The 57671-nt window shown below is 44.9% G+C and carries 54 protein-coding genes (1 of these 54 only partly in view); 11 read left to right on the plus strand and 43 right to left on the minus strand.

The genetic code is table 11. From position 1 onward, the window contains the following. Nucleotides 1–440: 440 nt before the first annotated feature. From ACTQ50_RS00270 to ACTQ50_RS00330, 13 genes are all read right to left on the minus strand, one after another. Nucleotides 441–1118, minus strand: coding sequence for a thiamine diphosphokinase (locus ACTQ50_RS00270; RefSeq protein ID WP_441482440.1), 678 nt, complete (start codon nucleotides 1116–1118; stop codon nucleotides 441–443). An 8-nt stretch (nucleotides 1119–1126) separates the two neighbouring features. Next, complete coding sequence (gene rpe, locus ACTQ50_RS00275) at nucleotides 1127–1798, minus strand: ribulose-phosphate 3-epimerase (protein ID WP_441482441.1); 672 nt, start codon at nucleotides 1796–1798, stop codon at nucleotides 1127–1129. A 4-nt stretch (nucleotides 1799–1802) separates the two neighbouring features. Further along, entirely contained in the window at nucleotides 1803–2681 is an 879-nt protein-coding gene (gene rsgA, locus ACTQ50_RS00280) for a ribosome small subunit-dependent GTPase A (RefSeq protein WP_441482442.1), read from the minus strand. A gap of 3 nt (nucleotides 2682–2684) precedes the next feature. After that, entirely contained in the window at nucleotides 2685–4934 is a 2250-nt protein-coding gene (pknB, locus tag ACTQ50_RS00285) for a Stk1 family PASTA domain-containing Ser/Thr kinase (RefSeq protein ID WP_441482443.1), read from the minus strand. Continuing rightward, nucleotides 4928–5674 carry a Stp1/IreP family PP2C-type Ser/Thr phosphatase gene (locus ACTQ50_RS00290; protein ID WP_441482444.1) on the minus strand — a complete coding sequence of 249 codons (747 nt, stop codon included), beginning with the start codon at nucleotides 5672–5674 and terminating at the stop codon, nucleotides 4928–4930. The genes pknB and ACTQ50_RS00290 overlap by 7 nt, the downstream gene beginning before the upstream one ends. 27 nt (nucleotides 5675–5701) lie before the next feature. After that, the gene (gene rlmN, locus ACTQ50_RS00295) at nucleotides 5702–6742 is read right to left on the minus strand and encodes a 23S rRNA (adenine(2503)-C(2))-methyltransferase RlmN (protein WP_441482445.1); all 1041 of its coding nucleotides are present in this window, start codon (nucleotides 6740–6742) and stop codon (nucleotides 5702–5704) included. 10 nt (nucleotides 6743–6752) lie between these two features. Then, nucleotides 6753–8102 (minus strand): 16S rRNA (cytosine(967)-C(5))-methyltransferase RsmB, encoded by a 1350-nt coding sequence (gene rsmB, locus ACTQ50_RS00300; protein WP_441482446.1) that lies wholly within the window; start codon nucleotides 8100–8102, stop codon nucleotides 6753–6755. Beyond that, nucleotides 8095–8808 (minus strand): zinc metallopeptidase, encoded by a 714-nt coding sequence (locus tag ACTQ50_RS00305; protein ID WP_441482447.1) that lies wholly within the window; start codon nucleotides 8806–8808, stop codon nucleotides 8095–8097. Before ACTQ50_RS00305 ends, rsmB begins: the two co-directional genes overlap by 8 nt. Nucleotides 8809–8812: 4 nt before the next feature. Then, a complete protein-coding gene (gene fmt / locus ACTQ50_RS00310) occupies nucleotides 8813–9769 on the minus strand; it encodes a methionyl-tRNA formyltransferase (RefSeq protein ID WP_441482448.1) in 957 nt (318 codons plus the stop codon). Then, nucleotides 9770–10252, minus strand: a complete 483-nt coding sequence (def, locus tag ACTQ50_RS00315) for a peptide deformylase (protein ID WP_295304416.1) — start codon at nucleotides 10250–10252, stop codon at nucleotides 9770–9772. Nucleotides 10253–10339: 87 nt separating this feature from the next. After that, nucleotides 10340–12568, minus strand: a complete 2229-nt coding sequence (priA, locus tag ACTQ50_RS00320; RefSeq protein ID WP_441482449.1) for a replication restart helicase PriA — start codon at nucleotides 12566–12568, stop codon at nucleotides 10340–10342. A gap of 3 nt (nucleotides 12569–12571) precedes the next feature. After that, entirely contained in the window at nucleotides 12572–14029 is a 1458-nt protein-coding gene (locus ACTQ50_RS00325) for a UDP-N-acetylmuramoyl-L-alanyl-D-glutamate--2,6-diaminopimelate ligase (protein WP_441482450.1), read from the minus strand. Nucleotides 14030–14137: 108 nt separating this feature from the next. Then, entirely contained in the window at nucleotides 14138–15841 is a 1704-nt protein-coding gene (locus ACTQ50_RS00330) for a DUF7507 domain-containing protein (RefSeq protein WP_441482451.1), read from the minus strand. Between the two features lie 665 nt (nucleotides 15842–16506). On the opposite strand from ACTQ50_RS00330, the gene arcC reads away from it, so the two are divergent. After that, on the plus strand, nucleotides 16507–17439 hold the full coding sequence (arcC, locus tag ACTQ50_RS00335; RefSeq protein ID WP_441482452.1) for a carbamate kinase: 933 nt from the start codon (nucleotides 16507–16509) through the stop codon (nucleotides 17437–17439). A 157-nt stretch (nucleotides 17440–17596) separates the two neighbouring features. Here the strand turns inward: arcC and ACTQ50_RS00340 are convergent, their stop codons facing one another. Then, complete coding sequence (locus ACTQ50_RS00340; RefSeq protein ID WP_441482453.1) at nucleotides 17597–18043, minus strand: hypothetical protein; 447 nt, start codon at nucleotides 18041–18043, stop codon at nucleotides 17597–17599. A gap of 18 nt (nucleotides 18044–18061) precedes the next feature. Then, nucleotides 18062–18982, minus strand: a complete 921-nt coding sequence (locus ACTQ50_RS00345) for a hypothetical protein (protein ID WP_441482454.1) — start codon at nucleotides 18980–18982, stop codon at nucleotides 18062–18064. Between the two features lie 239 nt (nucleotides 18983–19221). Here ACTQ50_RS00345 and asnA point away from each other — a divergent pair, with 239 nt between their 5' ends. Beyond that, nucleotides 19222–20229 carry an aspartate--ammonia ligase gene (asnA, locus tag ACTQ50_RS00350; protein ID WP_441482455.1) on the plus strand — a complete coding sequence of 336 codons (1008 nt, stop codon included), beginning with the start codon at nucleotides 19222–19224 and terminating at the stop codon, nucleotides 20227–20229. A gap of 30 nt (nucleotides 20230–20259) precedes the next feature. Continuing rightward, nucleotides 20260–20670: a CBS domain-containing protein gene (locus ACTQ50_RS00355; RefSeq protein WP_295304395.1), complete on the plus strand. Its 411-nt coding sequence runs from the start codon at nucleotides 20260–20262 to the stop codon at nucleotides 20668–20670. A 219-nt stretch (nucleotides 20671–20889) separates the two neighbouring features. Here the strand turns inward: ACTQ50_RS00355 and ACTQ50_RS00360 are convergent, their stop codons facing one another. The 4 genes from ACTQ50_RS00360 to ACTQ50_RS00375 all read right to left on the minus strand — a co-directional run bounded on the left by ACTQ50_RS00360 (nucleotide 20890) and on the right by ACTQ50_RS00375 (nucleotide 26082). Continuing rightward, nucleotides 20890–21636, minus strand: a complete 747-nt coding sequence (locus tag ACTQ50_RS00360; RefSeq protein WP_441482456.1) for an amino acid ABC transporter ATP-binding protein — start codon at nucleotides 21634–21636, stop codon at nucleotides 20890–20892. Then, entirely contained in the window at nucleotides 21626–22318 is a 693-nt protein-coding gene (locus ACTQ50_RS00365; protein WP_021925337.1) for an amino acid ABC transporter permease, read from the minus strand. Before ACTQ50_RS00365 ends, ACTQ50_RS00360 begins: the two co-directional genes overlap by 11 nt. 181 nt (nucleotides 22319–22499) lie before the next feature. Next, nucleotides 22500–23279 carry a transporter substrate-binding domain-containing protein gene (locus ACTQ50_RS00370; RefSeq protein WP_295304390.1) on the minus strand — a complete coding sequence of 260 codons (780 nt, stop codon included), beginning with the start codon at nucleotides 23277–23279 and terminating at the stop codon, nucleotides 22500–22502. A gap of 178 nt (nucleotides 23280–23457) precedes the next feature. Beyond that, entirely contained in the window at nucleotides 23458–26082 is a 2625-nt protein-coding gene (locus ACTQ50_RS00375) for a leucine-rich repeat protein (protein WP_441482457.1), read from the minus strand. Nucleotides 26083–26300: 218 nt separating this feature from the next. Here ACTQ50_RS00375 and dapF point away from each other — a divergent pair, with 218 nt between their 5' ends. Then, nucleotides 26301–27155, plus strand: a complete 855-nt coding sequence (gene dapF, locus ACTQ50_RS00380; RefSeq protein WP_441482458.1) for a diaminopimelate epimerase — start codon at nucleotides 26301–26303, stop codon at nucleotides 27153–27155. Nucleotides 27156–27217: 62 nt separating this feature from the next. On the opposite strand, the gene ACTQ50_RS00385 is transcribed toward dapF, so the two are convergent. The 8 genes from ACTQ50_RS00385 to yedE all read right to left on the minus strand — a co-directional run bounded on the left by ACTQ50_RS00385 (nucleotide 27218) and on the right by yedE (nucleotide 33987). Further along, nucleotides 27218–27535, minus strand: coding sequence for an AzlD domain-containing protein (locus tag ACTQ50_RS00385; RefSeq protein ID WP_441482459.1), 318 nt, complete (start codon nucleotides 27533–27535; stop codon nucleotides 27218–27220). Continuing rightward, nucleotides 27525–28250, minus strand: coding sequence for an AzlC family ABC transporter permease (locus ACTQ50_RS00390; RefSeq protein WP_441482460.1), 726 nt, complete (start codon nucleotides 28248–28250; stop codon nucleotides 27525–27527). The genes ACTQ50_RS00385 and ACTQ50_RS00390 overlap by 11 nt, the downstream gene beginning before the upstream one ends. A gap of 288 nt (nucleotides 28251–28538) precedes the next feature. Continuing rightward, entirely contained in the window at nucleotides 28539–30566 is a 2028-nt protein-coding gene (locus ACTQ50_RS00395; RefSeq protein WP_441482461.1) for an FtsX-like permease family protein, read from the minus strand. Then, nucleotides 30559–31326, minus strand: coding sequence for an ABC transporter ATP-binding protein (locus ACTQ50_RS00400; RefSeq protein WP_441482462.1), 768 nt, complete (start codon nucleotides 31324–31326; stop codon nucleotides 30559–30561). The genes ACTQ50_RS00395 and ACTQ50_RS00400 overlap by 8 nt, the downstream gene beginning before the upstream one ends. Before the next feature lie 301 nt (nucleotides 31327–31627). Continuing rightward, nucleotides 31628–32263 (minus strand): DUF3786 domain-containing protein, encoded by a 636-nt coding sequence (locus ACTQ50_RS00405; protein WP_441482463.1) that lies wholly within the window; start codon nucleotides 32261–32263, stop codon nucleotides 31628–31630. Between the two features lie 123 nt (nucleotides 32264–32386). Beyond that, nucleotides 32387–32629, minus strand: a complete 243-nt coding sequence (locus tag ACTQ50_RS00410) for a DUF3343 domain-containing protein (RefSeq protein WP_441482464.1) — start codon at nucleotides 32627–32629, stop codon at nucleotides 32387–32389. After that, nucleotides 32629–32835 carry a sulfurtransferase TusA family protein gene (locus tag ACTQ50_RS00415; protein WP_441482465.1) on the minus strand — a complete coding sequence of 69 codons (207 nt, stop codon included), beginning with the start codon at nucleotides 32833–32835 and terminating at the stop codon, nucleotides 32629–32631. Before ACTQ50_RS00415 ends, ACTQ50_RS00410 begins: the two co-directional genes overlap by 1 nt. Nucleotides 32836–32907: 72 nt before the next feature. Then, nucleotides 32908–33987 (minus strand): YedE family putative selenium transporter, encoded by a 1080-nt coding sequence (yedE, locus tag ACTQ50_RS00420; RefSeq protein WP_441482466.1) that lies wholly within the window; start codon nucleotides 33985–33987, stop codon nucleotides 32908–32910. Between the two features lie 158 nt (nucleotides 33988–34145). Between yedE and ACTQ50_RS00425 the strand changes: the two genes are divergently transcribed. After that, entirely contained in the window at nucleotides 34146–35327 is a 1182-nt protein-coding gene (locus tag ACTQ50_RS00425) for an aminotransferase class V-fold PLP-dependent enzyme (RefSeq protein WP_441482467.1), read from the plus strand. A gap of 11 nt (nucleotides 35328–35338) precedes the next feature. Next, a complete protein-coding gene (locus ACTQ50_RS00430; RefSeq protein WP_441482468.1) occupies nucleotides 35339–36241 on the plus strand; it encodes a selenium metabolism-associated LysR family transcriptional regulator in 903 nt (300 codons plus the stop codon). Between the two features lie 177 nt (nucleotides 36242–36418). Here ACTQ50_RS00430 and ACTQ50_RS00435 read toward each other — a convergent pair whose 3' ends face one another. The 13 genes from ACTQ50_RS00435 to ACTQ50_RS00495 all read right to left on the minus strand — a co-directional run bounded on the left by ACTQ50_RS00435 (nucleotide 36419) and on the right by ACTQ50_RS00495 (nucleotide 49597). Then, nucleotides 36419–37012, minus strand: coding sequence for a 50S ribosomal protein L25 (locus tag ACTQ50_RS00435; RefSeq protein WP_441482469.1), 594 nt, complete (start codon nucleotides 37010–37012; stop codon nucleotides 36419–36421). Between the two features lie 214 nt (nucleotides 37013–37226). Then, nucleotides 37227–37844: an ABC transporter ATP-binding protein gene (locus ACTQ50_RS00440; protein WP_441482470.1), complete on the minus strand. Its 618-nt coding sequence runs from the start codon at nucleotides 37842–37844 to the stop codon at nucleotides 37227–37229. Beyond that, nucleotides 37841–38815, minus strand: coding sequence for an ABC transporter ATP-binding protein (locus ACTQ50_RS00445; protein ID WP_441482471.1), 975 nt, complete (start codon nucleotides 38813–38815; stop codon nucleotides 37841–37843). Before ACTQ50_RS00445 ends, ACTQ50_RS00440 begins: the two co-directional genes overlap by 4 nt. Before the next feature lie 128 nt (nucleotides 38816–38943). Further along, complete coding sequence (locus tag ACTQ50_RS00450) at nucleotides 38944–39783, minus strand: ABC transporter permease (RefSeq protein ID WP_441482472.1); 840 nt, start codon at nucleotides 39781–39783, stop codon at nucleotides 38944–38946. After that, a complete protein-coding gene (locus ACTQ50_RS00455) occupies nucleotides 39780–40772 on the minus strand; it encodes an ABC transporter permease (RefSeq protein ID WP_441482473.1) in 993 nt (330 codons plus the stop codon). The genes ACTQ50_RS00450 and ACTQ50_RS00455 overlap by 4 nt, the downstream gene beginning before the upstream one ends. Before the next feature lie 68 nt (nucleotides 40773–40840). Continuing rightward, complete coding sequence (locus ACTQ50_RS00460; protein ID WP_441482673.1) at nucleotides 40841–42379, minus strand: ABC transporter substrate-binding protein; 1539 nt, start codon at nucleotides 42377–42379, stop codon at nucleotides 40841–40843. Nucleotides 42380–42838: 459 nt separating this feature from the next. After that, nucleotides 42839–43600, minus strand: a complete 762-nt coding sequence (locus tag ACTQ50_RS00465) for an ABC transporter ATP-binding protein (RefSeq protein ID WP_441482474.1) — start codon at nucleotides 43598–43600, stop codon at nucleotides 42839–42841. After that, the gene (locus ACTQ50_RS00470) at nucleotides 43597–44391 is read right to left on the minus strand and encodes an ABC transporter ATP-binding protein (protein ID WP_441482475.1); all 795 of its coding nucleotides are present in this window, start codon (nucleotides 44389–44391) and stop codon (nucleotides 43597–43599) included. Before ACTQ50_RS00470 ends, ACTQ50_RS00465 begins: the two co-directional genes overlap by 4 nt. A gap of 2 nt (nucleotides 44392–44393) precedes the next feature. Then, on the minus strand, nucleotides 44394–45932 hold the full coding sequence (locus ACTQ50_RS00475) for an ABC transporter substrate-binding protein (RefSeq protein WP_441482476.1): 1539 nt from the start codon (nucleotides 45930–45932) through the stop codon (nucleotides 44394–44396). Nucleotides 45933–45963: 31 nt separating this feature from the next. Next, a complete protein-coding gene (gene nikC, locus ACTQ50_RS00480; RefSeq protein ID WP_441482674.1) occupies nucleotides 45964–46869 on the minus strand; it encodes a nickel transporter permease in 906 nt (301 codons plus the stop codon). 2 nt (nucleotides 46870–46871) lie between these two features. Further along, nucleotides 46872–47816 (minus strand): ABC transporter permease, encoded by a 945-nt coding sequence (locus ACTQ50_RS00485; RefSeq protein WP_441482477.1) that lies wholly within the window; start codon nucleotides 47814–47816, stop codon nucleotides 46872–46874. Between the two features lie 119 nt (nucleotides 47817–47935). Next, a complete protein-coding gene (locus ACTQ50_RS00490; protein ID WP_441482478.1) occupies nucleotides 47936–48934 on the minus strand; it encodes a LysR family transcriptional regulator in 999 nt (332 codons plus the stop codon). Nucleotides 48935–49186: 252 nt separating this feature from the next. Beyond that, complete coding sequence (locus ACTQ50_RS00495) at nucleotides 49187–49597, minus strand: peptide deformylase (protein WP_441482479.1); 411 nt, start codon at nucleotides 49595–49597, stop codon at nucleotides 49187–49189. 237 nt (nucleotides 49598–49834) lie between these two features. Between ACTQ50_RS00495 and ACTQ50_RS00500 the strand changes: the two genes are divergently transcribed. From ACTQ50_RS00500 to ACTQ50_RS00520, 5 genes are all read left to right on the plus strand, one after another. Continuing rightward, on the plus strand, nucleotides 49835–50710 hold the full coding sequence (locus tag ACTQ50_RS00500; RefSeq protein ID WP_441482480.1) for a transporter substrate-binding domain-containing protein: 876 nt from the start codon (nucleotides 49835–49837) through the stop codon (nucleotides 50708–50710). Nucleotides 50711–50884: 174 nt separating this feature from the next. Continuing rightward, complete coding sequence (locus ACTQ50_RS00505) at nucleotides 50885–51379, plus strand: hypothetical protein (protein WP_441482481.1); 495 nt, start codon at nucleotides 50885–50887, stop codon at nucleotides 51377–51379. A gap of 91 nt (nucleotides 51380–51470) precedes the next feature. Then, the gene (locus tag ACTQ50_RS00510; protein ID WP_441482482.1) at nucleotides 51471–52154 is read left to right on the plus strand and encodes an amino acid ABC transporter permease; all 684 of its coding nucleotides are present in this window, start codon (nucleotides 51471–51473) and stop codon (nucleotides 52152–52154) included. A gap of 2 nt (nucleotides 52155–52156) precedes the next feature. After that, nucleotides 52157–52654, plus strand: coding sequence for a carboxymuconolactone decarboxylase family protein (locus tag ACTQ50_RS00515; protein ID WP_441482483.1), 498 nt, complete (start codon nucleotides 52157–52159; stop codon nucleotides 52652–52654). Between the two features lie 60 nt (nucleotides 52655–52714). Further along, on the plus strand, nucleotides 52715–53461 hold the full coding sequence (locus ACTQ50_RS00520; protein ID WP_441482484.1) for an amino acid ABC transporter ATP-binding protein: 747 nt from the start codon (nucleotides 52715–52717) through the stop codon (nucleotides 53459–53461). Between the two features lie 227 nt (nucleotides 53462–53688). Here the strand turns inward: ACTQ50_RS00520 and ACTQ50_RS00525 are convergent, their stop codons facing one another. From ACTQ50_RS00525 to ACTQ50_RS00535, 3 genes are all read right to left on the minus strand, one after another. Beyond that, on the minus strand, nucleotides 53689–55524 hold the full coding sequence (locus tag ACTQ50_RS00525) for a methyltransferase domain-containing protein (RefSeq protein ID WP_441482485.1): 1836 nt from the start codon (nucleotides 55522–55524) through the stop codon (nucleotides 53689–53691). A 139-nt stretch (nucleotides 55525–55663) separates the two neighbouring features. Further along, entirely contained in the window at nucleotides 55664–56515 is an 852-nt protein-coding gene (locus tag ACTQ50_RS00530; protein ID WP_441482486.1) for a class I SAM-dependent methyltransferase, read from the minus strand. Nucleotides 56516–56738: 223 nt separating this feature from the next. Beyond that, nucleotides 56739–57671, minus strand: the 3' portion of a protein-coding gene (locus ACTQ50_RS00535) for a Na+/H+ antiporter NhaC family protein (protein WP_441482487.1). The gene runs 489 nt beyond the window's last position; only the last 933 of its 1422 coding nucleotides appear in the window; its start codon lies off the right edge, out of view; it ends in the stop codon at nucleotides 56739–56741.

The following is a 57671-nucleotide window of genomic DNA, read 5'->3' on the forward strand; positions in this document are numbered from 1 at the left end:
AAAATATTTTATGGTGATGTATCTATTACTCATTTTATCGCACTTTTCCAATCCAGTCCATCTCGTCACCTTAACCGATAAAAAAAATTTTCTGGCTCCTAATCTAACCTAGATGAAAAAATCAGACTGTCATGGTGGAAAATATCCTCAATTAAATTATACTGGCTCATTCGTCCGAATAACCGCCTTATAACTACTGCTCGCCTCTGAATTCATATCTAACATATTAATATTTCATATATTGAAAAAACACCTCATATTCTCTCAAAATATGAAGTGTTTTTCTTTCGTAACATAACAATCCGCTAATATTTCTCTACGCCAATTTTACGCCATTTTTTGTTATTATAACACAAACAGCGAAAATGTGATATATTTCCAGCCCCTTATTTTGCAATATAATGGTTATTTCAGGTTACTGGTCAGGTCACAGACAGTAACTATTTCAGATCTCTGGACATGATCATAAGAAGACTGCCCTTTTCATAAAGCACCTGTGCCTGTTCCTCCTGAATCTCGTTGCTGACAGTGAGTCCGCAATTGTCCGGAGTAAGACGGTAATGATCCAGTGGATATTTGAATCCCTTCAGGGTAAGGCCTTCCACTGTTTCTCCAGCGGCAAAAAAGGAAACATATTTTCCGAACTGTGTATCTTTTCGGATAATATGTCCGTTTTCCACAAGGCAGATATAATTCTGCGCATCTGCCAGGATCACATGAACACCTTTTTTTCTACCATACTGCAGAAGTCCCATGTTTCCAATAAAATGGTCCAGCCTTCCGCCGGTTGCCCCAAGGATCAGGATGTTCTTTGCACCTTTTCCAATTGCAAGATTTAAGGTAGACTGGGTATCCGTATCATCCTTTTCCGGATTCAATTTTACAATTTCGGTACCAGAAAGACTCTCCAGATAAGCTTTTCCTTCCCTGGACAAGCTGTCGAAATCCCCATCTGCAATGTCTGGGGTAAGCCCTGTTTCCCGGAAGAAATCCAGGCCTCTGTCAGCCGCCAGTAAAAGCAGCTTCTCCCCATTTCTCTCTTTTTCTATTTTTTTTATAAAATCGAGGGCAAAATCTTTCTGGATCATGCCCCCGCTTACGATTACTGTATCTATCATGCTATCTCTCACTCGATCTGGTCGCCGATTTCTTCGATCTCTTTCTGAATGTGACGTACATTTTCTGCAATATCCCCGCCAAACACCCAGGATCCGGCAACAAAAATGTTGGCGCCAGCCTTCATAACCGTTTCCAGGGTATCTCCGTTGATTCCACCGTCAACCTCAATATCCACACTCAGATTCTCTTTGTCGATCAGTTCCTTCAGCTCCTGAATCTTCTCTGTACACTCATCCATATATTTCTGTCCGCCAAAGCCTGGCTGTACAGTCATTACCAGAACCATATCCACATCCTCAAGCATGTGGCTGATATCATTTACCGGAGTAGCAGGTTTAATGGAAACTCCAACCTTCACACCTGCATCCTTGATACGCTCTATGGTCCGTTCCAGATCCTCGCAGGCTTCTGCGTGAACGGTAATGGAATCTGCACCACAGTCTACAAAATCCTGAATGTATCTTTCCGGCTCTGTCACCATAAGATGAACATCAAAAAACATCTTGGATTCTTTACGGATTGATTTGATCACCGGCATTCCAAAAGAAATGCTTGGCACAAAATCACCATCCATAACATCAATGTGGAGCCACTTAACTCCTTCGTTTTCAAGAATTTTGATCTGTTCGCCCAGGCGGTTAAAATCCGCTGATAAAATGGAAGGGCATAGCTGATACATAGTTTTAGTATCTCCTTTTCTCTTTTAATTCCTCATATAATGCCAGATAGTCATCGTACCGCAGCTGGCTGATTTTTCCTTCTGCCAGAGCTTCCTTCACGGCACAATCCGGTTCATGGATGTGCATGCATCCCTGAAAGCGGCACTGCGGCTCATATTTCACAAATTCCGGGAAATAATCCCGAAGTTCTCCTTCTTCCATATCTGTTAGATATAAAGAAGAAAATCCCGGAGTGTCCACCAGAAAAGTATCCTTTTCTACTGGAATCACCTGGGAATGTCTGGTAGTGTGCTTGCCTCGCTTCAGCTTTTTGCTGATCTCACCGGTCTCCATCTGCACTTCACCCTGCATACAGTTGGTGATGGAAGATTTTCCTACCCCGGAGGGTCCGGCAACTACTGTTGTCTTTCCCTTCAGGACCTGACGGATCTGGTCAATTCCTTCTCCCTCATAGGTACTGGAAAGGATCACCTGATATCCACATCCTGTATAGGTTTCATACAACAGTTCCAGTTCTTCCTTCTCTCCCAGATCTTTCTTGTTAAAACAGATAACAGCAGGAATTCCCTGCTGCTCCATCATGATCAGAAACCGATCCAGAAGAAGGAAATTAGGTTTGGGATTCTCCATTGCAAAAATCACAAATGCCTGGTCTACATTAGCCACAGCGGGACGGATCAGGGAATTCCGGCGGGGAAGGATGGCAGTCACACTGCCCTCCTTCTTCTCCTCGTCCAGAACTGTGATCTCCACATTATCTCCTACCAGTGGCTTAAAATTGTCCTTTCGGAAAATTCCCTTGGCTTTGCATTCGTAAACATTGCCGTCTTCTGCATAGATATAATAAAAACCTGCAATTCCTTTAATGATCTTTCCCTGCATGGATTACTCTGCTTTCTCAAAAGTAAGAGGATAATGACCAAGTTCCTGATAGCTTCCGTCAGACTGCTGTTCAGACAGATATAAGGTTCCCTCAGCCACTCCAGGTGCGCCTGTGATATCCAGCTGATATGGGAATGTAAGCTGCTGTCCGTCTACAACAGTGCTTGCCGTTGGAACTCCATCCACTTCCTGAACCAGCTCCAGTCTGATCAGACCGCCATTATATCCGGTCGGTGTGTTCAGTCTCTGTGTACACTTCCATACTTCGCCGTTTGCCACTGCCTGGGAAGTATCTGTGGAAGAGCTCTGTGTATCAGATGTGCTCTCTGATGCGGATGGATCCTGGCTGCCGCTGCTTACGGTAATGGTAATGGTATCCTGATCCGGATCTGCATATACAGGATCATCATCTGTAAATCCGATCGGATCCTGAGAAATAACAGTTCCTTCTGCAACCTCTGTACTCATCTGCTGCTCTACATTGATATTAATGAATTTGCCAAGCTTTGCAATTGCCTCGTTTTTCTCCAGGCCAGTTACATCCGGAACCTGGACACTGTCGCCATAGTTAATGCCACGGCTGATAGTAAGAGTAACGGTATCTCCAGCCTTTACAGTACTTCCTGCTGCTGGGTCAGTATCCAGAACACATCCGATATCCACAGAAGAACTGCTGTCTTCATCTGGATAAATCTTATTGATCTGGACGGTTACGCCCTGGCTTTCCAGAGTTTCCTGTGCTGTGGCACCATTTTGTCCAAACAGATCTGGCATTGTGATCTGCTCAGAGCCTTTACTTACATAATAGTTGATTGTAGAATTTTTAGCGATCTGTGTTCCCTCTACAGGATCCTGGGAAGAAATATTGCCTTTTTCCTGTGTGGAAGCCTCTTCACCTTTATAGCTCATTCCAATATTTAAGGATGCACAAAGTTCCTGAGCTTCTGCCTCAGTTTTGCCGATCAGATCTGGTGCAGAGACCATTCCGTCATCCTCGCTGCTCTGTGTGGTATCTGCAGCCTGCTGCTCCTGCTGGCTGCCGGTATCGTTCTTACTGTCTCCACCGATCAGACCTGCTGCTTTTCCAACTACAAGGATTACTGCAATAAGAACTGCTGCGCCCACAATCAGTGCAATAATGCTTCCAGCTACGCTGACGCCCCTTTTCTGTTTCTTAATGCGTCTCTCTCTGTCCTCACGCTCTCTGTCCCGCTCCCGTTCTCTGCTCTTGCGGGAACGTTCCGGCTTCTCATCCTCGTCATAGTCATAATCATCGTCATCATAATTGGTCTCATTCAACTCTTTTTCAAGAGCCTCGATATCCGGTTTGACGGTCTGCTTTGGAGTATGCTTGATCTCTCCAAGCTCTTCATCTGAGATCACAACGGTCTTTGCCTCTGTATCTACTGAGGTCAGCTTTACGAAATCGCCCTGTGGATCGATCAGCGAATGCTTCAGATCTGCGATCACGTCCTCCATCTTATTGTATCTGCGGTCCACACTCTTCTGGGTACATTTCATAATGATCTGTTCCAGGCTGTATGGAAGATCTGGTGAATATACACTTGGCGGTACCATTTCCTCCTGAAGATGCTTGATCGCAATGGCAACTGTAGTATCTCCGTCAAAAGGTACACGTCCCGTTACCATCTCATACAAGGTGATACCAAGAGAGTAAATATCACTCTTCTCGTCGCTGTATCCGCCTCTTACCTGCTCCGGTGAGCTGTAATGTACAGAGCCCATAACATTGGAGCTGATCGTATTGGAAGATGCAGCTCTGGCAATTCCGAAGTCTGTTACCTTCACCTTGCCATCTGTAGAAATAATAATGTTCTGCGGCTTCACATCACGATGTACAATTCCGTGGCTATGTGCAGCCTCCAGTCCCATAGATACCTGAATGGCAATACTGGTAGCTTCTTTTACAGAAAGCTTACCCTTCTTGGAAATATACTCCTTCAGGGTAATTCCCTCGATCAGCTCCATTACAATATAATAAACGCCCTCATCATCTCCTACGTCAAATACATTTACAATATTTGGATGAGTAAGGCCTGCTGCTGCCTGGGCTTCACTTCTGAATTTCTTTACAAAAGTAGCATCCTCTCTGAATTCCGGCTTCAGAACCTTAACCGCAACAAAACGATTCAGTTTATGGTCCATTGCCTTGTATACGTCCGCCATTCCGCCGGTACCGATTTTACTTACAATTTCATAGCGTTCCGCTATAATCATACCTGTCTTTAACATGTTTCCACCTCATTCGTGAATGGTTCTATCAATATGATCGCAATGTTATCCTTGCCGCCGTTGTTGTTGGCTTCCTGTATAAGAGTATCGCCCTTCCAGGTAATATCCTCATCAGAATTCAATATGATTTCTTCCATTTTTTTGTCTTCCACCATATTACTGAGACCATCGGAACACATCAGGATCGTGCTTCCTGGTTCCAGACGCATATCAAAGAAATCCACATCTATGGTTTTCTCTGCTCCCAGAGCTCTGGTGATAATATTCTTATCCGGATGGTTTCTTGCCTCCTCAGCAGTGATCTCGCCCATTCTTACCATTTCTTGAACCAATGAATGGTCTCTGGTAACCTGCCGGAGTTGTTTGTCAACCACATACAGTCTGCTGTCTCCCACATTGGCAACATAGGCATACTGGCCTACGATGGTGGCTACTACCATGGTAGTTCCCATTCCACGAAGCTTTTCGTCCTTCTGTGCCTGTTCTATAATCTCTGTGTTCGCAGTCTCAATGCCATGACGGATTACCTTTACAGGATTATAATCCGTATCCTCCCTGATTTCATCTACCAGTATCCTGACAGCGTGAGAGGAAGCATAATCACCTGCATTGTGCCCTCCCATTCCATCAGCAACTGCAAAAAGATTGGGGAGATTTCCAACCGGGTCATTGGAAGCGAACACATAATCCTGGTTCATCTTCCGCTTCATTCCTATATTCGTAGCTGAATATACCCTCATGTCACTTCTCGCTTTCTGTCCTTTTCGTTACTGCGGATCGTAACTTTTTTCCATATAGCTTTTTCGTAATTGTCCACAGGCACCGTCTATATCACTGCCCATTTCCCTTCTAATAGTAACATTAATTCCGCATTTTTCAAGTTTTATTTTAAAATTCTCCACAGCCTGGTGTGTAGAACGCCGGTAAGAACGCTCCTTAATAGGGTTTACCGGGATCAGATTTACATGACAGTTAATGTCATGGATCCTGCTGCTCAGCTCCCTTGCGTCCTCATCACTGTCATTAACACCAGCCACAAGACTGTATTCAAAAGTAATTCTCCTGCCAGTTTCCTGGAAATAATTCCGACAGGCGTCCAGGACCTCATCCATGCTGTAACGCTGTGCGATAGGCATAAGTTCCCGTCTCTTTTCATCATTTGGAGCATGCAGGGATAAGGCAAGAGTGATCTGCAGCTTTTCCTTTGCAAGCTCATAAATTTTCGGAACAATTCCGCAAGTGGATACGGTGATATTCCTCTGGCTGATGTTAAGACCGCCTTCGTCAGAAAGCAGATGCACAAACCGTACAATATTATCGTAATTATCCATAGGCTCACCAGTTCCCATCACTACCACATTGGATACCCGCTCCCCGGTAATGCTCTGGATGCGGTAAATCTGATCCAGCATTTCGGAAGGAAGAAGGTTTCTGGTCCAGCCGCCAATGGTGGAAGCACAGAAACGACAGCCCATTTTACAGCCAACCTGAGAAGAAATGCACACAGAGTTTCCATGTTTATAACGCATGAGAACACTCTCGATCACATTTCCATCAGAAAGGCGGAACAGATATTTTCTTGTGCCGTCAATAGCTGAAATCTGCTCATCTACCATTTCCAGGGCTGCAATGGGATAATCTTTTAATTTTTCCTTTAATTTGCCTGGTATATTTCCCATCTCATCATAGGATGTTACCAGATGTTCATGAAGCCAGCTGTAAATCTGCTTTGCCCGAAAAGGCTTTTCTCCCAGTTCGGTCATGAGATTTTTCAACTCTTCTTTGTTCATAGACTTAATGTCTGTCATATTTTTATTCCTATTTTCTTCTGAATTTTGCAATAAAGAATCCGTCTGTCTTATGTACTCCCGGAAGCAGCTGCAGATAGCCAAGAGCAGTTGTCTCTGAATGAAGTTCCTCTGGGAGATAAGGATCCAGGCTTTCCAGCTTAAACGGATAATGGTTCAAAAACCACATCATATTTTCTTCGTTTTCTTCTTTTGCAATGGTGCAGGTACTGAAAACCAGCTCTCCCCTTGGCTTTACATAGTTGGCAGCCCGGTCCAGAATGGTTCTCTGTAAAATTACGATTTCATCCTGTTTCTGAGGGGTAACACGGTATTTGATCTCTGGTTTCTTACCGATCACACCGTAGCCGGAACATGGCACATCTGCGATCACAATATCCGCCAGAAGTTCTGAATCCTGGTCAAAAACAGTGGCATCCTGTACTCTTGCCTGTACGTTGATGGAATTGGTACGCTGGATGTTCTCCTCGATCAGGTTTACCTTATACTGGCTTACATCCCTGGCATCTACAGTTCCATAGCCTTCCATTTTATCCCCCATGTGAAGGCTTTTTCCGCCTGGCGCAGCACACACATCAATGACATAATCTCCCTTTTTCGGGTTGGCAACCTCTGCAACCAGCATGGAGCTTACATCCTGAACCACAATCTTACCTTTGATAAAGGCATCCAGAGCCAGGATATGATTAAAATCGAAAATGCTGTACGCATAAGGCAGATATGGCGCAGGTGTTACCTGGACTCCCTGACTTTCAAGGCTCTTTACAATTTCTTCCTTGGAATTCAGGTAAGTGCGGCATCTGATGGTAAGAGGATGTTCTGTAAGAAAATCAGCAAGGATCTTCTCTGTCGTCTCCTCCCCGTATGCTTCCAGCCATCTGTTCACCAGAACCTCAGGCATGGAGTATTTTACAGACAGATATTTCACAAGGTCGTCCTCTTTTTTCGGGAACTGTACCTGATCCATTTCGCGTGCAATTGTGCGAAGAACACCGTTTACAAAAGGTTTCAGATTATAAAAGCCCTTTCTCTGCGCCAGCTTCACAGCCTCATTACACACAGCACTGTCTGGCACACTGTCCATGTATTTCAGCTGGTACACGGCACTTCTTAAGATTTCCCGGATAGCAGGCTTCATTTTATCTACCGTTACCTTGGAAAAGGAATTGATAATATAATCAATCTGGATCCGGTATTCCAGTGTTCCCTCGCAGACACGGGTAATAAACGCCCTGTCCTGTTTGGGAAGGAACTGGTATTTGGAAAGGGCATTGCGGATGGCCACATGGCTGTGCTCGCCCTCTTCAATTTCAAGCAAAATTTCCAGGATCATTTCCCTGGAATTAACTCCATTAATCATCCCGTCTTCTACCTCCGGAAAGTATGATCAGTCTCAACAGCTGCAAAATGGAGGAAGCAAGAGCTGCCACATAAGTAAGAGCTGCTGCGGTAAGAACTTTTCTGGCGCCCTGATTTTCCTCATGGCTTAAGATACCGGTGCTCTCCAGCATTTTTAAAGCTCTTGAGGAAGCATTGAATTCCACCGGAAGTGTTACAAGCTGAAACAGAACAGCCAGCGAAAACAGCACTATTCCAGCTGTAGTAAGAGCCGGTATGGAAAGGATCAGTCCCAGGACGAAAATCGGCCAGGAAAGGGAAGATCCAAGATTTGCCACCGGCACAATAGCTGAACGGATATTCAGCGGTGCATAGTTTACATTATGCTGAATGGCATGACCGCACTCATGAGCTGCTACACATACAGCAGCTACAGAGGTTCTTCCATATACATCCTGTGAAAGCGCAAGCCGCTTTGTTCTGGGATCATAGTGGTCTGTAAGGCTTCCGGAAATCGGAACGATGGTCACATCATAAATTCCGGCTGCACTTAAAATCCGCTGGGCTGTCTGGGCTCCCGTAAGACCTGAGTGGCTTCGCACCTGCTGATAACGGGCAAACGTACTTTTCATCTTTCCAGACGCAGCCAGTGCCAGCACCATTCCTATGATCAGCAACACATAAGTAGGATCAAAATAAAATCCATAAGGATATCCATATCCGTACATAAGATCACTCCTTTTTATCTGTGAATCTGCTTCCGGCTTCTATATGACATCCGCGAAGGAATGCATCTGCATCCATTCTCTTCTTTCCTTCTAACTGTACCTGTGAAAGTACCAGAACATCCTCACCGCAAGCCACGTAAATTCCTTTTTTGTCTGTTTTCACTACTGTTCCAGGTTCTGCTGACTGTACATCCAGCTCCTCACTTTTTACCACAAAGCTCTCCCAAACCTTCAAAGTCTTTCCATTCCAGAAAGTAAACGCGCTTGGCCACGGGTTCAAACCACGAACCAGTCGCTCCAGCTCCACAGCGGACTTTCCGAAATTGATCAGTCCCATCTGCTTGGTGATCATACCCGCATATGGGGTAGGGCTTTCCTCTGGCTGTTTCTCATAGACTGCTGTGCCATCAAAAATATGAGGCAGAGTCTCGATCAAAAGCTTTGCTCCGGCTTCTGCCAGCTTGTCAAACAGGCTTCCGCCCGTCTCATCAGCTGCAAGGGGCACTACGATCTTGGAAATCATATCTCCGGTATCAAGGCCGGTTCCCATTCTCATAATGGTAACACCAGATTCCTTTTCCCCGTCAATAACCGCCTGCTGGATTGGAGCAGCACCGCGGTATTTCGGAAGCAGGGAAGCATGGATGTTAATGCAGCCATATTTCGGAAGCTCCAGAATGCTCTTGGGAATGATCTGCCCAAAAGCAGCCACCACAATAATATCCGGATCCAGTTCTTTCAGGACCTGCAAAAATTCCGGATCACGTACCTTCACCGGCTGATAAACCGGGAAACCATGCTTCAAAGCTTCTTCCTTTACCGGAGTGGGAAGCATGGTCTTGCCTCTGCCCTTTGGTTTATCTGGCTGGGTTACAACGCCTGTCACCTCATAGCCAGCCTCAGCCAGAGCGCGAAGAGGATTCACCGCAAAATCCGGTGTTCCCATATAAACAATTTTCATTTATTCCTCTTCCTCCTCGTTATCGTAACTTACATGATGTAATTCACCTTCAACCAGACGAGTGTACATTTTTCCATCCAGGTGGTCGATCTCATGGCAGAAGGCCCGGGCAAGAAGTCCCTCACCCTCGTAGGTCTGCTCCTTCATATCCATATCAAGTGCTTTCACTTTCACATAATTTGGACGGGTAACCTGACCGGACATTCCCGGAACGCTTAAACAGCCTTCCTCACCAGTCTGCTCACCGGATGTCATAAGGATCTCCGGATTGATAAGAACAAGCGGACCGTCTCCGATATCGATCACAACGATTCTTTTTAGGATTCCCACCTGAGGAGCAGCAAGACCAACACCACATGCGTCATACATGGTTTCCAGCATATCTCCTACCAGATCCTTTGTACGCTTGTCGATCTTTTCTACCGGTCTGCAGACCTTTTCCAAAACGGAATCTCCCTCTGTTCTGATTGTTCTAAGTGCCATCTTTGTGTTATCTCCTTTATCTTTGAATTTGGAAATACCAGCAATTGCAAAACTTTGCCATAAAAGCAGCTTCTCTGGTATTTCTCTTTATGAAAAATCAAATTGTATATAAACCTTTCTAAAGCCGGAATTGATCTCAATATATTCTTCCAGCCTGTCCTTGATCCGGACAAGCAGGTCATAATTCTCATGCTTCAGATAAAGTACTCTTCTGTATACGTCCTTTACTTTCCCCACAGACGCCGGGGCGGGACCGATCACGTGAAGATCTTTTCCCGAATATACCTTACCCGTAAACAAGGCAAGATAATGCATGGCTGTTTCTAACAGCTTCTCATCCTCTGAAGAGCCAAGTACTGCCATCATATGTGCCGCAGGCGGATAATCCATCAGAAGGCGGTAACCCATCTCTTCTTCATAGAATTCCTCATAATCCTGCCTGGCTGCTGTCTGAATGCTGTAGTGATCCGGGCTGTAGGTCTGGATCAGCGCATGCCCTTCCTTTTTCCCCCTTCCGGATCGTCCCACTGCTTGGGTAAGCAGCTGGAATGTGCGCTCACCACTCCGGTAGTCATCTGCATTCAGGGATAAATCTGCTGCGATCACTCCCACAAGAGTGACATCTGGAAAATCATGTCCTTTCACGATCATCTGGGTTCCGATCAGAACATCTGCTTCATGCCGGGAAAAAGCAGCCAGAATTTTCTCATAGCTTCCCTTTGCCCTAGTGGTGTCATAATCCATCCGAAGGACTCTTGCCCCTGGAAATTCTTTTTCCACCACCTGCTGGATCTGCTGGGTTCCTGCTTTAAAGCCTCCAATATAAGGAGAAGAACAAACCGGACATTTATCCGGCTTCACTGTTTCGTAGCCGCAATAATGACAGATCAGTTTTCTTCCATTGTGCTCACTTAAAGAAACATCACAGTGTGGACATTTCATCACATGACCACAGGAACGGCAGGAAACAAAGCCTGCATACCCGCGGCGGTTAAGGAACAGCATGGCCTGCTCGCCCTTTTCCAGACATTTTCCAAGATCTTCCCTTAGCTCCAGGCTAAGTGCAAGACGGTTTCCCTTCTTTAATTGTTCCCGCATATCAATAATTGATACTTTTGGAAGAGGCCTTTCTTCAAATCTGGCCTCCAGCTTTACAAGAGCGTATTCTCCTTCTTTTGCCCTGTAATAGGCTTCCATGGAAGGAGTGGCTGAGCCAAGGATCACCCTGGCGCCCTCCATTTTCGCCCTGTGTATGGCAGTCTCGCGGGCATGATACCTGGGACTGTTCTCACTCTTATAAGAAGATTCATGTTCCTCATCAATAATGATCAGTCCAAGATTTCCAAATGGAGTAAAAAGTGCGGAGCGGGGTCCCACCATTACCTGAAGCTCCCCCTGCTTTGCCCTTTTGAACTGGTCATACCGTTCTCCCTGGGAAAGCCTGGAGTTGATCACGGACACCTTATCTCCAAAGCGGCCGTAAAATCGTCTGACAGTCTGATACGTCAGGGCAATTTCCGGAATCAGCACGATTGCCTGTCTGCCTTCCTTTATCACCTTGTGGATCAGTTCCATGTAAACTTCTGTTTTCCCACTTCCGGTAACGCCATGGATCAGCACGGGCCTTGGCTCAGGTCTTTCCCATTCTGCCAGGATCTGCTCCACAGCCTGTTTCTGGGGCTGGCTCAGCACTGCTGGTTCTATATGGGGGATGCTTGCTGCATCTGCAATTGCACTTCTGTACACCTCATCTGAATCCACAGAAACAATTCCTTTTTCCTGAAAATAATGCAAAACAGAAGCATTGGTTCCAAGCTCTTTTCCAGCCATGGCAGTCTCAAGCTTCCCATCTTCCGCCAAAAGAAGCGCCTCCAAAAGACGGGTACGGGCTTTGAATCTGGTATTTCTCATCTCCTCTAAAAGCTTTTCCCCATCTTCCCTGGAAATGAGAAGGGTTATCCACCGTTTCTCCTGGGCTTTCACCTTTTTCTGGATGGGAAGAACCGTCTTTAAAGCCTGGATCATGGTAGATCCATAATGCTCCCGCATCCACCCGGCCAGTGCGATCAGCCTGGACTCCGTAGTTTCCTGATCATTCTGAATGCCGGCAATGGATTTGATCTGGATTCCTTTCACCTTCGGTTCCCCGGAAATCCCTACTACATATCCCTTGCGCAGCTGGTTTCCCCTTCCAAAAGGAATGGAAACCACCATTCCCACCTGTATCTCTTCCTTCAGATTCTCCGGAACAACATACTGAAAGCTTTTGTCCAGCTTCTCATGGGAAATATCTACAATAATATCTGCATACGTCATGTTTTACTTTCCAGCAAGAATATCCGCGATCAGCACGCGCTCATCCATTGGATATTTTTTGCCTTTGATTTCCTGGTAATCTTCATGACCTTTACCAGCCAGTACCACAATGTCTCCAGGCTCACCGTGATGGATCGCATAAGCGATTGCTTCCTTACGGTCTGGAATTTCCACATATTTCCCCTCTGTTTTCGCCATGCCAGCCTTGATATCATCAATAATGGCCTGTGGCTCCTCATCACGGGGATTATCAGAAGTAATGATCGTCAGATCTGCCAGACGTCCGGAAACCTCTCCCATCTCATAGCGGCGAAGCTTGGAGCGGTTTCCGCCGCATCCAAACAGGCATACCAGTCTGTGGGGATGGTACTCCCGCAATGTGGTAAGAAGGCTCTCCAGAGCCATTGCATTATGCGCATAATCGATCATCAGCGTAAACTCATCGGATACCTTCACCATCTCAATGCGGCCTTTTACCTTGGCAACCTTCAGGGCCTTCAGGATATTCTCCTGGGAAACCTTGAAATGGCGGCAGATGGCAATGGCTGTAAGAGAATTGTAAATGCTGAATTTACCTGGAATATCAATTTCTACCGGGAAGTCCATAAGCCCCTTCAGATGATAGGAAATTCCAAGATATCCTTTTCCGCCAACCAGCTTTGCATCCTCTGCACGAAGATCTGCTTCCTTGGAAAAGCCGTAGGTCTCAAGGGTACAGGTATGGCCTTCTATAATTCTGTCAAAGTGCTCGTCATCACGGTTTACAATTCCCACGCGGCACTGCTTCAGCAGCATGGATTTGCATGCCAGATAATGGTCAAAATCCTTGTGCTCATTTGGTCCGATGTGATCTGGTTCAATATTTGTGAAAATTCCAAAATCAAATACAAATCCCTGGGTACGGTGCAGCATCAGTCCCTGTGAAGAAACCTCCATAACCACACAATCGCAGCCAGCTTCTACCATCTCATGGAAATACTCCTGAACCACATAGGACTCCGGTGTGGTATTGGAGGCCGGGATCACCTTATCTCCAATGATCGCCTCAATGGTACCGATCAGACCAACCTTATATCCTGCATTCTCCAGAATGGATTTTACCATATAGGTAGTGGTGGTCTTGCCTTTGGTTCCGGTAATTCCGATTGTTTTCAGTTTCTCTGCCGGATGTCCGAACCAGACAGCTGCAATAAACGCCATTGCGTATCTGGTATCTGCCACCTGAATAACCGTAACGTCAGAAGGTGCCGTAACCGCTTCTTCTACTACCAGTACCTTTGCACCCTTTTTTACTACATCCGGAATAAATTTATGTCCGTCTACAACAGCGCCTCTGATACAGATGAACAGAGAACCTTCTGTTACTTTTCTGGAATCATAAATAACACCAGTGACGTCCTGCTCTGTGCTTCCCTGCACGCAGGTGTATTCTAACTTCTCTAATAAGGATGATAATTTCATAATATATGCCTCCCTATGTTTGGACGTCGTTAATAAAAAACAATCTTTAAGATTCCTTTTTGCAACAACGCATACTCTTTTATAGAATAGCACACACAGAATTTGTTTTCAATCTTTCCTTCTAAAAAACATCCGTCTGGCAGATACTGCGGAAAAGACGAAAGATAACAGGATCAACGCCTGGAACACCTCTTTCTGGGAATTGTCTCCAGTCTTTGGCGCTGTGGATGCAGACCTCCCACCGCCGTCACTTTCTTCACTTCCTGTGCCGCCTCCATTGCCAGACATCTCTTTCTTTTTCGACTCCACACGAATGGTCGCCTGATCCCGCACTGCGCTCTCCTCACCAGTTTCATCTGTTACCACAATGATCTGATTCACCAGATCCTGGTCTTCCAGATTTTCTGGAAGGATCACCCTCGCCTTTAAGTTCACACAGCCTCCAGGTACGATTTCCGGGATTTTTGCCTGGGTTTTGCTTTTATTTAAAGTGACTCCTTCCTGCTCAAGAAACCTGGCTGTCACGCCAGCCAGCCCGAACCGTTCCGTGGTGATCACGGAATGAAGGGTTACCTCTCCTGTATTGTGGATGCTGATCTGATAGGTCACCGTATCCCCAGGGCTGGCATTTTCGCAGTCGGAAGTTTTCTTCACGGTAAACGCTGCCTTTTTGGGCTTCACCGTCAATTGCTGCTCTGCTGTGCGCTCTAAAGAAACAGGCTTCTCAGCCCTGGCCTGGGTTTCCAGGATCAGATTTCCTTTCTGCCCGGCAGTTGTATCCACATAAAAGGAAAGCGTCCGCCCCTCCCCAGGCGTGAGACTTTCCAATACAGCTCCACCTTCCGTTACTTCCAGACCAGGTTCTTTTTCCCACACTGGAGCAGTTTCCATTTTCTTCGCCTCAGACTGAAGAGAAATGCCATAGAATGGCACTTGTCCGTTATTGGTCAGGCTTACCTCCATATAAATCCGGTCTCCAGCAAAAAATGTCTCATCCCGTGGACTCAATTCTATTTGAAAATCCATGTTGGCAGCTGGTATTTCCAGATTTTGCGAATTTGTTTTACACAAAATTTCCTTCTCGTTTCCAACCTTTTTCACAATATAAATCCCGCCTCCATTTTCTTCTCCACTTAAGGCTCCATTTCCATGAAGAATGTCCTGACAGGTTGGAACCACTGTTTTTTCCTTTGGAAAGCGGTATTCTTCACGCAATGTAACTGGAATTTCCAGCAGTTTCCCCTGTTCTCCTGGATCAATTTTCCAGCGAAATCCCGTAATACTGATGGATCTGCCGTCCGCTGCCGTTACGGGAAGTTCCTCTCTGAGACAGCCTTCTGGTGCCGCAAATGCGGCTTCTGGCTGAAAATATTCCGAGAGCCAGACTACCAGTTCATAAGAAGTGGGGTACTGCACACTTGCCACACTTTCCGATTCAAACGCCGCATTATCATCCCGACTCTCTATAACAGAAAAGTCCTCTGTCTGGTCCAAAAAACCATTCTGCTCATCCATTCCCTCTTCTTCCAGATTTCCATTGCCGCCATTTCCTGTCACATTTTCTTCTGGTTCTTCACCACTGTGACTGGTATTTTCCCATACAAGACCAGCCAGGCCATCTGCTCTCACGGATATTTTCGCCTGAAACTTCTCCAGATCCGTCCATACTGCCTCCTGAGATACCGTCACTCCAGTTTCCATTCCAGAAGCCTGTGCCATGGCCGGCTGCGCCGTACATCCAGCCAGGATTCCCGTCTGGGCAAGCAGGCAGGTTCCCACGGTCAGTATCTTTTTCCATATTCTTTTTCTCATTCTAACGTCTCCTTATCTGCCACAATTTTCCATCATTTTTCTTACAAAACAGACCTGTCACCGATCCGTGACATCACCATATATGAAAATCACTCACTGACAGCACATGGGAACCACATCCTTTTTTACGCGAATCAATAACAGCGAACCTTGCACCAGTCCTGTTGTACTTCGCATTTACGAAAAAAGCGTACAAAACGCCCCTATCTACAAGTTACCTTCCAAAAAACGGGTTATCTTGCGCCGAATCGACGCGGTAGAAATTCTTTTCTGCAGAATGCAGAAATAAGATAGAAATACTTTACCACACTTGGTCCTTAAATGCAAGAAAGTGTCGGATTTTATTTTCATTTCATATATTTTCGATTTCTTTTAGATTTGGGACACATTTTCCTCACAAATTGCCGATATAATAAGTCTCGGATAGATGAAAAACCACTCTCTATCTCCCCCCTCAAAAAATAAAGGAAATAAGCCGTCTGCCCACGCAGATGGCTTTTCCTGTTTTCTGGACTTTTCTAGTTGCTATTCGCCACCTTCACCGCAACACTTTTCTATTGCAATTCCCCCCCTTAGCTTTTATAATGGAAGATATTACATAAGGATGTCCGGGGATTTTTCTCTGATATCCGCATTATATTCTTGACAGAAACGAGGTATCTCCTATGAGTGAAAAAATCGTAGTAGTTGCATTAGGCCACAGAGCTCTCGGCACCACACTTCCAGAGCAGAAAGTAGCCACTAAAGCCGCAGCAAAGGCAATTGCAGATCTTGTTGAAGAAGGCACTAAGGTGGTAATCTCCCACAGCAACGGCCCACAGATCGGCATGATCCACACTGCAATGAATGAATTTGGAAAAGCACACCCGGATTACACATTTGCTCCTATGTCTGTCTGCTCCGCAATGAGCCAGGGCTACATTGGTTATGACCTTCAGAATGCCATCCGCACAGAGTTCATCAGCCGCGGAATTTACAAACCGGTTGCGACTGTTCTTACCCAGACCGTCATTGATCCGTACGATGACGCTTTCGCAGATCCGGAGAAGATCATCGGCCGTGTTCTCACAGAAGAAGAGGCAGAAGCTGAAGAAGAGAAGGGAAACTTCGTTACAAAGGTGGCAGAAGGCGGATACAGACGTATCGTAGCAGCTCCCAAGCCACAGAAGATCGTAGAGATCGAGACCGTCCGTGCACTCCTGAATGCCGATCAGGTAGTAATCGCAGCTGGCGGCGGCGGAATCCCGGTACTGGAGCAGGGCATCAATCTTCACGGTGCCAGTGCCATCATTGAGAAGGACCTTGCTGCAGGACTTCTTGCAGAAGAGTTAAATGCAGATACCCTTCTGATCCTCACAAGTGTAGAGAATGTAAGCCTGAACCACGGTCAGGCAGATGAGCAGAAGCTTGGCAGCATCACTGTCGCTGACGCTAAGAAGTATATCGAAGAGAACCAGTTTGCATCCGGCTCCATGCTTCCGAAAATTGAAGCAGGTATCTCCTTTATTGAAAAAGGTGAGGGACGCACTGCTGTTATCACAGATATGGCTCACGCCAAAGAGGGATACGAAGGAAAAACAGGAACTACCATTCACTAATCATATAAGATACGTAGTCCCATAGCAGTTAACTTTTTCCCTAAATCAAAGCACATAAAAGGAACCTCTGACCGAACAGTTTATTCGGATAAGGTTCCTTTTTTATTTTCCGTTACATCTGTGGATTGCAGACCCAATGTCCACGTTCCTGGAGTTTTTATATCCTGTAATGCTCTTTTCTCTTCCCAATGCGGAATTTCCCGTACAGTTTCCAGATTCCCCATACAACTCCATAGCAGATGGAAAACTGGATCATATACATAATAAAGATCACCGGCGGTGAAATCTTCTCTTCCTTAATCTTAACACCCGCCCGCTCAGCCAGGGCTTCCGCCTGTGCCTGATCTGCATCTTTCAGCGCATACCATTCACTTCCCTGCTCCTGTTCATTATAGATCAGAACTACATAGGAACCGTTGATACATTCCATATCATTGACCAGCTCTTGTGCCGCGTATTGATCCAGTTCCTCCATTGTTACGGTTTTCTCAGGATGCATAGACTTCCAGGAAATCCAGGTAAACACAATGGCGATCACCGCAATGGTTCCAAACACCAGTGCCCATTTTTTCCTGCTTCCCGCTTTCTTCTCTTCTTCTGTCATTCTCTTGTCTGCCTTTCCTTATCTTGCTGTGAGCAGTAATGCACTGTCCTCTGACTCTGCATTTATAATTCCGATAAAGTCCCCTTCTTTCAGGGTGATCTTATTCTCCAGGCCTTCTGACACTGTCATAGTTCCGGTTTCCCCATCTTCTCCCATGATCATAAAACTTACAAAGCCATTGTCACAGGATGCAATATAATAGCCCGGCACAATGCCGTCTTCCAAATCTTTCCCAACTTCCAGCACATCTCCCGATCTCATTTCATAGGAAACTGCAGAAGCATCAGAACCAAATATTCCGTCCAGAGATTCTTCAAGGACTGGCGCTAAATCATCTCTCAGTGTATCCCATAGCTCCGGTACAACAGAGAAAATAACCACGATCATGATCAGCCAGCCAAGAAGAGAACCTTTTTTCTTCTTCACAGGCTTCTGGGTATAAACACCGCCTTTTTTATTTGCAGTATTATACGCACTTGTGGTGGCCTGCCTGTTCTGGGAGGTATAACTGCTGGCAGCAGCCTGTCTGTTCGAAGCCGTATAACTGCTGGCAGCGCTCTTATTCCCCGGCTTCGCTGCCGAGGCCCCTTTATATGTACTTCCGTTTCCCTTATTGGAACCACTTCCAGTCAACGGCTTATAACCGCTTCCAGTATTGATTCCACCAGTTTTCTGTCCATATTTATTTCCTGTGCCCACAGTTCCCGCAGTCCCAGACTTATAGTTTTTCCCAGCTGCATTTCCTGGCTTCTTATCCCCCAGCGGGATTTCCTCCTGGCGCATGATTGCCCGCGCCCGGCTGGTGGCATGACGGTAATGGTCACTTCTGTTCTCATTCAGATGATACAAAGTTTCATCATTTCTATATGGCATTCCACACAGCTTACATCTGCCATTCACAACAGGTCCGTCACAGACCTGGCACCGTTTTTTCTCCATAGGCGTCCTCCCGGTTCTCGAATCCCCTGTTTCACAGCTTAACAGGGCAAAATCGTTGCTCTCTTTATCTTTTATTGTAACTTTTTTATATATTTCTTGCAAGGTGTAAATTGCCAAGCGGTTAAATACCTGTTATAATAAACCGAGATTGTTGCTGAACACATCCCCGAAGCTCCATTTCGCGGAATCATAATTGTGGACAGTAACCAGAGATCACCAAATCAACAAGGAGGATTCCCATGGAACAATTGAAAATTCCTATGGGCTATCATGCAGACCTTAATCTTCATGATACTCAGGTAGCAATTAAAACTGTTAAAGACTTTTTCCAGCAGACACTTGCACAGAAGCTGAACCTTCTGCGTGTCTCCGCGCCTATATTTGTAGACCCAAGTTCCGGCCTCAATGATAACTTAAACGGAGTGGAGCGTCCGGTAAGCTTTGACATTAAGGGCATGGAAGGTGACGCCGAGATCGTACACTCCCTTGCCAAATGGAAACGTTATGCACTGAAGAAATATGGTTTCTCTGTAGGGGAAGGCTTATATACCGATATGGTTGCCATCCGCCGCGACGAAGATGTGGACAATATCCACTCCATCTACGTTGACCAGTGGGACTGGGAGAAGATCATCACCAAGGAAGAGCGAAACGTAGAGACTCTGATCAACACGGTCCGCGCCATCTACAGTGTTCTTCGCAAGACTGAGAAATACATGGCAGTCCAGTACGACTACATAGAAGAAATTCTTCCAAGAGAGATCGCATTCGTCTCCACAGAAGAGCTTGTAGACATGTATCCGGACCTTACTCCTAAGGAAAGAGAATACAAGATCGTAAAAGAAAAAGGTGCCGTTTTCCTTATGCAGGTAGGTAAGAAACTGACAAACGGCGAACGCCACGACGGACGTGCCCCGGACTATGATGACTGGGAATTAAACGGCGATATTCTGGTATACTATCCTGTACTGGACATTGCCCTTGAGCTTTCCTCCATGGGTATCCGTGTAGACGAGACAGCACTTGACAAGCAGCTTACAGAAGCAGGCTGTGATGACCGCAGAGAGCTTCCATTCCAGAAGGCAATTCTGAATAAGGAGCTTCCATACACCATTGGCGGCGGTATCGGCCAGTCCCGTATCTGTATGTTTTTCCTGCGCAAGGCTCACATTGGAGAAGTTCACGTTTCCCTGTGGCCTCAGGAAATGCAGGAGGAAGCAGCCAAAGGCGGTATTCCGCTTCTGTAAAATCAACCCAGCACGAAACGAGGGATTAAATTGAATATACTTTTTTTCTTAACACCGAAAAGTGATATTGCCTATATTTTTGAGAATGAAACCTTAAGACAGACTCTTGAGAAAATGGAGCACCGGAAATTTTCCTGTATTCCTATTCTTAATCCGGATGGAAAATATGTAGGCACTATTTCAGAAGGTGACCTGCTCTGGGGAATGAAGAATCTGAACATCACAGATATGAAAACAGCCGAAGAAGTCCCGGTTATGGCCATCTCCAGAAGAGCCACCTATAAACCGGTTCACGTTGACTGCGACATGGAGGATCTTCTGGACCGCGCCATCAACCAGAACTTTGTACCGGTTATCGACGACCAGGATCACTTTATCGGAATTGTGACCAGAAAAGAAATTATCAAGTATTGCTATAAGGAAATGCAAAAAAACGCATAAAATTTATTTGGCAGCTGCTGTATAAAAGAAATTGTAATTTTACAACTACTTATATAGCAGCTGCCTATATTTTGTCCTATAACTCATATTTTATGTAAAAACCGCCTCAAATTTCCTCAAAGAAAAGACAGCCTCTACCACGTTCAAACCAGTGATAAAAGCTGTCTCTTTTTTACAATACAACCTGCAGCAGATCACAGGTTCGCTTATTTTTTCCCTTTACAGAACCTTAGACAAAAACTCCTTCAGTCTTGGATTCTGCGGATTTTCGAAAAATTCCTTTGGCGCATTCTGCTCCTGGATCTTGCCGTCATCAATAAATAAGACTCTGGTTGCAACCTCTCTTGCAAATCCCATCTCATGGGTAACCACAACCATGGTCATACCACTCTTTGCAAGCTCCTTCATCAGCTCCAGAACCTCACCTACCATCTCCGGATCCAGCGCGGAAGTAGGCTCATCAAAAAGCATCACATCCGGATTCATGGCAAGAGATCTTGCAATAGCAATACGCTGCTTCTGACCACCGGAAAGCATATCCGGATAAGCATCCGCCTTGTCCGGCAGACCAACACGGGCAAGAAGCTCGTCCGCACGCTTAGAAGCCTCTTCCTTGGTCATCAGCTTCAGCGCAACAGGCGCCATCATAATGTTCTGCTTTACAGTTTTATGTGGAAACAGGTTAAACTGCTGGAAAACCATTCCGATTTTCTGGCGGTGACGATTTATGTCAACCTTAGGATCTGTAATATCGGTTCCCTCAAACAGGATCTTGCCTCCTGTAGGCACCTCCAAAAGGTTCAGGGAACGAAGGAAGGTAGATTTACCGGAACCAGATGGTCCGATAATGGCCACAACCTCGCCCTGGCAGATATCTGTGGAAATTCCATCCAGTACCTGGTTGGATCCAAAAGCTTTTTTCAGATCCTGTACCTGGATCAAAACTTTGTTCTTATCAACGCTCACTGGTTCTCAGTCTCCTCTCCAGTTTATTCATAAAGAAGGTCAGCACCATGACCACGATCAGGTAAATTGCCGCTGCTGCCAGAAGAGGCATAAATGCATTGTAGGTACGGCTCTGGATCAGCATTGCGCCCTTGGTCAGATCCATCATTCCGATATAACCGATGATGGAAGTCTCCTTGATCAGCACGATAAACTCATTTACCAGTGCCGGAAGTACGTTCTTAAAGGCCTGTGGAATAATGATCAGGCGCATGGTCTGGGTAAAATTAAGTCCCAGGCTTCGTCCGGCCTCAGTCTGTCCCTGGTCAATGGACATGATTCCGGAACGAACGATCTCAGCTACATAGGCACCGGAGTTAATACCAAACGCCAGACTTCCTACCAGAATCTCATTCACACTCACAGAACCAAACACAACGAAGTTCATGATCAAAAGCTGGATCACAGTAGGTGTTCCACGGATCACAGTCAGATAAACCTTACAGATGGCATTGGCAATTTTGAAATTCCCGGATTTATCGTGGGAAGAACGGATGATTGCCACAAGAAAGCCGATACAGATACCGATGAGCAAGGCAAAAACTGTGATGATCATGGTATTTTTCAGACCATCCAGCAGCCAGGTGTATCTGTCATCTTTTATAAAATTGATGTAAAAATCGTGTCCAAATTTTTCAAACATATTTTTTCCCTTTTTATCCTGATATCTTTATCATACAGCCTGAGCATTTTTTAACATGCTCCCAAAAGCGTTCTTGCTTATGCCTGCATGATAAGGAAAAGCTGTCGGAAAAGCACTGGCTGTCTGATGCAACTCAGTCAGCCAGTACCAGGTTCCGGCAGCTTATACTTTGTTCTTTCTATCAGTCAGCTTTTACAATGATAACCTGGCTTGCGTTTGCATAGGTATCTGTGAAATCAACGCTCTCCAGACGATCCTCTGTAACAGTCATTCCGGCAGCACCGAAATCAGCTTTTCCAGACTGTACAGCAGCAAGGATTGCGTCAAACTCCATATCATCGATCTCAAGCTCATATCCAAGCTTATCGCAGATAGCCTGTGCAATATCAGCGTCGATACCAACGATGGTATCGCCTTCACGATACTCATATGGCTCGAACTCAGCGTTTGTAGCCATTACAAGAGTTCCGTTGGAACGGTCTACATCTTCCGGGGACTCATATGGTGTCTCACCGATGTTATCACCGATATAGTTGTTCATGATATCATCAACAGTTCCGTCTTCTTTCAGCTCGTCTAATGCACCATTGATCTTGTCAAGAAGCTCATCATTGCCTTTCTTCAGGCAGATTGCATACTCTTCTTCTACAAATGGCTCGTCCAGGATCTTCAGTCCGTCAGCATTCTCAACGAATTTCTGGGCTGGCTGGGAATCGATGATCACACAGTCAATCTGACCTGCCATAAGTGCCTGGATAGCTTCGCTTCCTTTGCTGTAACGCTTAACAGTTGCACCATCAGCCTCATATTCACTTGCTTCGATGTCACCAGTTGTACCAAGCTGTACACCGATTGTTGCGTTCTTAAGGTCATCCTTAGTCTCAACAGTTGCAGCAGATACGCCCGCTGTCATGGAAACTGCCATTACTGTGCCAAGTGCAAGAGCTACTAATTTTTTCATATTCTCTTCCTCCTCTTAATTTCATATGCGAAAAACACTTCTCATCCCCTACGCATGCACGTCGTAACACATGCTGTGGCAGCGACATAATTATTCATGCTTTCTGCATATTCATTCATCTATCTTTTCCCCATTTTATCAGCTTTTCTGAAAAATGCAAGACTTTCCATAAGATTCCTTATTTTTTGATCTTGATTTTCTTGACTGCACTGTAGGAACCGTATACTTTCTGACCTTTGGAATCTTTCTTGTAAGCTCTTATCTTTACATAATAAGTCTTGTTTTTGGTAAGTCCGCTGATGGTCAAAGAGGTTCTGGATGTCGTCTTTGTTTTCCCGCCGGTAAATTTGGAATTTGCAGCATACAGGATCTGGTAACCGGAGGCACCGCTGATCTTCTTCAGGCTGACGGTCATTTTCTTACCTTTTCCATTGGTCAGCTTGCTCACGGTACCCTTAGAAACGGTTACTTTCTTCCAGTGTGCGTAATAAGTACATGCCTTGGTAACCTTCGTGGAGGTACTTACCTTAGAGCCTCCGGATTTCTTTGTGTACCATCCTTCGAAAGTATATTTCGCTCTGGTAGCTTTCGGAAGTGTTCCTACGGAGGCTTTTGCTTTTACAGACTTAGACCTAGAAGAAGCGCTGCCGCCGTTGGCGTTGAAGGTTACTTTGTATGTTTTTGTACTGGCTGTGGATGATTTTGTTACGGTAATTTTCTGTGTAACAGCTTTTTCCTTATATCCAGGATAATACATGGTGATCGTTGCAGTTCCTGCTGCCTTCGCTGTGATCTTACCATTGCTCACTGTGCATACAGATGGATTTGAGGACTCGGCTGTTGCACCGCTGTTGCCAATATCCATATAGTTCCAATAACCTTTCCACAAATTCTGAATCGTTGTTGTTTCTCCAACCTTCAAACTGGTTTTTGTGATTTTAAATGAACCAGCATAATACTCTGAATCTTTCTTTACAATTACCGTACGTGTATTGGTCTTATTCTTATAGGAAGAAGAAACCGCTGTTCCTTTGCTCTCATCACCAAAACACTGAACCCAGTAATTTTGCCCATTAATCTCAATGGCGCCAATTCCAATAGTGGTATAATTGGAGTTCAAAATATTTGCTTTATGACCAGGAGAATTCATCCAGGAGTTCATAACACTGGAAGGACTTGTCTGTCCCCAGGCAATGTTTTCACCTATCATCAAATTATTTGCAGTAAAACAAGTATCACCAGCTGGTCTTGTATGACTGCTGTAAAGAACACACTCAAAACCTCTTAACATAGCAGTATCCAAAAGACTGGTATCCATGGTCAGTGCTTTCTCACCGCACTTAGCTCTTTCTTCATTCACAAGTTTCAGAACCTGGAAAGCGTAATCATACCGTTCTTTCGCTGTCACATTTACAGAAATTCCATCAACAAAAGTTCCATCTTCCCTTTGCTGAAAACCGGAATTTTTAAAAATAATCTTTGTTCCCTCATAAAAGGAGTCTTTCACCTCAGTAACAGTAGACGGAATGGTAAGGGTTTTTAATGCTGTACAAGCATCAAATGCCCATCTTCCAATACTTGTGACTCCTTCCGGAATAATTACTTCTGTAAGAGCAGTATCATAATAACAGCACATATCCGGAATTTTAGTAATTCCTTTTCCAAAAGTAATGGACTTCAGTTCCTCACTATAGCTGAATGCCTCATCTTCTATAGTTTTAACACTATCTGGGATCACAATCTTTGTCAGGCAGGTATTTCCAAATGCGTTATCCCCTATTTTATTTACACTTCCAGGAATTACATATTCTCCAGTACGTTTAGGTGGATAAGCAAATAATGTTTTTCCATTATCTGTGTATAATACACCATCGATGCTCTGAAATACCCCATTATTGGGAATAATGAAATCAGTAGTCTCCCACATACAGTAAAAGCTATCTGCATCAGCATTTTTCAGACTTGCCGGAAGAACCAGCTTACTGACTGCAATCCCCCAAAATGCAGAGCTTCCAATGGTATCAACAGCATTTCCGATCGTAAGTTCCGTAAGGGCGTTATCATTAGCAAATGCACTTGATCCAATACTTTTTACTGTATTTCCGATTACCGCTTTTCTCAGATTTTTAAAATTCATAAACGCCTGGCTTCCAATGCTTGTAACTCCATCTTCCACATAGACTTCTTCTACCAGATACTCGCTGCCCTTCCACGGCTGATATTTCGTTTCCTCTTCAATGATCTCTCCAGTATTCCAGTCTTTTACTACGCCATAATTATCCATTGCGCCATTTCCAGCAACAGTCATTACGCCGTCTTCGATTTTCCATGTTACGCCTATACCGCAGGTTCCACTTAAATTTCCGCTTGTCCCTACTGCTTCTGTCTCTTCTGGATCAGCTGAAAAAAATTGTAATTCCTCGGTTTCTGAACCATCCTCAAATCCATCCTCCTCGGAAATATCTTCTCCAGCACTCAGATCCCGCTCTTCGCCGCTTCCCTGTACAGTCCCAAAGTCACGAGACTCATCTGCAGTCTGCTCGCTTCCAGGCGTCTGTATATTTTCAGGTGTCTTCGGAGTTTCCGGAGCTTCTGCGTTGTCTGAATCAGGCACATTCTGCTCTGGCTGTGAGGTTTCACTGTTATCCTCTGTTTCCTCCCCCTGAACATCTCCATTGTCCAGGCTTTCACTGTAAAATCCGTCAGAAAAATCTTCCGCGTAAATAGCCGCAGGCTCTGCTGCCATGGCTGCGCAAAGAGCTGCTGCCATTACTTTCGACAGCCATAAGTGTTTCTTTTTCATAGACTTTTTCCTCCCTTGACAAGTTCTCTCTTTTTGCATATTTCCCTGCTAATGCATTCTTATATATGCTGATATAAAAATTATAAATTTCAAAAATTTCTTTGTCAATATCTGGAAAAATTCACTTTTTGATAACAGATTTGTGGTATGATATGATTTGTGTGGAGTAGAAATAATGAAAATTTAAGGCGTTTACCGCCGGAAACAGGAGGTATCTTATGAAATTTACAAAAATGCATGGTATCGGCAACGATTATGTATATGTGAACTGTTTTAAAGAAACTGTGAAGGATCCGTCAGCGGTTGCGAAGTTTGTTAGTGACCGGCATTTTGGAATTGGGTCAGACGGATTGATCCTGATCAAACCATCTGATATTGCAGACTGTGAGATGGATATGTATAACCTGGATGGTTCCCAGGGAGCTATGTGTGGAAATGGTATCCGTTGTGTAGCCAAATATGCTTATGATTACGGCATTGTGAATAAGACCAGTATCAGCGTCGCTACCAAAAGTGGTGTAAAATATCTGGACCTTTCCATTCGTGATGGTAAGGTGAGCATGGTGAAGGTAAATATGGGGACTCCTATTCTTCAGGCTTCTTTGATCCCGGTTGTTGCACAGACCGAGCAGGTGATCGATGCTCCTATTGAAGTAGATGGAAAGACTTATCATTTTACAGCAGTTTCTATGGGAAATCCCCATGCGATCGTGTATATGGATGATGTGGATGGACTGGAGATTGAGAAGATCGGTCCTTCTTTTGAAACTCATGTGAATTTCCCGGATCGTGTGAATACGGAGTTTGTGAAGGTGATCGACAGACATACGGTTCAGATGAGAGTCTGGGAGCGGGGATCTGGAGAGACACTGGCTTGTGGAACAGGAGCCTGTGCGGTGGCTGTGGCTTCTATTCTCAATGGGCTTGTGGACAGGGATCAGCCGGTTACAGTGAAGCTGCTGGGCGGAGATCTGAATATTTTCTGGGATGAGAACGACGACCAGGTTTATATGACTGGACCGGCGACGACTGTGTTTGACGGGGAGATTGATTTGGCGTTTCTTGGGGAATAAGAGTTGGTTTCCCGCACATAGTAAAAATGGCCCTTGCTGACCGTAAGCATTCATTACAATGCTTACATCGCAAAGGCCATTATTCTTTCTACAATAAATACTGCGCCGCAGGCTAATAGGGCTACGGTCAGCAGGCTTTTCTCTTTATAGGCGGCGATCAACGCTACGATGAATCCCACTATTGCAGAAATCACGCTGGCGGTGGCGGACAGGATGGCGGGGAAGGTCATGGCTGCCAGGCAGGCGTAGGGCACGTAGAATAGGAAGGATTTTATGAAAGGATTGGTAATTTCCTTCTTGGCCAGAGCCAGGGGCAGCATTCGGATCAAGTATGTAACTCCTGCCATAACCAGGATATAAATATAAACATTAGGCTTCATGAGCTTCCTCCTTGGCATTCTCTTCTTCCACCGGGCAGAGCCATGCTGCCAGTCCGGCTACCAGGATTGTGGTGATGATGATCACAAATCCGGATGATACTTTTGATAATACAGGAACCCAGGCAAATAATGCACTCACCGCCATGGCTCCAAGTACGACCAGAAGCACAGCTCTGTTTGTCTTAGATGGCGGAATGATAACTGCCAGGAACATTCCATAGATAGCAACACCAAGTGCGCTCATAATAAAATCAGGAAGAATACTTCCGGAGATAGCACCCAGCAGGGTTCCAACGGTCCATCCAGGGATTGCCACACTCATAACTCCGTAATTATAGAAGGCACTGACTTTTCCCGGTTTACTGGCGCTGACTCCGAAAATCTCGTCTGTCACGCCGAACGCAACGCCATAACGGTGTCCCCATGGCTCGTCACGCCGCAGCTTCTGGGAAAGGGAAAAGGACATCAGACAGTATCTTAAATTGATGATCAACTGGGTAAGTGCCATTTCCCATAAGGAACCTCCGGCTATAATAATGTCAAGACCAGCGAACTGTCCAGCAGACGTCAGGTTCGTCAGGGAAATGAGAACAGCCTGCCAGATGGTCAGACCACCTTGTACAGCCATCATACCAAACGTAAAGGAAACTGCCAGATACCCCAGACCAATGGGGATTCCATCTGTAATTCCCTGTTTAAAACTCTCTTTTTTCATAAGAGATTTCCTCCGGTTTCTTCTGCCTGAATTTGTATCCTCGAAAAACTCTATCTTTCCCATAAATTTCAGAGATATTCTCAGGTTTTTTTTCGCGTAAATAGCCTGGGAAGCATTCTTTACCTCCCAGGCTCTCTCATTGTAGCACTTTACACTGATAAATACAACCCTGACTGACACTTTTGGGCGATTTTCACATACACTTTATCCGTACGACTGTTACTGATCTCACTCCTCACAGCAACACGCTTCGCACCCAAATATCTTTCTTAATCTTTTTATTTTTCTTTATCTTCTTTCCACAATCTTATAATAAACCCTCGCCGTCAGCCCATAAATAATTCCATAGATCACAGCAAACACCAGTAAAGTGACTACCGTACATCCCATAAACAATCCGCTGTTGGTCATACTGAACAGCGCCAGCAGTCTTTTTACCATTGGGAAAGCCATGGCAATGTGGATGGCTGCCATACCAAGGGGCAGGAAAAATACCATCAGGATCTGTCTGTGAATGGAGGACTTTACCTCTTTGTGTGTCATGCCCACCTTCTGCATGATCTCGAAACGCTCCTTATCCTCAAAGCCTTCCGAAACCTGTTTGTAGTAAATGATCATGGCTGCCCCCATCAGGAACAACAGTCCAAGGAAAATTCCCAGGAACAGGATTCCGCCAAACATACTGTAGAAATTGGTGTACATCTCCTGTTTTACACTTGTCATATAGGAAATTCCCTCTGGAAGACTGCCTTTTGCATTTTCCGCAGCGATAAAATCCGTTGCCAGTGTCTCAACTTCTGTTGCAGCCGCATATTTTTCCTCATCTGTTCCGGAAAAATAAACGTCCAGTTCTACAGCCAAAAGAGAAGCTGCTCCATTATACACCTGGCGCTGCTGCTCATAAATTTTCTGGAAATCCTCATCATTTACGATCAGCTTTATAGAATCCATAGAGGAAAAATTATCGCCCACATACCGGTAATCCTTCAGCCATTCTTTTACCTGGTAAACACAGTCATGAATCTCCAGAGTGTCCCCGCCAGCTTTTCCATCTTTGTAAGCAAGAACTTCGCCGGGCGCAAGAGAAATTTCCTTACCAGTAACTTTGGCATATTCTTCCTGGGGTACAACAGTGAGGGATTCGAAATTGGTCTGCAGTGCGGAAAGCGTACTACTCCCATTTGCATCCAGAAAGTGCCCGCTGTTTTCCCCCTCCATAATAAGTGTGGTGGAAAAAGCAATTTCCGTATTCAGCTTTTCATAGGATACCTTGCCATCAACCTCATTGAGAAGTTTTGTCCTAAGCTCTTCAAGTGCTTCCCTGTCATCTGCCCTGCACAGCACACTCACATCCGCCGGGCACCGAAGCTCCACAATCTCATTAATTCCGGAATTCAGGCAGACTGTGGTAGAAATCATAAGCAGCACGCCCGTACTTAAAATACAGATGCTGGCCAGTCCCACTGCGTTCTGCTTCATACGGTACAGCATGCCGGAAACTGCGGTAAAATTCTTTGTCTTATAATAAAACTTCTTATTCCAGCGGAGTATTTTCAGGATCACAATACTTCCAGCTGTAAAAAGGAAATACGTTCCTGCCATTACCAGCACCACTGCAATGAAAAACAGGGACAGGGCAGAAAGGGGAGATTCTGTGGTAATGGCAATATAATATCCGATAAACAGACAGATAAATCCAAGAAGGGCCAGCAGCCATTTGCCTTTCGGCTCCCGCTCTCCTGCGTTCTGGGCGTGAAGGAGATCGATTGGCTTTGTCTTATAAACCTTCCGGATATTTGTGAGAAGGATCAAGACAAAAATAACAACATAAATCTCTGCACAGATCCGGATTGCTGGAATACTGACTTCAAATCCAAATGCATCCGGTACCTTGATCAGTTTCAGAAGCAGCAAAAGAGCCAGCTTGCTTCCAAGAATTCCAACCAGGATTCCGCCAGCAAAACTGATAACAGAACTGATCAGATTTTCCCAGATCATAACAATACTGATATGTTTCTTTTCCAGGCCAAGAATGTTATAAAGCCCCAATTCCTTCTGGCGGCGCTTCATAAGGAAGCTGTTGCTGTACAGAAGGAAAATAAAGGAAAATATAATAATAACGCCAACACCCATGGAGGTGATCATAAGGATATCCGCAGAGTGTTTGATGGAATCCATACCTGCATTGTGATTAATGAAAAGCATCATATACAGCATGGCGACATCAAACAGACATGCCAGAATGTAAGGTACATAGGTCTGATGGTTCTTCTTTATGTTCACCACAGCCAGTTTCATAAAAAGTCCATTACCCACGATACTCACCACCTGTCATCAGAATTGTCAACGTATCGGAGATCATCTGGTACATCTCTTCTTTTGTTTTCTCACCACGGTAGATCTGGTGGAAAACCTCGCCATCCTTTATGAACAGGACTCTGGAGGCCCGGCTTGCTGCCTGGGCACTGTGGGTAACCATGAGGATGGTCTGTCCCTGGCCGTTTATTTCGCCGAAAACATCCAGAAGGGCATTGGCTGCCTTGGAATCCAGGGCTCCAGTCGGCTCATCAGCCAACACCAGGCGCGGCTGGGTGATCAAGGCTCTGGCTACTGCACAGCGCTGTTTCTGGCCGCCGGATACTTCGTAAGGATATTTTTCCAGAAGCTCTGTAATATGAAGTGCCTGGGCAATGGGGCGGATCTTCTGCGCCATTTCCCGGTAATCTTCACCTGCCAGAACCAGAGGAAGGTAGATGTTATCCCGCAAGCTGAAGGTATCCAGAAGATTAAAATCCTGGAATACAAAACCAAGATTTTTTCTTCGGAATGTGGAGATTTCCTTGTCGGAAAGATGTACCACGCTTTTCCCTTCCAGAAGTACATCGCCGGAGGTTGGCTTATCCAGGGTAGCAAGGATATTCAGAAGAGTAGTTTTACCAGAACCACTTTCTCCCATGATTGCTACAAATTCTCCTTTTTCCACAGAGAAATTCACATTGGACAGTGCCTGGACTTTATTGCCGCCAAAGCGGGTGGTATATATTTTTTTCAGATTTGAAACTTCAAGCAGTGACATGTTTGGTCCTCTCTTTCTTTTTGCTTTTCTCATACGCGCTTTCGTTTACAATGGACAGTATAGTAAAAAGCAAAGAGGACTGCCATCGAATCAGGTTACAAAATGCAGGGGGAAACTTACAAAATTGTAAGGTTCCCCTGATTTTCAATAATTTCTATATAAATTTATTCCCAATTAGTGTAAAGTTATTTTTTATAACAATAATGACATTTTTCATTCTTTTTAAGATAATTTGTAACCGTTCAGTACCTTCACAGTTACGCGCTTCACGGAATACTGCCTTCTGAATAGTTACGATAATTTACTCTGCATAAATCTTCTCAGCTGGTAACCCTGCCGCTTTCGTGAGATAATATACCGCATCCGCAGCCACGCACACCACATTCTCTTCATGCATAAACTCCGTAATCTCCGAGTCAAAGAGCATATTCGCCTGAGCATCAAACTCCTCGTCTTTGTCCCAGAAAAGCACTGCTATATTAAGGAATGGAAATACAGGAAGCACATACCCAACATCTCCCTGAGGCAGCGGTGTACCGCCCAGAATCTCACATGCCTTTTTCAGTTCCGCGGTTTTCCCTGAAAAAATCTCCTGAAGCCGTGAGATAATCGTTCTCCTGTATGCCGCCTCAAATGGATAAACACGCTTCACCTGCCGGAACGCCACCAGATTTCCAGATGCCACTGGATGCTCCGCCGCATAATAAAAGGTATTATAAATATTCATCACCGTATCAAACCCAGGCCGCACTTCCTGATCTGCGATCACGCCATCCCGCCTGTCAATCCGCAGCCTCCTGGAAAAATATGTAATATATAAAGCCTCTTCATCTGCCTCTAAATTAAATTTCCGGATCAGCGCCTCCTGATCCATCTCCAGAAATTTCTGCCGCCAATTCTCAATCACCTGCTCATAATTAGACTTCTCCGCCTTCACCTGCGCACCTCCTGAAATTATTTTTTCCACATTACCTCTATTTTAGCAAAGTCAGAGTCAATATGCACGAAAAAAAGAGAACCGATATCCATAGTGATGTCCATACCAGTTCTCTTTCACATTTTAACTATGCCATATAACCTGAAAACTTCCATTTTCAAGTATTTCTGCCAGCTGCTCCAGTTCGTCGGAGTGCCAGGTTTCTGCAGTTTCCGGGGAGCCGGTAAATTTTACACAGGTTCCGCAGGAAGAGCTTAAATTTCTTGGCACCGGCATGATCACAGCCGGGTAGTCTTCTTTGTCACATTTTTTCTTAAACGCCATTGCCCCGAAATGGGAAAAAAATGTGGCTATGTAATCTCCCATTATTTCTCCAGGGTGAGGATGAAATCTTCGCCGTCCTCTTTTACAGATACCTGATATCCCTGGTGCAGGGCAAAACGGGATACATTCTCTTTGGCAGTTACATTATCTACCATTACGGTGTATGCCTTCTCGCCAGCGGCCAGCGCGTTCTTGGTACGGATCACTGGTTCCGGGCAGGAAAGTCCTCTTGCGTCGATTGTTTTCATAAGGGAAATCTCCTTTCGCAATTCAATCTTATTTAGGGTACTTCTCTTCTTGAAGCACATTTTTTAGTTTCTTTACGCTTCGCTCTTTCTCATAGAGTTTACAACAGCAATTACGATCAAAACTATAAATCCAATAACTACAGCGATTTTTCCATTTGCAGTAGGACCTTCTCCAGAGGAAGCAAGTCCAAAGTTATGCGCCACAGCAGCACCTGCCATCAGACCAAATACGGTAATTGCAGAGTCTGTATTTCCCTCTCCTGCCAGTACCAGCTGACGAAGCGGGCACCCTCCAAGAAGGACACATCCAAATCCTGCCAGTGCCATTCCAAGTGCATTCCAAAGACCGTCTGTGTGTGCAATTGGCTGACCTGCAAATCCAGGATTGAAATATCCAAGGACCATATTTCCAATAAGTGCACTTACCAGGATTGCAATAAATCCAAGCAGCAGCTTCCACTCTCCGAAAAGAACCACGTCACGGATTCCGCCAACCATGCAAAGACGGGTTCTCTGTGCCATGGCTCCTACCAGAAGTCCTGCAATCAGGGAGATGGCGATTGCGGCATGTTTTGCACCAGGACCGCCGTCAGCTTCTGTGAAATGGATAAAAGCCGGGGCTGCAATAAGAAGCACAAGAATTCCGATTTCTACTACTGGAAAAATACCGCCTTCAACTGGCTGCATTTTATAAGAGCGTTTCAGGGTGTAGCCTTTTTTCAGGAAAAATACACCGGCAAGAATTCCTGCTACAAACCCGATCAATCCGAAAATGGCGTTAAAATCACCGCCTGCCAGGCGAAGGATCATACGGAACGGACAGCCAAGGAACATCAGGCAGCCGATCATGACGAACATTCCGATCACGAAACGGGTAACAGGGGCGGAGCCGCCTCTTGGCTTAAATTCTTTGGTTGCAAGTGCCAGAATGCAGGAGCCAAGTACCAGTCCTACAATTTCCGGACGGATGTACTGCACCGCTGCTGCACTATGGAATCCAAGTGCACCTGTGGTGTCACGCAAGAAGCAGGCGATACAAAATCCCATGTTTGCAGGGTTTCCGAAGTACACCAGTGCCACTGCAATGATTCCAATGATGACACCTGCTCCGATGATCACAGGTGTCTCTTTCTTTGACAATGTTTCTTTCATACTCTTTCCTCCTTAGATAACTGTCAAATCTTTTCTTTATTTTAGCATTTTTTGTCAGAAAACTCTAATTGATTATGTAGGATTATTTTCAGGATTTATAGATATTTTCGATAGGTTGTGGTATGATTTGATTATAGAACTTAAGAGAGGATATAATAATGAACCGAATTTATCTCGACCAGGCCAGCACCTCTTTTCCCAAGGCTCCGGGGGTGGCGCAGGCTATGATGGATTATCTGACTATGAACGGAGTCAATGTGAACCGTGGGTGCTACTCCAGTGCTTACTCTGCGGAGGAGGTTGTGTATGAGACACGGCAGCTTCTGGCAGAGCTTTTCCACTTTTCCAAATGCAAGAACGTGATTTTTACACCGAATGTCACCACCAGCCTCAATTTTATCTTAAAGGGAATTCTTAAGCCAGGCGACCACATCCTGGTGTCGGCCATGGAACATAATGCAGTTATGCGCCCAGTTGTTCAGCTGGCTTCTCAGGGAGTTTCTTTTGACCGGATTCCCTGCCGGGAGGATGGCTCTATGATCCTGGAAGAAGTGGAAAAAATGATCAAACCAGAAACGAAGACAATCGTTACTTTACATGCTTCCAACGTCTGTGGAACCAGAATGCCCCTGGATGCTCTTGGGGAAATCTGTCAGCGGCACCATCTCTATTTTATTGTGGATTCTGCGCAGACAGCTGGAATTGTGCCAATTAATATGGAAAAAATGCACATTGATGCCCTGGCATTTACCGGACATAAGGGCCTTCGGGGGCCACAGGGAACTGGCGGTTTTCTGGTATCCCAGGAACTGGCAGAACAGATGGAACCGCTGATTTCCGGAGGAACGGGAAGTGTATCCCACACAGAAGAGATCCCTGATTTTCTACCGGACCGTTTCGAATCGGGGACACCCAATTTGCCGGGAATTTATGGGCTGCATGAGGCACTGTTATTTTTAAAAAGAAATAACGACACCTTTTCTCCCCATATGAATGCCCTATATGAAAAAGAAATGGCTCTCACAGACTATTTATTACAGCAGCTGCAAGCACTGGACGATACCGGCAAACACATACGCATTATTGGAAAAAAAGATCTCACTGACCGAAACGCCGTTGTTTCCATCCAGACGCCTGAGATTGATATGTCCCAGGTGGCATGGCGGCTGGACAGCGAATACAGGGTTATGACCAGAGTGGGGCTACACTGTGCGCCTAATGCACATAAAACACTTGGTACTTACCCAGCCGGAACTATCCGATTCTCCTTTGGACCGGAAAATACAAAAAATGAGCTGGATTTTGCCATCCAGGGACTGAAAAAAATTTTAAATATATAAAAGGAGCCACCATGGAATTCAAACAATTAGAAGCCTTCGTAGCCGTAGTCGAAAACAAAAGCTTCTCCGAAGCCGCCCGCCAGCTGAACCTGACCCAGCCCACCATCAGCGCCCACATCAATTCCCTGGAGCAGGAATTAAACTCCCGGCTGCTGATCCGCACCACCAAGAAGCTGACCATCACCCAGCGGGGTCTTCAGCTCTACGACTGTGCCTCCAACATGCTGAACATGCGCAGCAACATTATCGAAGAATTCACCGGACAAAACAAAAAGATCATTGACCTGGCAGTTTCCACCATTCCATCTTCCTATCTTCTGCCTGACATCCTAAATGCCTTTACCAGCCAGATCCCAGACGTCTATTTCCATTCCTGGCAGTCCGACAGTCTGGGCGCTGTGGCAAGGGTTCTGGATGGCAGTGTGGACATGGCTCTGGTTGGAAATACCTTTGACGAACCGGACTGCTGTTTTATCCCCTTTTGCAAAGATAAACTTGTAATTGCCACTCCAGTCAACGAGCATTACCTTCAATATGAGCAGAAGGCAGCCACTGGAACCCTGGACTTTTCCGATTTTCTCCAGGAGCCCTTTATTATGCGCGAAACCGGCTCTGGCACCAAAAAGGAAATCGACCGCTATCTGGAAAAACATAATATCCCAGACACTTCCCTGCACATTGTAGCCCGCATGAACGACCTGGAAGCCATCCGCAAATCTGTAGCCGGCGGCCTTGGCATTTCCATCCTCTCCGCCTGCTCCGCCAAGGACCTTGCCGCCACCCACCAGATCCTCATGTTCCCCCTGAACCACGAATCCGCCATGCGAACCTTCTACATTGTGTACAGTAAAAACCGGATTCTAAAACCGCATGTGAAGCAATTTTTGAAATTCGTGAAGAATTTTTACCAATAACCGCCTTTTGGGAAATGCCAATCGCGCCAAGCGCCAAGGTCTCATGCAAACATGGAATTTTGCTCGTTACCCGTATAAAAAACAAAAGGAAGCTGCCCACCAATTTCTCAGTGAACAGCTTCCTATTTCATTCACACATATTCAAAATTCAATCCAGTTTCAGCAGCTGCATCTAAATTATTTCTCCTCAGCAGCCTCTTCTGTCTCTGTCTCAGTCTCCGGTACAACGTTGTGAACTGCTGTTACAGTTGCAATAACAGCTTCCAGATCAGTTGTAATGTGGATATTCTTGTTCTTAGCGATCTCAAGGTCTTTCACACGGAGAGTATCACCAATCTTCATGCCAGCAACATCAACTTTGATCTTGTCAACCAGATCTGCCGGGAGTGCTTTGTATGCAACTTCTTTTAACTCATCCTGCAGAACACCGGACATAACCTTCTCTTCATTTTCCAGAATGATCTCAGCAGTGGAATGAACCATCTCATTGCTTACCAGTGCCTGGAAATCTACCTCTTCTACTGTATGTGCAAGTGGATTATAATCAACTTCCTTGATCAGCGCATCGTAGGTCTTGCCATCCAGTTCCAGCATTACCTGGCTGCCCTTGTTATTGTTCTTCAGAAGAACTTCAATTTCCTTCTTGGTGAACTTAAGGGGAATGGAACCTTCGATTTCTCTGCCGAACAGGTTACCTGTTACGTATCCTTCTCTTCTTAATCTCTTAGCTTTGACGTCCATGCTTCTTTTTTCAGCTTTTAAAGTATTCATTTATCTTTTCCTCCAAAATTCTGAAACGCTTAGCAGCCTTCAACAAAGAGGTTTTGTTAAGTACTTCTTTTTTCTTTTTACGTCCCTTATTATAGCCACCTGTTCTGATTATGATTAACCAAACATATTTTTTTTCGGGAGATTTTTTTGGTAAAATCTGCTCTTGTTTTTCTTGGAAAATAGAAGTATAAAATAGATGAATCACTCAAAATTTTCAGATAACATTCTTTTCTGCCGTAAAAGGCAGTTCTCTCTCTGCAACCCGTCTCACTAATGCCTCACTATGAGACACCACAATCAATCCGATTTCACGCCTTTTTACTTCCTCCAGCAGGAAATTCCATATCTGGCTTTGTGTGATCAGATCCAGCATGGTACTGATCTCATCTGCAATCAGAAACTTAGTCTCTTTTCCCAGTGCTCTCGCAATGCAGAAACGCTGCAATTCCCCGCCGGACAATTCCTGGGGATATCGGTTCAGCCAATCCTCCTCTATTCCCAGCCTCTCTATGATCCGCTCTTCAACACGCCCTCTATCGGATAAAATTTTCTCCATTTTCAGTCTGGGATTCACAGCCTTTTCCGGATGCTGCCAGATCATCTGCACAGGGCAATACCCTTTACTCGGCAAAGGCTTTCCATCCAGCAAAACCAGCCCTTTACAAGGCTTTAAGTAACCAGCAAGGAGTTTACATAACGTAGTTTTTCCATAACCGCTTGGTCCTGGTATCCAGACTCTTTCGGTGTTTTCCACCTTGAAATTTATATTTGAAAAAAGTTCTGCACCTTTTCCATCATAAGAAAATGAAATATCCCTCGCTTCCAGAATCAACTTTTCGCATCCTCCCCCAATTTATATTTTTCACTGTCACAGTACCTGACGCACCTCACACTCCCGCATCCAGCCTGTACCATTGGAACCTCTCCCTTACACCGCTCCTGATGCCAGCTGCATCTCGGTTCAAAAGGGCACCCCTCCGGCATGTCCTTCACATAAGGCTGTGTCCCTGCAAGGGGCGTAAAACCATTCTGCGGAAGCGCCCGCCACAACGCTTTCGTATAGGGATGCCGTAAAGTTTCTTCTGTACGAAAATCCGAAACCGGAGCTTCCTCCACTGTTTTTCCGGCATAAAAAACCACGATCCGGTCTGCCACCTGAAGTGCCAGCTCAATATCATGTGTAATCAAAAGGACACCATTGCCTTCATCTGCAAACTTTCTGAAATCCTCCATGGACTTTTTCGCCAGCTTAAGATCCATTCCAGGCGTCGGCTCATCTGCAATAATCAGCTTCGGATTTCCCATCAGCGCCGTAGACAAAAGAATCCTTCTGGTCATTCCCCCAGAGCATTCGAAAGGATATTTCTCTTCCGTGCTTTCAGACAGCCCGTATCTTGCAAAAAGCTTTTTCTGCAAACCACCAGCTTTTCTTCCAGCTTTTCCCCGAACCTGTTTTCCCACCTTCATAAGAGGATCCAGATACATGGTGCTCTGGGGCACAAAAGCGATTTCATTTCCCCGAAATTTCCGAATCCTGTCTTCATCAAGAAACTCCCCCTGAAATTTCATCTTTCCAGATACTCTGGCATTATAAGGCAGAATTCCCAGGATTGCATGTGCCAGAAGGCTTTTGCCGGAGCCGCTTGAACCAACAACCGCTACCAGTTCTCCTTCCCGCACCGCCACAGACAAACCTGAGATAACCGGAAGCCAGCTCTGGCGGCTGCTTTTTCCCTCATATTGGAGGAAGGAAACCGAAAGTTCTTCTATTTCCAGTATTTTTTTCTTATCTGTACAACTCATCTTTTTTTCAACCACTGCTGTCTTTTAGAACGCGCTCCCAAAATCATTCCCTCAATCTGCGCACTCCACTTTGTGATGCACATCTTGCAGAAATCCTTTTGGCACACTCTGACAGACAGTCCTTCCTGCTATTTATGAACACTCCCCGGATCCAGGATCTGCCGAAGTGCTGTTCCCCCTTTTTCAAACAGCACCACCGTAAGTACCAGCATAACCCCAGGGAATACTGCCAGCCACCATTTTCCCATGATCAGATAACGCATGCTTTCGGACAGAATAATTCCAATAGCAGGCTGTTCTGTGGACAGACCGAATCCCAGAAAGGTAATGCTTGATTCATGAAGAATGGCATGGGGAAACAGAAGCACCAGCCCTACCACAAACTGGGGAAAAAGATGGGGAAGCATATGTTTTCTGGCAATCTGCCATTTACTGCAGCCTAGTTTGGCTGCAATTTGAATATACTCACTCTCCCGCAGCTGCAAAACTTCCCCACGGATCAGCCTTGCAAGAGAAGTCCAATGGGTGAGCGCAACTCCAACAATAACGCCCTTCAGCCCTTTTCCCATTGCATAGGAAATCAGGATAAGAAGCAGAATATGGGGGATTCCCATAACCATATCAATGACAAATGTAATCACAGAATCGGCAGTTTTCCCCAATGTTGCCGCACAAATTCCAAGAATAAGCGCCATAACAGCACTGACACCTGCTGCCAGTACTCCGATCAGGATACTGGTGGACAGCCCGGTAAGGGTCCGGTAAAACATGTTTCGTCCCAGCCAGTCCGTTCCAAAAGGATAGCTCAGGCATGGGGCAAGATTTTTTCTGGAAAAGTCCGTAACCATAGCTGCATCATGAAAGCAGATTCCCAGGATAACTGTCACCGTTAAGAAAATAACAGAAAAAACAAGTAAAATCCGAGCCTTCTGCCGTTGATTCAGTCTTATTCGTAATCCACAGTTCACAGCCCAGTCCCTCCTCTTCGGATTCTGGGATCGATCACTCCGTACAGCACATTTGCCGCGAAATTTCCCAGAAAAACAATTGCCGCAGTTGCCAGCGTAATTCCCATAAGAAGAGGGACATCACTGCCAGTTCCTGCCGCCACTGCCGCCTGTCCAAGCCCCGGATAGGAAAATACCTGCTCCACAAGAACAGACCCTCCTATGATCTCACTGACAGACGCAAACTGCAGGGTCAGCGCCGGGAGCAGCACATTTCGAATACCATGGTGAAAAATAATCCTTCCTGTTTTCTCTCCCCTGGCTTTTGCGAAAAGAATGTAATCGCATTCCATGATGTCGATCATTTTTTCCCGGGTATGTAAGGTAATATTGGAAATTCCTGTAATACTTAAGGTAACCGCCGGAAGAATAGCATGGCGCACTCTGTCCAAAAATGTAACTCCACTGGCTTCTACCCCAATAGGAACACTAAGTCCAATGGGAAGTATCTTTAACCACACTCCAAAAATGATCAGCAATAACAGAGCCAGCCAGAAAGAAGGTGTACTGGCGATCACCAGGGAATATCCCTTTATCAGCTTATCTGGCAGTCTTCCCTGGAACACACCTGCGATCACTCCAAGTAGAAATCCCACCAGTCCGGAAACCAGCCATGCCAGCCCCATAAGAAAAAGAGAGTTTCCCAGCTTCACTGCAATGACTTTTGTCACTGGCTGCCGATATAACAGGGAAATTCCAGCATCGCCCTTTATAAACGCATTCAGCCAGTTCAGATATCTCTGAACTGGCGGTTCATCCACGCCCCAATAGGAGCGAAGCTTTTCTTTTTGTTCCTCACTCATACTGCCCAGGGCAGCCTGCCCCACATTGGCCTGCAAAGGGTCAATAGGGGAGGCTGATACAAGGGCAAAGGTGAGAATACTTACTGCAAAAAGCAGTAAAATAATCCGCAGCAGGTTCTTACCTGCGTAAATACCTATCCGTTTCATCTTACTTTGTCCATTCTGTTTTCTTCTTCCATTTCATGAACCATTACGCATGGATCAGATTGAAAAACTTATTCCCAATCCCACTGGTCTACGTTATTTACAATGGACCAGCCATGACCATGAGGATGTAATTTCTGGTCTGCCACTTCCAGGCCGTCACGGACAAAATAGAGATGATCAATGTTGCAAAGCCAGATCCACGGAATATCTCCCTCCTGTGTAATTCCGGTTGTTCCATCCCACTGTGCTTTTTTCCATAAATCATAGGACTCTTCCAGGCTGCTGCTTGCAAGTGCTTCATCCATATAGTTGTCTACTGTCTCATTTGCATATGGGGAATATTCTGCACTTCCAGACTCTCCGATGGTGTGATAAATATTGTAAAGCTCCATTGGGCTGTGCGCTCCCCATCCCCACATAAGCGATTCTGACTGTGCCTGATCATAGGCGGTATCCCAGCCAACGCCGGAAGTGGTTACCTCAATTCCAAGTTCTCTCAGCTGATTAGCTGTATCTTCCGCAAGTGCCTGACGAACAGAATCTCCATTTGGGAACATAAGGGTAAGCTCTGCTTTCTCTCCGTCCTTTTCACGGATTCCATCGTCCCCTTCTGCCCATCCGGCCTCTTCCATCAGGGCTTTCGCTGCATCCAGATCATACTCAGTAACCGCCTCCTCATTGTACCATGGCATTTTGTCGCAAACGCTGTAAGCCTTTGTTCCATAACCATTCAACACATTTTCGATCATCTCGTCACGGTCAATTGCCAGGTTAATGGCGCGGCGGACATTCACGTCTGCAGTCAGGCTGTTTCCATAAATGATTCCCTCTTTTTCTTCTGGCTCTGCACAAGGAAGATTAAACCCCCGGTTATCTACTGTTTCCACATTCAAAAGCTTGTATCCTTCGATTTCCTGCTCACTGTAGGAAGCTGCTGTATGCGCCAGATCCACCTGTCCAGCCATTGCTGCTGCCAGCGCAGCATCTTCTTCCATAAATAAAACAGTTAGTTTTTTAATCTTTGGCTCCTCTCCATAGTAATCCGGGTTTGCCTCGAAGATAACCTGCTGGCCTTTATCCCACTGTTTCATAATATAGCGGCCGGAACCAATTGGATTCTGTCCGTAATTCTCATCATAGGCATGCTCAGGCACGATTCCCACGATTGCCATAGTATACGGCCAGATAGAATATGGCTCATTCATATGAAATTCTACTGTGGTATCATCTACTGCCACAGCTTCTTTTAACATGGTAAAATCATTGACGGAGCTTTCATCGCGGCATGTATTAAATGTGAATGCCACGTCCCCTGCTGTCAATGGCTCTCCATCTGTAAACTTTACATCATCGCGGATTTTGACTGTCCAGGTAAGGCCATCGTCGCTGCAGGAATATTCCGTTGCCAGATCATTTTCGATTCCAAGATCCTTGGTGGTACGAACCAGTGTACTCTGGATAAGCGGCTCATGGACATGCTCTCCGGCTCCCCATCCGTAAGCCGGATCAAATCCGGACTCCGGCTCTGATGTGGTTGGCATTGTCACGATCACGGACTGATCCTCCGCCCCCGCATACACATTCACGGCAGGTACTGCAAGCAGCATGGCTGCTGTACATAATAAACTGATTACTTTTTTGATTTTCATAGCGTTTCTCCCTCTTGTTTTTATTATCAACAGAAAATAGTTTTCTGAAGATTTCTGATCAAATTTTCCTCCATTTCTTCTTAGACAAGAAAGGCAGTTATAAGTTTTTTCCTATAACTGTCTTTCTATAGAAGGTCTGTATTTACATGTAATAATGAGTGGAGGTGTTACATGTAACTATGTATAAGAATTCGCATTTCCGGCTTTTCTCTGCCTTGCTGCTGAAACTAATTTTACCAGAATCCACCAGTGCTACAAGCTCCCCAGGGGGATATTTGCCCATTCCTATTTTGCATAATTTTGTCATTTTATGGAATATCATTTACTGTGATTTCTAATAAGAAAAAGATCCATACAGCAACCCATGAATAATTCATGATTCCTCTGCATAGATCTTCTTTCTGTGCTCTTTACTTATTACTCAAATACCGCCTCGACCAGCTTCTTTGTATACGCCTCCTGCGGTGCGTTTATAATATCATCCGGTTTCCCGCTCTCTACAACTTTCCCATCATACAAAACCAGCACCTTATCGCAGAAGCTCTGTACAAGTGCAAGATTATGACAGATAAAAATAAACGACAGCCCATGTGTATCCTTCAGTTCTTCCAGAAGTTCCATGATCTGCTTCTGGATGGTCACATCCAGTGCGCTGGTAGCCTCGTCGCAAATCAGCACCTTCGGTTCTACTGCCAGAGCCCTTGCGATCGCCGCTCTCTGACACTGACCTCCGCTGACCTCATGGGGATATCTGCCTGCAAACTCTCCATCAAGTCCGCACTGTTCCAGCAGCTCCTTTACCCGTTTCGTGACCTCTGTCTTCTTCATTCCACGATTTCGCAGGCTCTCGCCAATTCCGTCTCCCAAAGTTCTTCTGGGATCAAAGGAACCTACCGGATTCTGAAAAACCATCTGTATATTGCCATATACGTCTTTCAACTGACTCTGCTTCAGTTTCGTAATATCCTTTCCCTGAAATTTCAAAGTTCCTTCTGAAATATTCGTAAGCCTTGTGATCATCTTTGCCACTGTACTTTTACCAGAGCCGGATTCTCCTACAATTCCAAGGGTCTCCCCTGCTTTCAGAGTAAAGCTTACATCATCCACAGCTTTGAAAGACGTTTTTCCCCTCTGGGTGAATACCTTGGTTAAATGTTCTGCTTCCAAAAGTGTGTTCATGATTTTTCCTTTCTCTTAAGCCTTGGTACTGCTGCCAGCAGTTTCTTCGTATATGGATCCTGGGGATCGTTCAATACCTTCCCGGCTTCTCCGTATTCCACTGTTTTTCCGTCTTTCAGGACCAGAACGGTATCCGCCATTGCACGTACTACCCCAATATCATGGGTTACAATTATAATTGCAGTTCCAAACAGTTCTCTAAGCTTCAGCATTTCCTGCACCACCTGACGCTGAACCGATACATCCAGCGCGCTGGTAGGCTCATCTGCAAAAAGGACCGGAGGATTCATCAGCATGGCAATAGCGATTCCTGCTCTCTGATTCATTCCCCCTGACAACTCGAAAGGATAGCTGTCCCACACTCGCTGGCTATCTTTAAAATTCAGCTTGTCAAACAGTTCCATAGCCCATTCTTTTGCCTCATTTCTGCTCACTTTCTTATGAGCCCCCATGCTCTCATAAATTTGATCACCAATTGTTCGGATGGGGCAGAGAGAAGCTCCTGCATCCTGAAAAATCATGCCGATTTTTGCACCCCGGATTTTTCTTTTCTCTTTCTCTGGAATGTCCAGAATATTTTGTCCCATATAAAAGATATCTCCTCTGGTCACAAGGCCATCGGAACCCAGAAGTCCCATAGCAGCCTTGATCAGTGTACTCTTACCGCTTCCGGATTCTCCTACCAGGCCAAGGATTTCTCCTGGTGCGAGGGAGAAACTTACATCATGGACTACCGCTTTCCCGTCAAAGGATATCTCCACCGAATCATAGGTTAATATTTTCTTTTCCATACTCAATTAATATCCAGATCTGCGGTCAGTTCATAATAATCACAGGGATGAGCAACCAGACCAGTTACATTTGACTGCATAACCATGCTCATTCTAAGATGGGAACAGAATACATAAGCATTGTCATCCAGAACTGTCTGCTGCATCTGAATTCCCAGTTCTGCACGCTTATCCACGTCAAATTCCGTTTCCATTTCATCTGCAAGCTCTTCCAGCTTATCACTGTGATAATGTCCGTTATTGGAAACAGATTCATCCAATGCACAGGAGGTGAAGAAGTACTGTGGATCTCCTGTAGGTGCTGTTACCATGGCACTTGCATATACATCCCACAGGGTAGGATCTTTGCGGATGGTATTGTTATCAGATGTACAGTTTACCTGAACATCCATACCAATATCTTTTAAGGTTGCCTGTGCAGACTCAGCCAGAAGAGGAAGCTCCTGACGGCTTGGGTAAGTAAGCCAGCGGATCACAAGCTTCTGACCGTCTTTTTCACGGATTCCATCTCCATCAGAGTCAACCCAGCCAGCATCCTCCAGAACCTGTTTTGCTCCATCCGGGTCATAGCTCTCTGTAGTCAGATTCTGTCCTCCAAATGAGAAAGTATCTGGGAATGCACCAACTGCCGGATATCCATATCCATTCAGCAACACAGATACGAAACTGTCCTTGTCAATTCCCATGGCAATTGCCTTACGTACCGCCGGATCAGAAGTTACCGGACTTTCAAAATTCATCCAGGCATAAAATGCACGGCTTGTTGCAATACTTGAGAATGTGAAATCATCATTTTCAAATAAAGGATAGCTTGCATATGCCATACCATAGGCCGCATTGATTTCCCCTGCCTGGAGTGCAAACGCCAGTGTATCACCATCAGAAATCGTACGGACAGTAATCTCATCTACATTCACATCGCCATTCCAGTAATTCTCATTTTTCACAAGTGTAAGATGATCGTCTGTTACAAGATCTGTGGCAACATAGGGACCTGTACCAATTACAATCCCGTTGTCTGTAATTCCCGCCTGCACATCAATAATACAGCAATAAGGATCACTTAAGTAATTGATCAGAGCCGGTTTCGGCTCCTTTGTCTTAATTGTCACCACATTTCCATCAGCCTCAATGGTATCAATACAAAGATCTCCGGCAGCTCTTTCGTGGTTTGCCACCAGATCTTCCAGACACTCTTTTACTGCCTCCCCATCGCAGGCACGTCCGTTGGAAAATACAACGCCATCATTCAAGGTGATTTTCCAGGTCAGATCATCCACATTTTCGTATTCCTTTGCAATCCACGGTTCGATTTCCATAGTATCGGAATAACGGAACAGGGTTTCACCAACGCCATAACGGATACAGGCCCAGCCTGCATAGGTGTTCTGTGGATTGATATCCGCCTCCTCATTTTCTGCATTAAAGGTGGTATCGCCAAATACAAATGTTTTCTTTTCTTCTGCCATTGTTGGCACTGTTGCTAACCCCATTGTCATGCCAGCTGCCAATGCAATTGCCAGGATTTTCTTTGTTTTCATGTACATTTCTCCTCATATATGTTTTTTATCTCTACTGTAAACGACCGTTCTTAGGATCCAGATAATCGCGAACAGTATCCCCCAGCAGGTTAAAAATTACTACAGATACAAAAATTGCAATTCCCGGTGACAGAACTACCCAGGGATAAGTCTGGATCATGCTCCGACCGCTGCTCATCATGCTTCCCCACTCTGCCATTGGAATCTGAGCCCCCAGTCCCAGAAAAGACAGGCCAGCCAGTTCCATCATCATAGTTCCGATATCCAGCATAGCTGTTACCAGAACTGGTCCGATCATATTCGGAAGAACATGCCTCACCAAAATCTGAACAGAGCTGTCTCCAGCCAGTATGACAGCATGAATATATGGTTCATTTTTCAATGCCAATGTCTGGCTTCGGGCAATTCGGGAATACTTCGGCCAGCTGATCACCGCCAGTGCAAGAATGGCATTCTGGATACCGCCCCCAAGAATAGCCGCAATCGCCATTGCAAACACCAGTCCTGGAAATGCCAGACAGACATCTGAAATTCTCATCATAACAGAATCCAGGATTCCACCAAAATAACCACAACACAATCCCACAATTGTTCCAAATATGGAAATCGCAGCCACCAGTATAAAAGTAGAAAAAATACTGGCTCTTGCTCCGCTGATCACACGCGACAGCATATCCCTACCGTAAGTGTCTGTCCCCATCGGATGCTGAAAGCTTGGTGCCTGAAGGGCACTGGAAAGATCCTGTGCGTAGGGATCGTAAGGGCAGAGGTGGTCTGAAAAGATTGCCAGGATTACCAGGCAGGCTGCCAACACACTAAAAAATATCAGCTTTTGTTTTATATGACTCTTTTTAATTCTCTGTACACGCACTGTTACGCGATTTTCATTATCTCTGCTTTCTTTTTCCTTTTCCGGCACTTCGTTCATTTTTTTCATACTCACTGCTTCTCACCTCCCAGACGGATTCTCGGATCCAGGAACCGGTAAGACAGATCTGTGAGCAGATTTACCAGAACATAAATGATCGCCATCCACATCACATAAGCCTGGATAATGGGATAATCCCGCATAGAAATGGCATCTGCTGCCATTTTCCCCACACCATCCCACATAAAAATAGATTCTACGATTGCCGTACCGCCAAGCAGGTTTCCTATGGACAGCATCAACAATGTGATGATCGTAACAAGGGAAGCCTTCATAATACTTTTCCATAAGGTAACAGAAAACTTCACACCGCGCGCCCTGGCTCCCACAACATAATCCTTACCAAGCTCATCCAGCACTGTAGCACGCACCTGACGAAGATATTTTGCGGACATGGCTATGGCCAGGGTAATAGCCGGCATAGCCACACTTTTCAAGCTGACATCTTTTGCAATAACAGGGAAAATCCTTATTTTAATTGCAAGAAAATACATAAGTAAAAGTGATACAAAGAAATTAGGAAGACTGTTTCCTATAAAACTGCAAAAACGGATGATGTAATCAATAACTGTATTCTGCTTTACTGCTGCCAAAATTCCCAGGGGAATGGAAATAATGACCGTAAGCAGAATGGAGGTCACTGTGAGAAGCAACGTTGCCGGAAGCTTCGATATAAATGTATCAAATACTGAAAAACCAGATACATAACTATTTCCCATATCTCCCCGGAGCAGTTTGCCCAGCCATACAAAATATTGTGTCAGAAAAGGCTTATCCAGTCCCAGTTGTTCTCTTGCCGCATCCAGCGTAGCTTCTGACACCACAGCGCCTGTGTTCTCCATTTTCTGTGTTACAACATCACTTCCTGCAATGCGCATCATCCCATAGGACAGAAAGGTAATTGCAAACAGAATGGGAATCAGCTGAATGATACGTTTGATTGTATATTTCTTCATTTGATTATCTCCATTTCATATTCCGCAGTACAGTTTAGCAAAATAAAAAACAGCTTACAACCCGCCCAGGGGGTTATAAGCTATTCCTATTTGGCATATATTTTTGTGATTTTGGAATATCACTTTAATTTACTGTTTAAAAATGCAAGCAGCTCATCCACCAGCTCATCCGGTTCGTCGTTTTTCCTTCTGATATATCCGAAAAATACTTTGTTCTTTTTGAATTCCAGGGGAATGCCTTCATTTACAGCTTTCTTGTCATCCGAAAGATAGCTTCCGCTGATATTACAAAGATCTGTTTCTTTCAGCATTTTTTCCATAATGTAGTCACTGTTTGTGATTACGGAAACATCCAGATTTTCCCAACTGAATACTCCTCGTTTTTCTTTTTCCCCCAACTCCAGGAATTCATCACGGAAATTCTGGATAAAGCGGAAGTTCTTCATCTGATCCATATTTACCGTCTGCTGATCTTTTTGCGCTAACGTATTTACAGTGCCATTATTTTCCACCTCTGAAGCAATTTTCATATCTGGTTCCTTTGCTTTTTCGGAAGGTGGCATTTCTTTATATAGAATATTTTCTTTTCCGGGATAAAAGGTCGCCGTACTTTCCTGCATAACATTAAAAACCAGGCGATTTTTCACCAGTTCATACTGAAATTCTTTCTTCTGCTGCTCCATTACGTATACGAAACCAACATCGGAAAGATAATCCCTCACGCGCTCCATAACATTCCGCACACCAGCTGTATAAATTTCGAAGTGATAATCTTTTTCATAATTTTCCTTATAAAATTCTACAAACTGATTGGTAAACCAGGAACTGGGGTTCAGAGAAATACGCAAATACTTCGCCATATTTTTGTGCCCCATCTCTTCCAGAGTCTGAGAATCATTTACAATTCTGCAAGCATAGCGATATGCCTCCTGCCCCTTTGCAGTGAGCGCAATTCCCCTTGGCATACGTTCAAACAATACCATTCCCATATCATTTTCCAGAGCTTTTATAGCCTTGCTCACACTTGGCTGAGTAGTATAAAGCAGTTTTGCAGCCTCACTGATGGAGCCGGTCTCTGCACATGTTATAAAATATTTTAACTGTTTGAGATCTAACATACATATTACCTTTCTAAACTCTCTTCACATAAAGATACGGCAGCCATTTTGCGGAGTAATAGCTGCCGTCCTTTGTCCAACAGACTATCCGGAAATGTCTGCAGACTTCTGTGTAACTTTTCACGCGGAGATGCGTTACACATTAGATTAACAGAATTAACACTTTTTGTGTCTTATTTAAGATAACATATTGTGATTTTTTCACAAGCCTCCCAGGGGGATAAAAATTTTATAATCTATGTAATAAAATTATCAGATCAATATTCCTTCCAAATGATCACACTCATGCTGTATGATCTGTGCCGTCCAGCCCTGGAATTTTCCTCGTTGTTTGCGGAAGTTCATATCCTCATACTCCACTTCAATCTCCTCATACCTGGTACATTTCCGCCCCCCGATCAGAGAAAGGCATCCTTCCTCCGTTTCATACCTTCCTGTTCTTTTCACGATCACCGGGTTATACATAACCGTATTCATAAAGCCCATATTCACCACAATGATCCGCTTCCGCTCCCCGATCATATTCGCCGCCATACCTACGCAGCCCTCTTCATGGGCCTTCAAAGTATCCAGAAGATCCTGTGCAATCTGACTGTCCGCCTTCGTCGCCCTCTCTGATTTCTGGCTAAGAAACCAGGTATCATGTATAATTTCCCTTACCATGTTTTTATTTCCTTCCTCGAAACTTTCTTTCCTCCACTTTACCATATCTCCCCATTTAGTCAAGCAATGTCTTTCCCGAACCATATAACTTTTACAAGCAGCGTAAACAAGTTATAGTTTCTACCTATAGCCAGCTATTCCTATTCTATATTAGACAACCATCCATTTCTATGGTAATATTCAATCCATATTAAACCTAGTTTGAAACTAGGTGATAAACACGAGGAGGAAAAAATTATGAGAAAGAGCATCTTAACACTAGGAATTGCAGCAGTATTAACAGGAGTTCTGGCAACATGCAGCATGGCTTACGCAGCTGATGATGAACTTTCCCAGATTCAGGAATCCGGAAAACTGAAAGTCGGTGTGGAAGGAACCTATCCTCCATATACCTATCATGATGATGACGGAGAGCTTACCGGATTTGACGTAGAAGTAGCAAAGGCAATTGCAGACAAGCTTGGCGTAGAGGCAGATTTCACAGAATCCGACTGGGATTCCCTTCTTGCAGGAATCGACAGCGGACGTCTGGACACTGTTATCAATGCCGTAAGCATCACCCCTGAACGTGAAGAGAAATACGATTTCGCAGGACCATATTTCTACATCACACAGCAGATCGTAGTTGCCAAAGACAATGATGACATTGTAGATATGGCTTCCCTGGATGGCAAAAAAGTTGCCAACACTGCAACAACCGCTTACCTTGATATCCTGGAGGATGCCGGCGCATCTCTTGTACAGATCAGCACAGCAGACGAAGCAGTTTCCCTGATTGAATCCGGACGTGCCGACTTTACCACCTTTAACGCTGTTGTATTCAACGAATACCTTCAGCAGCACCCGGATGCAAACCTGAAAGTTGCCTTCGTAATCCCGGACGTTGTAGATACCTACGCTGTTCCGATCAAGAAAGGGGAAACTGCTTTATATGACGCAGTTCAGAGTGCCATCGACGAACTGAAAGAAGACGGAACCTTAAGCAAACTTTCCGAGGATTACTTCGGAACAGACTTCACACAGCCGCAGGATGAGGAAACAGCTGATGCCTCTGCTGATACAGCCGACAACTCCGAAGATACAGCTTCCGACGAAGCTGCTGATGCTAACTAATTAATCGTCATCTCCATATGAAAGATCAATAGCTTCATTATTACAACGCACTCACCTCATGCAGCCGTTGATCGCACTCGAAGAAACAAAACATTTTGCCAATGTATATATCTCCAAAATAGCTATGCTTCCCCCTGGCAGCATAGCTATAAATAAAGTCAGGAGGAAAAATCAATGTCCTGGATTGAACCAGTCACTTACGAAACAGCTCCCGTTGCAGTCAAAGAATACCTGGATAAAAACGGTCATCAGAACCTGACCCGTTCCAGAAAGATCGCCTGGCAGCTGAAAAACTATGTGGTCTATGACACAGTAGAGGAAAATGCCTGGCGCATGGATGCCGAAGTCCAGAAGCTGGTAGGCAAACGCTACGGTGACCTGTTAGAATACACCATTGCAGCCTTAAGCCACTCTTCCATTTGCACAGAGTATTACACAAAATGTCTTACCGACCAGGGCATGTATCCGGATAAACCAGATTACGATGAAAAGGATCAGGCAGTGATCGACTTCGCCACAGCCGTTGTCCAGAATAACGGACAGATCCCGGAAGCCGTACGCGCTTCCCTCCTGAAAAATTTCAACGAAGAGCAGATCGCAGTTCTGGCAGGAATGGCAGTTGCATGCACTGGTGATATCCTTTATGAAAGAATCTTTGACCTAAGATAATTATCAGCAGCAGGCACTGCCGCATAAATAGAACTAGTTACTGTAATTCATTTTGCAACAGTAAATAATCGAAAGTAAAAAGGAATCAACTATGAGTGAACGTTTAGCAGGGATCCTGGTATCTTCCTTTACCAGAATCCTCATCCCCGGAATAAAAGTTACAATCCCCCTTACATTACTCTCCTTTGTCTTTGGCTGTATCATCGCTCTTTTCCTTGCCCTGGTACAGATTGCCAATGTAAAAGGACTGAAACAGTTTGCAAGATTTTACATATGGGTCTTCCGCGGAACCCCACTTATCGTACAGCTGTTTATCATCTTCTTCGGTCTGCCGTCTGTAGGAATTATCCTGGACGCTTTTCCATCCGCAGTTATCGCATTTGCCCTGAACCTTGGCGCTTACAATGCTGAGATTTTCCGTTCTGCGATCCAGGCGGTACCAGAAGGCCAGACGGAAGCCGCTTATATGGTTGGTCTGAATTACCGCCAGACCATGACCAGGATTGTAATGCCCCAGGCATTCCGAATTGCTTTTCCACCACTGTTTAACTCTCTGATCGGACTTACCAAGGACACTTCCCTTGCTTCCAGTATTACAGTTGTGGAACTGTTCACCACTGCACAGCAGATTGCAGCCAGGACCTACGAACCCTTCGCCCTGTACTGCGAAGCAGCTGTCATTTACCTTATGATCTGTACCGTACTTACATGGATACAAAACTATTTTGAGAAAAAGCTGGTATGGAATACCCCAGCACCAGTGAAAGGAGAATAATCATGTCTTATATTTCAAAAATCAATCTGGAAACAGCCGGAGAAAAAGAGAAAAAAGTAATCGAGGATCATCTTGCACAGGGCTACAAGCTCTCCAATGAGAAGCTTACCCTTCTTCACAACATCGAAGCTTTCAAAGCCATTGAAGACAGCTCCTACACACTGGACCGTGAGCTTCAGAGACTGATTGGAAAAAGAGCCGGAGACTTCTTCGAATATGCTATTTCCGAAGAAAATGAGTGCCTTGTATGCAGCACCTACTTCCACAAGCTTCTGAAAGACAACGGAATCGATTTTGACAATTTCGAATTTACCAAAAAAGAAGAACTGCTTATCGCCTTCGGCCGCGCTCTTGCAAAAGATCCAAAAGCCATTCCGGATGAGATCTACAAAGAGTTAAAAGAAGAATTTACCGAAGAGCAGATCGTTGTTATCACAGCTATGGGAGTACTCATGGTTGCCAATAACTACTTTAACGATATTTTAAAGATTGAGCCGTAATCAGTTCATTTTTATAACAATATTGATATCTAAAATTCAAGTAAGAATGTGAGAAAAAGTATGCTGGAAGTAAAGAATATCCATAAAAAATTCGGACCAAACGAAGTATTAAAAGGTGTTGATTTCAAAGTTGAAAAAGGTTCTGTAATCGCAGTTCTTGGAAACAGCGGTTCTGGAAAGACAACCCTTCTCCGCTGTATCAGCTTTCTGGAGCAGGCAGATAAGGGAGAGATCACCTTTGACGATTTCCATAAAGATATCACTGCTGTCACCAAGAAAGAAATCCGGCAGTTACGAATGAAAATGGGCTTTGTCTTCCAGGGATATAATCTTTTCCGCAACAAAACAGCACTTGACAATGTACTGGAAGGACTTACCATTGCCCGTAAGATTTCTCCAGAAGAAGCAAAGAAAAAAGCCATGGAAATGCTGGAAAAAGTGGGCATGGCAGACCGCGCCAACTTCTATCCGGACCAGCTCTCCGGCGGCCAGCAGCAGCGTGTGGCCATCGCAAGAGCCATCGCCTACAATCCAGAAGTTGTCCTCTTCGACGAGCCCACCTCTGCCCTTGATCCAAGACTTACCGGCGAGGTTCTGGACGTTATGCGAAAGCTTGCCGACGAAGGAACCACCATGGTCGTGGTCACCCACGAAATGGATTTCGCCAGAAAAGTAGCCAACTGGGTAGTCTACATGGAAGACGGCGTCATCGTAGAAGAAGCCCCTTCCAAAGAGTTCTTCTCTCATCCTAAGAGCGAGAAGACAATGGCATTCCTTCATATGACAAGTTCCGATTTTGTAATTTGATTTTCCTGTAATTCTTTTATACCCTTCCGAAAAAGAAATCTCTTGTTATTTATAGAAAAGCAAGAGGTTTCTTTTTCTATCTTACTCTTATATCAAAACTGGTTCATAAAACGCTTCCCCTGTGTCAATGCAATACGCACACAGCGCATGTCCAGTAACACATGTATTCCTCCTATAGGTCCTTCACTTTCGCTTCTGCTGATAGTATAACTTGTCCTATTAACAAATTATTCCGCTTTCTTTGCTGCAATGGCAAACATCGGCGTTGGATTATAAAATTCATCTTTTTCTTTATAAACCCGTCTGCTGAGTCCCAGATCAATGGAAATCTGTTCCATCCCTTTTTTTCCAAGCTCTTCCACGTCCCATGCGGGGCGGAGGTAGGAGCTGATTGGAAGCTGGCGTTTGATGTCTTCGCACTCTTGCATCAGAGAATTTCCAAGCTGGTTGTGGGCATGGTTTTCCGGGAGATCGGAGGTCTCGGCGAAATTGGTGGCGCCGTAGTTGGCATCAAAATTCAGGAGAAGTCCGCCTGGTTTTAATACTCTGGACCACTCTTTGTAGGCCTGAGCTGCTTCTGGTAAGGTCCAGGTCAGGTTTCGGGAAATGACTACGTCGAAGCTCTCGTCTGAAAAGCTTAAATGCTCTGCATCCATCACCTGGAAATCACAAGTTACCTGCTCTTCTTTGGCAAGGATCCGGGAGTTTGTGATCATATCCGGAGTAAGGTCGGTACCAGTTACCTGGTATCCCTGTTTTGCAAGAAGAATGGTAAAGAAACCAGTTCCACAGCCTACATCTAAGATTTTAAGCTTACCATTAGCGGCCTCTTTTTCCTTAATTATTTCGACTGCTTCTTTTCTTTCTTCACATTCATCTTTAGTTACAAGTTCTATATTTTTTTCGTTATTTGAACATTTCTTTTCTGTAAATTTCTGGGCTTTTTCTTCGTACTTTGTTTCTTTTGAAGGCAGATATTTCTCAATTTCTTCCAGCCAGCTGTCTGCCAGCGGACTATGTAACTCTGCCCTTCTCTGCTCCAGAAAGCTGTCGCTTCGCTTGGTCCAGTAGGCTGCAATCTTCTCTTTCCGGTCGTCTTCCTCGTAGCTGATCCGGCCATAAGCTACCATCGGTCCATCCTTAATCACCTGCAGGGAACCAGTCTGATACAGGATCACTCCATCCCCATAGGAGGTACAGGTTTCCAGGATATTATCCTCATAATCCTTTACATATCCAAGGATTTCTCCTTCCGTAAACAGGTCTCCAGCCTTCTTCTGAGGATACCAGAGTCCCGTGTAGGAAGCAGACTGATACTGCACATCTGTTATATTTAGTGGATAATATTTCCGCATACTTCTATGTCCGTCATAGATTCCAAGGAACCGTAAAATACTGCGCACATCACGCTTCATGGAGCGCACTTCTTCTGTCTCCCAGGCTCCCATGCCACCTCTTTCCAGAAGCACGGAAGGAATGCCGCAGGATGCTGCATAATTGTAGCTTCCACCGGAAGCTACCTCTGATTTTACCATGTAAGGAACATCCACCTGTTCTGCCATCTGACGAGAAATTTTCACCACTTCCGGATTAGCTTTTCCTGCATAATACACATAGGGAGTCAGCTTTTCATAGTCGTCACCGCTGTGAAGATCAATGTAATAATCTGCCACTTTCTGCAGTTCTTCTACCACTGCAGAAGCCAGTTTTTCATACTTTGTGCCATCTTTTTTTCCTGGGAAAACACGGTTCAGATTCTCGCCGGTTGCTCTGCAAAGAGAGCCGTGACGGTTCTCAAATTCCTCTTTGGCAACTACTTTTACAAGAACTACTGTTCCTGTCATTTTCTCAATGTTCAGATCTCTTCCAAGCTCTACTGCACTCTGGATTCCTACATATTCGCCAGCGTGGATACCAGCTGTGATCAGGGCTGTTTTACCTGGCTTTTTGCCCCGGATGATCGTTGCCGGAAGCGAAAATGCTCCGTTTCCAATGGTAATAAAACCATGGACGCGCTGCCCGGGAGCTGCACATAAACCGCCTACATTTATTATTTCACTCATTCTTTTTTCTACCTTTTCCATATACTATTTCAACATCACAACCAGTGTATTTGAATACCCTTTTGCCTCATACTTATTAACTTCATCACTGGTAACCGCTACAATTCATAGTCTGAACCGTAACGGCAGTCTTCTTTTATTACTTTGTAACCTCCACCATAAACATGGGCGTAGATCCATAATTCAGCTTCTCTTCCTCGCTCCAAACCTTCTGCCAGATAGTTTCATCCACTTCTATTTTCTTCGCTCCAAGCTCTTCCAGCACCTTCACATCCCATCCCGGGCGCTTGGTCTCAGACAGTGGAACCTGCAGCGCGATCTTCTCCATCCGGTCAATATCTGTGCACAGATAATGGTCCTCCAGGCTTCCTTTTTCCACATTTTTGCGGTCATTTTCATAAGCCTCGCGCTTCTCATCATCATAAAGATACCCGTACCAGTTGGCATCAAAATTCAGAAGCTTTCCGCCTTTTTTCAGTACGCGAAGCCACTCTTTATAAGCTATTTCAGGGTGAGGCAGGTTCCAGGTCAGATTCCGGGAAATGATCACATCAAAGCTCTCATCTTCAAACTCCAGAGCCTGGGCATCCATCCTTTTAAATTCAATATGATTCTTCTTTTCCCCAATAAACTTCGCCGCATTTTCCGCAGCTTTTTCCAGCATTCCAGGAGTATAATCTACCGCAGTTACATAATATCCTGCCTCCGCCAGAATCATAGGGAAAAAGCCAGGACCTGTGCCGATATCCAAAATTTTCAGCTGTTCTTTCTCTTCATCAGGATTTCTGTTTCCGAAAGATTCTGTTTCCGCAAAACCTTCTTCTACATCCTGATTTTTCCCAGATCTCTTTCCCCAAAATCCGCTTTCCAGAGTCTCCAGCCATGCCTTCTTCTGCATCCCCTTCAACTCTTTTTCATTCACCTCAGAATACCCCTCCGTCCGGGTACTCCAATAGCTCTCTATTTCGTCCAGTAACTTATCCACTTGCATATCCTCCGCATTAAACTCTAATGTTAAAATTTTATCAAAAACACCCTCTTTCCGCAAGCCCCCCAGGGGGATGAAACACTACAGAAATAAGAAACAAAAAGCAGGCGAATCTGCATCTTATACAAATTCGCCTGCACTATTCCACTATTAAATTTTCCCCAAACAGCTAAAACCAATATTTCACAAAATTGTTTTTCCTACTGCTTAGATCTCAAGCCACAACTTATTTTCTTCTCCACAATGGACGATATTTCACCTCATCCTTGCTGTGATACATACCAATTCCCAGGAAATTGTTGATCAGGCCAATGATCGGGCAGAGCATTGGCAAAAATGTAAAAGGAATAAACTGCTGTACGGTAATGCCTCCAAGCACTACGCCATACCCCATTACCCATGCGCTCCATGGAATGATTGCTGCCACCATGGTTCCTACATCTTCCAGTGTACGGGACAAAACCGCACGGTGAATGTCCATGTCATCGCAGACATCTTTAAATGCAACAGCCGGAATTGCAATGGCAGGATACTGTCCTCCGATTAGACAGATGATCAAACTGGAAATCCAGACACCAAACATAATCGTTCCAGGTGTATTCAGCTTCTTGGAAAGATGATTTACCAGAACATTTAAAACACCAGATTCAGAAAAAAGTCCACTGAGCATTCCCAGTACAAGAAGGATTCCTACCAGAGAAAGCATGCTGGAAAATCCGCCTCGGTTTACCAGTGTATCAACAGAATCCACACCGCTTTCAATGGAAAAACCGTTCATAATATAATCCAGATTTTCAATAAATCCTCTTCCCTGGAAAATCATAGACCAGATAATACCGCTTCCAATACCTACACCAAATGCAATAAATGCAGGTACCTGTTTTACAGAAAGGATCAGTACCAGAGCAACCGGTATGATATGGATCCAGCTGATATTAAAATTTGAAGAAAGTCCATTAGACAACTCGTTTACTACAGCACTGTCAATCTGTCCGGAAGCGTTCATTCCAAGAATGGTATAAATTACAAGACAGATGATAGTTCCTGGAACAGTTGTATACCACATGGACTTAATGTGGGTAAATAACGGCACCTCACAGGAGGACGCTGCTAATAATGTGGTATCTGACAAAGGACTCATTTTGTCCCCGAAAAATGC

This window comes from Blautia sp. Sow4_E7, from assembly GCF_052116245.1.
GTDB lineage: Bacteria > Bacillota > Clostridia > Lachnospirales > Lachnospiraceae > Blautia_A.

Excerpts from the sequence above, each read along its gene's own strand:
- ACTQ50_RS00400 (WP_441482462.1), bottom strand. The coding sequence starts at position 31,326 with ATGTCACTGCTTGAAGTTTCAAATCTGAAAAAAATATATACCACCCGC.
- dapF (WP_441482458.1), top strand. The coding sequence starts at position 26,301 with ATGAAATTTACAAAAATGCATGGTATCGGCAACGATTATGTATATGTG.
- nikC (WP_441482674.1), bottom strand. The coding sequence starts at position 46,869 with ATGAAAAAAATGAACGAAGTGCCGGAAAAGGAAAAAGAAAGCAGAGAT.
- ACTQ50_RS00465 (WP_441482474.1), bottom strand. The coding sequence starts at position 43,600 with ATGAACACACTTTTGGAAGCAGAACATTTAACCAAGGTATTCACCCAG.
- ACTQ50_RS00415 (WP_441482465.1), bottom strand. The coding sequence starts at position 32,835 with ATGAAAACAATCGACGCAAGAGGACTTTCCTGCCCGGAACCAGTGATC.
- arcC (WP_441482452.1), top strand. The coding sequence starts at position 16,507 with ATGAGTGAAAAAATCGTAGTAGTTGCATTAGGCCACAGAGCTCTCGGC.
- ACTQ50_RS00485 (WP_441482477.1), bottom strand. The coding sequence starts at position 47,816 with ATGAAGAAATATACAATCAAACGTATCATTCAGCTGATTCCCATTCTG.
- ACTQ50_RS00345 (WP_441482454.1), bottom strand. The coding sequence starts at position 18,982 with ATGGAGAAAAAACGGTGCCAGGTCTGTGACGGACCTGTTGTGAATGGC.
- ACTQ50_RS00330 (WP_441482451.1), bottom strand. The coding sequence starts at position 15,841 with ATGAGAAAAAGAATATGGAAAAAGATACTGACCGTGGGAACCTGCCTG.
- ACTQ50_RS00305 (WP_441482447.1), bottom strand. The coding sequence starts at position 8,808 with ATGTACGGATATGGATATCCTTATGGATTTTATTTTGATCCTACTTAT.
- rpe (WP_441482441.1), bottom strand. The coding sequence starts at position 1,798 with ATGTATCAGCTATGCCCTTCCATTTTATCAGCGGATTTTAACCGCCTG.
- def (WP_295304416.1), bottom strand. The coding sequence starts at position 10,252 with ATGGCACTTAGAACAATCAGAACAGAGGGAGATTCCGTTTTGGAAAAG.
- ACTQ50_RS00520 (WP_441482484.1), top strand. The coding sequence starts at position 52,715 with ATGCTGGAAGTAAAGAATATCCATAAAAAATTCGGACCAAACGAAGTA.
- ACTQ50_RS00365 (WP_021925337.1), bottom strand. The coding sequence starts at position 22,318 with ATGTTTGAAAAATTTGGACACGATTTTTACATCAATTTTATAAAAGAT.
- ACTQ50_RS00385 (WP_441482459.1), bottom strand. The coding sequence starts at position 27,535 with ATGAAGCCTAATGTTTATATTTATATCCTGGTTATGGCAGGAGTTACA.
- rsmB (WP_441482446.1), bottom strand. The coding sequence starts at position 8,102 with ATGATTAATGGAGTTAATTCCAGGGAAATGATCCTGGAAATTTTGCTT.
- ACTQ50_RS00370 (WP_295304390.1), bottom strand. The coding sequence starts at position 23,279 with ATGAAAAAATTAGTAGCTCTTGCACTTGGCACAGTAATGGCAGTTTCC.
- ACTQ50_RS00390 (WP_441482460.1), bottom strand. The coding sequence starts at position 28,250 with ATGAAAAAAGAGAGTTTTAAACAGGGAATTACAGATGGAATCCCCATT.
- fmt (WP_441482448.1), bottom strand. The coding sequence starts at position 9,769 with ATGAAAATTGTTTATATGGGAACACCGGATTTTGCGGTGAATCCTCTT.
- ACTQ50_RS00325 (WP_441482450.1), bottom strand. The coding sequence starts at position 14,029 with ATGAAATTATCATCCTTATTAGAGAAGTTAGAATACACCTGCGTGCAG.
- rlmN (WP_441482445.1), bottom strand. The coding sequence starts at position 6,742 with ATGACAGACATTAAGTCTATGAACAAAGAAGAGTTGAAAAATCTCATG.
- ACTQ50_RS00430 (WP_441482468.1), top strand. The coding sequence starts at position 35,339 with ATGGAATTCAAACAATTAGAAGCCTTCGTAGCCGTAGTCGAAAACAAA.
- ACTQ50_RS00375 (WP_441482457.1), bottom strand. The coding sequence starts at position 26,082 with ATGAAAAAGAAACACTTATGGCTGTCGAAAGTAATGGCAGCAGCTCTT.
- ACTQ50_RS00270 (WP_441482440.1), bottom strand. The coding sequence starts at position 1,118 with ATGATAGATACAGTAATCGTAAGCGGGGGCATGATCCAGAAAGATTTT.
- ACTQ50_RS00435 (WP_441482469.1), bottom strand. The coding sequence starts at position 37,012 with ATGAATACTTTAAAAGCTGAAAAAAGAAGCATGGACGTCAAAGCTAAG.
- asnA (WP_441482455.1), top strand. The coding sequence starts at position 19,222 with ATGGAACAATTGAAAATTCCTATGGGCTATCATGCAGACCTTAATCTT.
- ACTQ50_RS00410 (WP_441482464.1), bottom strand. The coding sequence starts at position 32,629 with ATGGGAGATTACATAGCCACATTTTTTTCCCATTTCGGGGCAATGGCG.
- ACTQ50_RS00475 (WP_441482476.1), bottom strand. The coding sequence starts at position 45,932 with ATGAAAACAAAGAAAATCCTGGCAATTGCATTGGCAGCTGGCATGACA.
- ACTQ50_RS00455 (WP_441482473.1), bottom strand. The coding sequence starts at position 40,772 with ATGAAACGGATAGGTATTTACGCAGGTAAGAACCTGCTGCGGATTATT.
- ACTQ50_RS00490 (WP_441482478.1), bottom strand. The coding sequence starts at position 48,934 with ATGTTAGATCTCAAACAGTTAAAATATTTTATAACATGTGCAGAGACC.
- ACTQ50_RS00495 (WP_441482479.1), bottom strand. The coding sequence starts at position 49,597 with ATGGTAAGGGAAATTATACATGATACCTGGTTTCTTAGCCAGAAATCA.
- priA (WP_441482449.1), bottom strand. The coding sequence starts at position 12,568 with ATGACGTATGCAGATATTATTGTAGATATTTCCCATGAGAAGCTGGAC.
- ACTQ50_RS00425 (WP_441482467.1), top strand. The coding sequence starts at position 34,146 with ATGAACCGAATTTATCTCGACCAGGCCAGCACCTCTTTTCCCAAGGCT.
- pknB (WP_441482443.1), bottom strand. The coding sequence starts at position 4,934 with ATGTTAAAGACAGGTATGATTATAGCGGAACGCTATGAAATTGTAAGT.
- ACTQ50_RS00340 (WP_441482453.1), bottom strand. The coding sequence starts at position 18,043 with ATGACAGAAGAAGAGAAGAAAGCGGGAAGCAGGAAAAAATGGGCACTG.
- ACTQ50_RS00470 (WP_441482475.1), bottom strand. The coding sequence starts at position 44,391 with ATGGAAAAGAAAATATTAACCTATGATTCGGTGGAGATATCCTTTGAC.
- ACTQ50_RS00460 (WP_441482673.1), bottom strand. The coding sequence starts at position 42,379 with ATGCTGCTTGCAGTACCTGCCGTGAATGTGTATGCGGGGGCGGAGGAT.
- ACTQ50_RS00515 (WP_441482483.1), top strand. The coding sequence starts at position 52,157 with ATGTCTTATATTTCAAAAATCAATCTGGAAACAGCCGGAGAAAAAGAG.
- ACTQ50_RS00445 (WP_441482471.1), bottom strand. The coding sequence starts at position 38,815 with ATGAGTTGTACAGATAAGAAAAAAATACTGGAAATAGAAGAACTTTCG.
- ACTQ50_RS00510 (WP_441482482.1), top strand. The coding sequence starts at position 51,471 with ATGAGTGAACGTTTAGCAGGGATCCTGGTATCTTCCTTTACCAGAATC.
- yedE (WP_441482466.1), bottom strand. The coding sequence starts at position 33,987 with ATGAAAGAAACATTGTCAAAGAAAGAGACACCTGTGATCATCGGAGCA.
- ACTQ50_RS00500 (WP_441482480.1), top strand. The coding sequence starts at position 49,835 with ATGAGAAAGAGCATCTTAACACTAGGAATTGCAGCAGTATTAACAGGA.
- ACTQ50_RS00525 (WP_441482485.1), bottom strand. The coding sequence starts at position 55,524 with ATGAGTGAAATAATAAATGTAGGCGGTTTATGTGCAGCTCCCGGGCAG.
- ACTQ50_RS00290 (WP_441482444.1), bottom strand. The coding sequence starts at position 5,674 with ATGAGGGTATATTCAGCTACGAATATAGGAATGAAGCGGAAGATGAAC.
- ACTQ50_RS00505 (WP_441482481.1), top strand. The coding sequence starts at position 50,885 with ATGTCCTGGATTGAACCAGTCACTTACGAAACAGCTCCCGTTGCAGTC.
- rsgA (WP_441482442.1), bottom strand. The coding sequence starts at position 2,681 with ATGCAGGGAAAGATCATTAAAGGAATTGCAGGTTTTTATTATATCTAT.
- ACTQ50_RS00530 (WP_441482486.1), bottom strand. The coding sequence starts at position 56,515 with ATGCAAGTGGATAAGTTACTGGACGAAATAGAGAGCTATTGGAGTACC.